Genomic DNA, 53,971 nt, shown 5'->3' with positions numbered 1-53,971 from the left:
GGGGGGGGGGGGGGGGGCAGTATTTCAAGCGCAGTTGCCCAGTCCGTGGCTGTCAGAAGAATATCTGCGGCGCTATACAGCGCTTACTGAAAGGTTTCCCATCGTGAAGAGGCACGTAATCGGGGCGAGCTTGACTGGGCTAGCCCTCGCACTCACACCGCTCATTGGTGGCGCTGTGTCGGTCCATGCAACGCTGCCCGAATATGATGGTATCGCTGCTCCCCAGCACGTTGACGTGAACAAGTCGCTCGACTTCCGGCTTGACAAATGCAATATCGATGGGGCGGAGCAGATTAAATGGGGTGTTGCCAAGGGCGAATCGGCTCCCCCAGAGACATGGACTACCGTGAAAGATGAGGAGCAGCGGGCTCATTACACCCCGACCTCCACGGGCAAGTACACCATTTGGGCATACCTGTGCCGATGCTGCCGGAAAGCGCGTTTCGGAGAGTGACAGTTCCTCTTTCGTGTCTAACAGCACCAAGGCGACCATGAGCCCCACCAAGTGGAAAGCTGGCGAAAGCGTCAAGATGGTCACTGACGGGTTTGATGATTATCGGGTGTCCGCATCGCTGGTTCGTGATGGTGATACCAAGGACTACGGTGACCTGCTGGACTCACAGCGGATCAGCTACTGGGCTGGAGGCGACACCGACAAGTTCACCTTCCCCGACAATGTTCCCGTGGGCGACTACACCTTGACGTTCACCGATCATGGAAACACCGCCCGGAAAGTTCGTGTGCACCTGGATCACGGGGCCGGCTACCTGCTGAGCGGCGATACCCCGGCTCCTAAGCCCACACCGAAGCCCACGCCGAAGCCGACTCCGACTCCGGCTCCCAAGCCCACACCGAAGCCCACGCCGAAGCCGACTCCGACTCCGGCTCCCAAGCCCACACCGAAGCCCACTCCCAAGCCGGCTCCGGCTCCGACCTCCGGTGAGCACACCGTCGAGCCGGCTCCGGGCGCTGCCACCACGACGGCAACCCCCGTCGTCACTGACGGAAATAGCCAAGGTGTTGTGCACGTCGGTGGTGGGATGAGCACTCTGCCTCATACTGGTGTCTGACAGTCTGAATCACTCTTCCTGACTGTTAAACCCCGCGTCTCAGGACGCGGGGTTCTCCACATCTGGGCAGGCACCGAATTGTTGCGCGTCCCTCGGGTGTCGTACACTTGGACGCATATGGATACCACTGGTATTGCGAGGGGATGACGGTATGAAGCGAGCAGTTCTGACGGGTAGCGTCGCGGCGTTCCTGGGAATGGCCGCTTTCATAGCGGTGGTCCCGGGCGCGAATGCGGAGAGTGTTCCGCTTCCGATGCCGACGTCTAAGGTAACTACGGATGTCCGTGGGACTGATCGTCCATTGGGGGACGCGAGCGGTGGAACTACCCAGACACCTCGCCATCACATCATCGTGCCTCCGGAGATTCATGGCGGCACCATCTATCTGCCAGATATCAGTGCTGGGCCGATCATTCTGCCGACTATTAAGGGCGGAACGATAACCCTTCCTGATATTAAAGGCGGCACAATCACCCTCCCCGATATCAGCGGACGCCCCATCGTCCTACCTAAGGTCAAGGGCGGGGTAGTGAGCATCCCACCGATTACTTTGCCGTCAGTGCACATTTCCGGTGACATCCGCGGCAACGCGGCTGGCCGGTTCGCTGGCACGAACGGCAACTTCTTGGCTGCAGGCGGCATAGGTGCTCCGGCGGGTCGTCCGGAGAGCCTTCCTCAAACCGGCGCCTGAAAAGTCCAGTCGGGCACCTCTTACCCGACGGTGCCTACGGGATGATCCTGCCGCGCTGCGTTGTGGCGCTGCTAAGTTTGACCCCCGCAGTGCAGGGGGATACCCTGTTAAAGCATGTCCGGTTCGTCCGGATGTTTGTGCGTGCCTTGGCATGGCGATACACGGCCGCTCGAGTTGCTGCGAGAAGGTCTGCCCGTGCGGAGTTCGCACGGCACTCCCAATCTGCAGCGAGGGGCAGCGGTGATCCCGACGCAGCGACGGAGGAGTGCGAAGCCAGGGAATTCCGAACCCACCAGACGGAAAGAGATACCAGCCGGTGCCTACAATCCAGCAGCTGGTCCGCAAGGGCCGCACTGACAAGATCAGCAAGAACAAGACGCCTGCCCTCAAGGGCTCGCCGCAGCGTCGTGGCGTGTGCACCCGTGTGTACACCACGACGCCGAAGAAGCCGAACTCTGCTCTGCGAAAGGTTGCCCGTGTGCGCCTCTCGTCGGGCATTGAGGTCACGGCCTATATTCCCGGGGTCGGCCACAATCTTCAGGAGCACTCCATGGTGCTCGTGCGTGGCGGTCGTGTGAAGGACCTCCCCGGTGTGCGGTACAAGATTGTCCGCGGCTCCCTCGACACCCAGGGTGTGAAGGGCCGCAAGCAGGCCCGTAGCCGTTACGGCGCCAAGAAGGAGAAGTGATTCATGCCTCGTAAGGGACCCGCGCCGAAGCGCCCAGTGATGGTCGATCCCGTCTATGGATCTCCTCTCGTTTCCCAACTCGTGAGCAAGATCCTGCTCGACGGCAAGAAGACTGTCGCCCAGAACATCGTCTACACCGCTTTGGAGGGTTGCCGGGCCAAGAACAACACCGACCCGGTGCAGACCCTCAAGCGTGCGCTCGACAACATCAAGCCCTCGCTGGAGGTCAAGTCCCGCCGCGTTGGCGGTGCCACCTACCAGGTGCCGGTCGAGGTCAAGCCTGCCCGTCAAACCACCCTGGCGATGCGCTGGCTGGTGGCTTTCTCTCGTGAGCGTCGTGAGAAGACCATGGCTGAGCGCCTCATGAACGAGATCCTCGACGCCTCCAACGGCCTCGGTGCTTCGGTGAAGCGCCGTGAGGACACTCACAAGATGGCTGAGGCCAACCGCGCCTTCGCCCACTACCGCTGGTGATTGTTCGCCCCCTTCCCGCCTGGGGAGGGGGCACCATCACGTCCAGCCCAGAAAATCTGCGGTTCACCGCAGGTTCATCTGCGTCGAGCATCATACGAAGACCACTTACTCCAAGATTCGAGGTCAAACACAGTGGCCAAAACTGACCTGAGCAAGGTTCGCAATATCGGCATCATGGCCCACATCGATGCCGGCAAGACGACGACGACCGAGCGCATCCTCTACTACACCGGCAAGTCCTACAAGATCGGTGAGGTCCACGATGGCGCCGCCACCATGGACTGGATGGAGCAGGAGCAGGAGCGCGGCATTACCATTACCTCCGCCGCGACCACCACCTTCTGGCATGACACCCAGATCAACATCATTGACACCCCCGGACACGTGGACTTCACCGTGGAGGTGGAGCGCTCGCTGCGTGTTCTCGACGGTGCTGTTGCCGTGTTCGACGGCGTGGCGGGTGTCGAGCCGCAGTCGATGACTGTGTGGCGTCAGGCCGCTAAGTACGGCGTGCCGCGCATCTGCTACATCAATAAGCTGGACCGTACTGGCGCCTCTTTTGACCACTGCGTCAACACCATCAAGGAGCGTCTGCACGCTATTCCGGTCCTGCTGCAGCTGCCGATCGGTGCCGAGGACCAGTTCATGGGCATCGTCGACCTGGTCGAGATGAACGCTAAGACGTGGCGTGGTGAGACCGAGCTTGGTGCTCACTACGAGACTGAGGACATCCCGGCCGACATGAAGGACGAGGCCGAGGCTGCCCGCGCGGAGATGCTCGAGACTATCGCCGAGAACGATGAAGAGTTCATGGAGCTCTACCTCGAGGACCCCGATGCTGTGACCATCGATCAGGTCAAAGCTGCCATCCGTCGCGGTGTGCTGGCTTCCGCCTTCACCGCTGTCACCTGTGGTACCTCTTTCAAGAACAAGGGCGTGCAGCCACTACTCGACGCCATCGTCGATTACCTGCCGTCGCCGATCGACGTTCCCGCCATCACCGGCTTCAAGCCTGGTGACGAGTCCGTTGAGCTTGAGCGTCGCCCCTCTGACGAGGAGCCGCTGTCGATTCTGGCCTTCAAGATTGCCTCCGACCCGCACCTGGGCAAGCTGACCTTCGTGCGCGTCTACTCCGGCGTTCTTCACGCTGGCGACCAGGTGCTCAACGCCACGAAGGGCAAGAAGGAGCGCATCGGCAAGATCTACCAGATGCACGCTAATAAGCGTGAGGAGATCGAAAGCATTGGGGCCGGTATGATCTGCGCGGTCATGGGTCTCAAGGACACCACCACCGGTGAGACCCTGTGCGATCAGGCGAACCCCATCATCTTGGAGTCGATGACCTTCCCGGCCCCCGTGATCGAGCAGGCTATCGAGCCGAAGTCGAAGGCTGACCAGGAGAAGCTCTCGAACGCCATCCAGCGTCTCGTCGAGGAGGACCCGACCTTCCGCGTCCACACCGACGAGGAAACCGGCCAGACCATCGTCGCCGGTATGGGCGAGCTCCACCTGGACGTCTTCATCGACCGTATGAAGCGCGAGTTCCACGTCGAGGCAAACATCGGCAAGCCGCAGGTCGCCTACCGTGAGACTCTGCGCAAGCCCGTCGAAAAGTACGAGTACACCCACAAGAAGCAGACTGGTGGTTCCGGACAGTTCGCCCGCGTCATCATCGCGATCGAGCCGAAGGAGCCCGGCTTCGGCTATGAGTTCGTCAACGCCGTCACCGGTGGCCGCGTCCCCAAGGAGTACATCCCGTCGGTCGATGCTGGTGTCCAGGAGTCCATGCAGTTCGGTGTCCTCGCTGGTTACCCGGTTGAGGACGTCAAGGTCACGCTGCTCGATGGTGCTTACCACGAGGTCGACTCCTCTGAGATGGCGTTTAAGATCGCCGGTACGATGGCCTTCAAGGAGGCCGCCCGCAAGGCTAACCCGGGTCTACTCGAGCCGCTCATGGCCGTTGAAGTAACGACCCCTGAGGACTACCTCGGTACTGTTATCGGTGACCTCAACTCCCGCCGCGGTCAGATCCAGGAGATGGTTGAGGAGCACGGAAACAAGGTCGTGCGCGCCCTAGTCCCGTTGTCCGAGATGTTCGGATACGTCGGTGACTTGCGTTCGAAGACCTCTGGACAGGCCTCGTATTCCATGGAGTTTGACTCCTATGGCGAGTGCCCGGCCACCGTTGCTGACGAGATTATCGCCAAGGCCAACGGGGGTAAGTAAGCCCCAACATATTAACGACTCGGCCCGGTCCCACAGATGTGGGACCGGGCCGAGTCGTTAATGGACACCCCAAACAACTTGTACACGAAGTATGCGGTTTATACTTTTGCCGAAACTTTGTATTGCGAACTGGGGATTGACGAATTCAAATCTCCAGTCACGAACTGAGGGGACCTCCATGACGGATGAATCCGATCACGACAAGGAACAACGCGATCAGCTTTCTTCTAATAGCCGATCTGACAACGCTCACGATTCCGTCGATCCTTCGCAGACGGTAATCCGTCCGGCACCGACGCCGCCATATCCGAATCAACCCCACCCGTCTGGGCCCGGGGGTTTCACCGGCCCCCAGAGCGGGCCCCGCCCTGATCAGCCCAATGGTCCTCAACCAGGTTGGCCTGGTGGGTGGCAGGGCCAGGGTCATCCCGGTCCCTATGGTCCTGGCCCTCAGCCTGGACAGCAGCCTGGTCCTCAGCCTGGACAACAGATGGGGCAGCCGGGTGTTCACCCCGGGCAGCAGATGCCTCAGCCTGGCATGGGGCCTGCCTACCCGATGCAGGCTCCCGGCCAGCGTTCCGGGTTTCAGCCTGGCATGGCACCGAATCCTGGACGTCCGGGGCCTTACCCAACGACTCCGCAGCAGGGTGGGTACACCACCACACAGCCCCTGCCGACCATGCCCGCCGCTGGCCAAGCGCCGATGATGCAGCAGCCCTATCAGGGGGCGCTGGCGGTACGGTCATCTGGTAACTGGTTTGCTGACGCGTGGGGAGTGCTCCGCCGGATCTGGAGAGGTGACGTCGTAGAGGCCTTTGATCTGGCCATGGCCTCCCGGAAGTTCTGGCTGTGGACTGGTCTTGCCCAGGCTGGGTTTGCCGGTTTCGCCTTTGCCAACTTTCTGTGGCGGGTGATGTCCTCCATCGACAACGGGGCCAACCACGTTACGCACAGCTTCCTTGGTTGGGTCGGTCAGGACGACCCCAGTCGGAGCTATAGCGTCACCGGATTCGACTTCAGTGCGTGGTTGAAGGCGTTCTTCACCATGTTCCTGGCCGTCGCCGTGGTGTTTGCGGTACGTCCGCTCTTCATCAAGATGGTATACGCGTGGCGTCAGTCCAGGCAGACTTGGGAGGTCGCCTACACCGTCAACTCGGTCGCAACCCTTTCCACCACCTTCGTCGTCGCAGTCGTCAGCGTCTTGTGGTTTGTGCCCTCCGGAGCACTGGTCCCGGTAGGGGTTGTAATGCTGTGGGGGCTCGGCGCGATGTGTCAGTTCCTTGGTGAGTTGCTCCTCTACACAGGCCTTAACAGGACCGGGGGATTCCCCCCATATTCCCGTTCCCCGCTTGTCCCGCACGTCATCGGGACTGGCTTTTACGTGATAGTGGTCGCCTTACTCTGGTTGCTCTGCGCCGCAGTTAGCGGAGGGATCATGTCATGACTCCGACGATCAGCAGGCGACGTCTCAGCGCGCCGATGCGCCGCGGCGTCGTGGCACTGTGCCTGGCGATGACCTTCGTGTTATCGGGATGCGGTGCCGTCATAGGCACAACTCTTAAGGTCAACGACGATGGTTCGGGCTCGCGGGTCATGACGGTGACCTTTACCAACGACGATTCCGACCAAGCCAAGCAGGTGTTTGCCAAGCCACTGAGCGTCTACGACACAAGCATCAAAAAGCATGTTCCCTCGCAACTGAAATACAACGGCTTGAACATGCAGGGAAAGTCGATGGTTGCCTCCTTTCAGCTCGACTTTTCCAGTCCCGAGGACTATCTCACCAAGGTGCGCGCCATCATTGGCGGCTCCAAAGAGGCGAGGTCTGACGTCCAGAACATCAACACCCCGTTGGTTAATGGCGTGGTCGGCAAGGAGGACTTCACCTCTCGGGACCTGCTTGGGTGGTTGCCAGATGGCTTGGAACAGGACGGAATCGTCGATTCCCGCAACGTTAGCAACGTCCTCGACTCCGAGCACAACATGACGTTGACGATCGGAGGCAAAGACTTCACCTCGCAGACGCCACTAGACGTCCAGCACGTGGCCGACAACGGCTTCGACCAGGTCGTCGTACAGCTCGACTTCAAGAGCCTCAAGGACGTCGGAGCCGTCGTCTGGTACTTCTCCGAGCAGGCCTGGGGTGCCGACAAGGAGAACAAAGTCAAAGCCTTCCTCGACCAGGCCACCAAGGATGGCAATGGTGAGGCCGCTGACGCGAAAAGTGACGACCTGCCCGAAGATGCGCAAAAACAGCTCTCGTCGGCCTACCCGGTCGGCAAGAAGGTCACCATCAAGGCTGGCTCTCTGGAAGAGGTCGACAAGAGGGTCGCTCAGGCTCTCGGCAACAAGTCTGGCAGTTTGAAGATCGCTCCCGGACGGGCGAAGCAGAGCGACCCAGGCACTGGGGCGACAGCGTCATTCGTGATTCCGCTGTCACTGGCCGGTCAGGTCTCCTGCTCGGCCATCTGCTCCCGCGACGCTGGGGACCCGGTGACGGTGGTCACCCACCCCTCGCAGTGGGTGGATGAGAGCTCTTCTGCGCCATCGGACGAGGGCCAGACGAGCACTCAAGTCGTCAGAGGCAACACGCCTTTGACGTTGGACGTGCCGCTGGAGACCAAGAAGACCAGCACGACGATACATCTCAACCCAGGCAAAGAGGTCTCGTACGAGGCCAATCTGACCTTCGACAATGCCGTCCTCGGGGACAACGCGGAGGCAGTCAAACAACTGCCCCGGGGAGTCAGGAACTGGTCGGTCGAGCAAAAGTCCGAGAAAACCACCACCCAGTTCACGGTCAAGGGGAGCGCCGACGACCCTTTCACCTTCAGCAAGAAGTACTCGGGAAGCGATTCTCCTCTGGTCGTAGAGAACGAGCTGAAGCCGACGACGTTCAAGAACCACTGGATGATCGCAATTACCCCCTTGGATTGGATGCCGAGGGGCGAAGTCAAGATCATCACCGATCATGGCAAGTTCGATGATGGCAGCTCCGAAAAGACGTGGACACCCGGCGAATCCACGGTGTTCAACGCCAGTGCTAGCACCTTGCGGACCGGACCTGTCGTTGCTGCGGTCATCATCGTTGTGCTCATTGTCGCCGCTGCTGTTGTGGCCTACCTCAAGCGTGATGCCATCCGGGCATGGAATAAGAAGCGTGCTGAGGCCGCGCGTCAGCAGGCTGTCCAGAACGGGCAGTACCGAATTCCTACGCAGGGTCAAGCGCCGCAAGGCCAGTGGCCGCCCCAGACTGGTGTCCCGGTGCCTCCGCCGTCGGGCGGACACCCACCTGAGCCCAGTGGCGCTCGCCAGTGGACAGAAAACGATATACGGTGAGCGTCCTTTCCTCTAACGATGGAGGTAGCCGCTGCCACGCGGCGCGTCGGATCATGGATTCGGCGTGCCGTCGTGGCAGCGACTGGTGCGTTGCGGCCAGCAGTAGGACCAGACCTGGTTTGACTATCTTTAGGCAGGTGCAGAATAATAGGACAAGTTCCCTGACCTCTGGTCGGGGGCCCGTCCAGAAACGTTCCTGGGAACCTCCCAGGGATATCCACATGACGCGTCCCGTGCACAAGCGGGCGACATTCCAGAAGGAGCCCCAGTGGCAAAGGCCAAGTTCGAGCGGACCAAGCCGCACTGCAACATCGGCACCATCGGACACATCGACCACGGCAAGACGACCCTCACCGCGGCGATCTCCAAGGTGCTGCACGATAAGTACCCGGAGCTGAACGAGGAGTCGCCGTTCGACCAGATCGACAAGGCTCCCGAGGAGCGTCAGCGCGGCATCACCATCTCGATCGCCCACATCGAGTACCAGACTGAGAAGCGTCACTACGCTCACGTCGACTGCCCGGGGCACGCTGACTACGTCAAGAACATGATCACCGGTGCTGCTCAGATGGACGGTGCCATCCTCGTGGTCGCCGCCACCGACGGCCCGATGCCTCAGACTCGTGAGCACGTCCTGCTCGCTCGTCAGGTCGGCGTGCCGGCCATCGTCGTCGCCCTCAACAAGTGCGACATGGTTGACGATGAGGAGCTCATCGAGCTCGTCGAGATGGAGGTCCGCGAGCTGCTGACCTCGCAGGAGTTCGACGGCGACAACTGCCCTGTCGTTCGCATTTCCGCTTTCCAGGCTCTCCAGGGCGACGAGAAGTGGACCCAGTCGATCCTCGACCTCATGGATGCCGTGGATGAGTACATCCCGCAGCCTGAGCGCGATCTGGACAAGCCCTTCCTCATGCCGATTGAGGACGTCTTCACCATCACCGGCCGTGGCACCGTTGTCACCGGTCGTGTTGAGCGTGGCGTTGTCAAGACGGGCGAAGAGGTCGAGATCGTCGGTATTCACGACAAGATCCAGAAGACCACCGTCACCGGTGTCGAGATGTTCCGCAAGATCCTTGACGAGGGTCGCGCTGGTGAGAACGTCGGCGTTCTGCTCCGTGGCACCAAGAAGGAAGACGTCGTTCGCGGCATGGTTCTCTCCAAGCCGGGTTCCACCACCCCGCACACCGACTTCGAGGGCCAGGTCTACGTCCTCAAGAAGGACGAGGGCGGCCGGCACAAGCCGTTCTTCTCCCACTACAGCCCCCAGTTCTACTTCCGTACTACGGACGTGACTGGCACTGTTGAGCTTCCCGAGGGCACCGAGATGGTCATGCCTGGCGATAACACCGACATGACTGTGCACCTGATTCACCCGGTCGCCATGGAGGAGCAGCTCAAGTTCGCTATCCGTGAGGGCGGCCGCACCGTCGGTGCTGGTCGAGTCACCAAGATCATCAAGTGATGTGATCTGAGCTCGTCACGAGGCCCGTTCCCCGATAGGGGAACGGGCCTCGTCGTATATCTGGCCGGTCGTGCATCTGAGGGACGAAGGATAACCCGCCCGCTACCGAGGGGCAGACGTGATGGGAATCGCCTTGGCAATCGCAGCCACGGTGCCGTCGCTGCAGGAGCCCCCTAACACGGCAGCCCAAATGGGGATGAATTCACGGTGGTAGTTGTGCCCGTGGCCACCCGGGGGCGTCGTTGATAAGGCCATATCGGCGGTCACCTGCCAAAAACTTGACCACGGTGTCCATAGGATGTGGGGGTTGACGTCGTTGCCAGCTCTCTCACGCATCCAGTCGGGCTCAGCCCAAATCAACTCGGGGGACCACCATGTCACAGGGTCTGAAGGATGCTGAACATACGCAATGCGGGTGTGTGAACTCCACGGTGGGTAGGGGGCGCCCCAGTGATCATGTGTGATTTCGCGAGGATTCCCTATGAAACGCACGACCCGGCCATTATCAATGACTGGCACGATTTCGGGAGACCCGTCGCGCCGATGCTCTTCTAGGCCCCTCCATATTGGGGTGAAACCGGGTGTGCCAACCCACACAGCGCCATCGACCTTCGACGCCATGTCATTGATCGACGCAAAGGCAGCCTGCCCTCCGAAAGACCCCAGAGACACCCCACTGGTGTACAGCTTGGGACGAGTCTGCGGATCAAGAGTGGTCCAGTAATTATGGATGACGGTGAACAGGGCCCGGGCCCCCTGCTTAGGTGATTCGCGGTCAAGGAGGAAGGCCCCAACACTGCCCAGGTAGGAGTACTGCATGGTGGCGGTGGCGCAGTCGCCGAGAGTCAAATATTCGACCGCAGACATAGACCATTCCTCCACCCAGCCGGAGCCCGTGCCATTCTGAATAACGAGCACCTTGCGGTGGAACGCTCCGGTTCGAATGAGCTCCGCGAGCACGCCATGAGCCTCCGCGATGTAATCACGCTGGGCATTGAGTCCGGCATACACCCGGATTGGCTCCTTCGCCGGCTTGCCCATGACCGTACTAATCATGGCGGCGTTCGGTCCGTCGGTGACGACGTCTTTACCTTCCCGGCCCAGACTGTCCCACGTCTGAAGGGAAGCTGGAGAGCCAGACCGCAACGGAGACGTCGGCGGGGTACGTCCCGCTGCCGTTTCGGCATTCGTCTGCGCCATGATGTGGGCGACGCCGTTGGCGGTGGTCCTTACGATGACGTTATTGGTCGCCCACAGCAGTAGAGCCACGCTTAAAGCAACGACGACGACGGCGAGAACTGGCTGGGCGATGAAACGGTGCACACCGGTGTACAAAGTTCGGATGCCGTGAGAGATAAGACGGATAAGTAGCACTGTTGCAACAAAAAAGCTGAGGCCCGTCATCACCCCGACGGTCTGTGCAAACCAGACCTTACGCGGCAGTCCGACAGCGTCGGATACCGAGCGTTGTTGCCGGGTGCACCATATGAACATTCCGAGCGATATGAGGGTAAGGATTGCATACCAACTGCGCCGAATCCCTCGTACGGCGCTGGTCGACACGGTCACCTGCAACCGAGTGATCTCTGCCAGCCATCGCGAGATTCGGCCGATGAACCCGCCAATCCCGTACGCGAAAAGCGTCGACAACCACACATCGACGGCGACCATCCACCACGTCCGGGGAACCAGCGACGGCGTCAAGGCCGTCCATAGACCGAACAGGGCAAAGATGAGGCCAGCGGTGCTGGCACGGCGCAGCACCTTTGCCGGCCAACGCCGGTTGGTCAGCCAAGCCGGGAGTCTATGCTTGGGATCCCGCGGGACGATTTGGGTTGTCAGCGCTACATCCTTCCAAGACCGATGGTGTGGGGCTTTCACCTGCCATGATCGCACTCTTCCACGTTGTCCGGACGAAGAGGGCGTCGGCCTACCCGCCGGTGGGCCACGTCTCACCGCTCGTGGTGAGGAACCAGTTGCGATCGAAAAAGTCTTTCGGATCGATCGTTTTCATCGCCGTGGCAGTGTCGATGAGCAGTTGGCGGATCTCGAGGCTCTCGTCCCAGACAACCGGAGCTTCGGTGACGTGCGGGTAGTCGCCGCCACCGCTCATGCGGTAACTGTTGATGGCCAGTACGAAGTCCTGATCGCCATCGATCGGCCTACCCTGCCACGACAGGCCCAGGATGCGCTTGCCGACCGGCTGAGAAATATCGATGGAATACCTGATCCCAGTAACGGCGTCATAGTTGTAGTCCCACACCGGCTTGCCCTGATAGTCGCCGCCCTCGCTAGCCGCAGCCGCATTGACGGTGGCCCCGTCCTCGACCTGCTTGAAGTATTTCGCGGAGTACTCCAGGTAGTCCTTGAGCTGCGTACCGGTAAGCAGGATGCCGGCCAAAGTGTTATCAAAGACGTACAGCCCGGCGATGTCTTTGATCTTAACGTCGCCTTCCGGGAAGGTCGCAGTGCGAGAGAACGGTGACACTTGGGTGATGACCGGGATGCCGTCATATGTGCCACCCTTGATCGCCTTGGCGACGGTATCGGTCTCGACTTTGCCGATGAAGTCGAGAATCGGGGTGTCTTCGACCATCGAGCGCTCGGTTGCCAGCTTTGTTGTCGAGGTGGCGACCACCGAGTTGACGTACGTGACGGTGGCCATGTGGTCGGTCAGCAGCCGGGAGTCGGTGGCGAACTCTGTGTCCTGCTCAACATCGCGGGTATAACGCGGCTCGACGGTGACCTGATCGTGGTGGATAGTCACCTTGTTGTTGGAGAAATCCAGCGGAATCGTCACTTGAGATACCGAACGAGCCCAGTAATCGGGCTGGGTGATGACGACCTTGTGCCCTGAGATACCGTCAACAATCCTGACGGGAATGTCCTGATGGGTGTGACCGATGACAACCAGGTCAATCTCGGGAACAGACTTTGCCAAGACGGTGGCGTTATTCTCGGGCAGGCCGTTGTATACCGGAGTGGCCTGGTGCTCGGAGAGCCCCGCATGGATGAGCACGACGATGACGTCAGCACCATCCCTATGAAGATTTACTGAGTATTGAGCAGCGGTCTTAACCGGGTCAGCGATATCGACCTTGCCGACCAGATTCGCCTTGTCCCACACCATTGATCCGGGGGTAGTGACCGCGACTACGCCGACCTTCACCTCGTGACCGTCAACATTTTTGGTAAGCATGAGACTGTCCTGGGTGAGGGGTTTGCCAGTCTTGACATCAATGACGTTGGCGCACAACAGGGGAGCGTTGAGAGCGTTTCGGTAACGAAAAAGTTCTTCGATCCCGTAGTTGAACTCGTGGTTGCCGATACTTGCGGCGTCATATCCCACCAGGTTGAAGGCTCGAGCCATGACTTCATCGCAGGCGAGTCTTTCGGGCTGCTTCGCTGAAAGGTAGGTCAGCGGGGTGCCCTGGATGGTGTCGCCGTTATCGAGCATGACGACGGAATCGGGACCCTTTTCTGTGCGGACCTGTTTCGCGATCGCGGCCACCCGGCTTACCCCCAGGGGAGCCGAGGAACGCCCCTTACCTGAAGGTGGAAAGGGAGCATTAGCAAAGTAATCCCAGTCGAAGATATGCCCATGGATATCCGTCGTCGCCAACACTGTCAGCTCCGCCGCACTGGCTGCGGAGCCTGAACCCGTGGAGGTTGTTAACGGGGATGCGAAATGAGGGGGCGCTTGGGTGACACATCGATGGACTGGTGTTATCAACATCCTCTAGTCAGGCCTGGCGCTTCTGCAGCTGGGCCCATTCGTCACGCAGACCGACGGTGCGATGGAACACGGTAGCGACGCCATCCGCAGCGAAGTATCCCAGTCTCTCGAACTGCACGACCTCGCCCGCAGCTACATCGGCCAGGGCGGGTTCTGCCATGACCTCGGTGAGAGTTTCACGCGAATGCGGGTTGAGATCATCAAGGGCTTCTCCGGTCTGCGACCCAGGAATCTCAGCGCTGAACAAGCGGTCGTACAGGTTGACGGTCACGGGAATGGCATGGGCAGCTGAAACCCAGTGCATCGTCGATTTCACCTTGCGGCCGTCAGGGGCGGTCCCTCCGCGCGATTCCGGGTCGTAACTGGCATGGACCTCAGCAATGGTTCCGTCCGGATTCTTGACGACGTCAGTAGCCGTCACCAGGTAGGCGCCGCGCAGGCGCACCTCACGTCCGGGGGAGAGGCGGAAGAACTTGCGAGGAGGATCCTCGCGGAAATCATCGGCTTCAATCCAGAGTTCACCGGTGAAAGGAACGCGACGGGTGCCGTCGTCAGGGTTTTCCGGATTATTGACGAGCTCGAACCATTCCACCACCGGGTTTCCGTTGTCGTCGGTCGGCCAACCGTCAAGGACAAGCTTGAGGGGGTGCAACACAGCCATCCGTCGCTGGGCGGTGGCGTTGAGCTCGCGGCGCACGAAGGACTCGAACTCCTCAATGGCCTTGACCGAATTGTTTTTGGTAGTGCCGACGGCCTGGCAGAAAGCTCGAATGGCCGCCGCCGGGTAGCCACGACGACGCATACCGCGCAAGGTGGGCATGCGCGGGTCATCCCATCCGTCAACGACACCGTTGGTTACCAAGGACTTGAGCCTGCGCTTTGAAGTAATGGTATGGGTCAATTCGAGACGGGCGAATTCGCGCTGCTTGGGCGCAGGGCCATCCAGGGGTAGGTGGGAAAGGAACCAATCATAGAGCGGACGATGACTGTTGAACTCCAGAGAGCACAGTGAATGAGTCACGCCCTCAATGGCGTCAGACTGGCCATGCGCCCAGTCGTAGGTGGGGTAGATGCACCACTCGGTACCGGTGGAGTGATGGGCTTGGTGGCGGATCCGATACATAACTGGGTCGCGCAGCCACATGTTTTCGGCTTGCATGTCGATGCGGGCGCGCAGGCAGCGGGAACCGTCGGGGAATTCCCCGATACGCATCCGCTCTAGCAGGTCAAGGGACTCTTCGGCAGGGCGGTCGCGATAGGGGCTTTCAATGCCCGGCTTGCCGTAGCCGCCGCGCTGCTCACGGATAGTCTCGGGGGATTGGTCGTCAACGTAAGCCAGCCCCTCGCGTACGAGGTATTTCGCCCACTCGTAAAGCTGCCCGAAGTAGTCAGAGGCGTGGACAACCTGGGCGGGGGAGTAGCCCAACCACTCAATGTCCGCAATGATCGATTCGACGTACTCGGTTTCCTCAGTGCCTGGATTAGTATCATCAAGCCTCAGGTTGCAGATGCCGTCGAAGTCCTCGGCAACGCCGAAATCGGTGACGATGGCCTTGGCGTGGCCAATGTGGAGATAGCCGTTAGGCTCAGGTGGGAACCGGGTCTGGACGCGGCCGTTGTAAGTGCCCTGTTCGATGTCCGCGCGAACAACCTGATGAATGAAGTCCGAACCGGACTCAGCCGGGTTTCCAGTAGGTTCTGCCATGGCCGAAACCTTACCGGAGTCTGTCAGCGGATCCCGATAGACTTCATGCCATCATGATTGACTTGCATCCCGCGCGCACGCGCGTTGCCCCTTCGCCCACTGGTGACCCTCACGTCGGCACGGCCTACATGGCCTTGTTCGACAAAGCGTGGGCGCAGCGTACTGGTGGTCAGTTCGTGCTGCGCATTGAGGATACCGACCGCAATCGTCTGGTGGTGGATTCGGAAGATCAGATTTATCAGACGCTCGAGTGGTTGGGGCTGACTCCTGATGAGTCCCCGCTCGTCGGTGGCCCGTACGAGCCGTACAAACAATCTGAGCGGTTGGATACATACAAACCGCTCGTTGAGAAGCTCATCGAATCTGGTCACGCCTATCGCTGTTGGTGTTCCCAGGACAGGCTCAAGCAGTTGCGTGAAGAGCGCGCCGCGGCGAAGTCACCGGAGACCGGCTACGACCGGATGTGTCTGGGGATGTCGAAAGAAGAAAGGGCCAAGTTGCCGGGTTTCACTGAGACCCCGGTGGTTCGGATGCTTATTCCTGAAGATGTCGATCTGGAATTTGATGACCTCATCCGGGGAACGGTGCGCGCTCCTCGCCCTGACGATCAGGTGATCCTTAAGGCTGACGGATTTCCGACATATCACATGGCCGTCGTCGTCGATGACCATCTGATGGGCATCGATACCGTCGTACGCGGCGAGGAATGGATTTCTTCGACGCCCAAACATCTGTTGCTCTACAAGTGGCTGGGATGGGAGGCGCCGAAGTTCGCTCACATGCCACTGCTGCGCAATACTGACAAATCCAAGATTTCTAAGCGCAAGAACCCGGCCGCCCGGTTGATGTGGTTCCGCGAGCAAGGCTATCTGCCGGAGGCGTTGCGTAATTTCCTTCAGTTGCTGGCCTACCCGACAGTTGCTGAGGGCCAGGAGATGGAGGACTTCGACTCCTTCGTGTCCCGGTTTGATTGGGGAAACATCTCCACTGGTGGCCCCGTTTTCGACGTCACCAAACTGGACTGGCTCAACGGTCAATACATCCGCAGCCTTGACGCCGAGGACCTCACCGATCGTGTGCTCGAGTACGCCGACCGGATGGGCCAGGCGCGACAAGTGCTGGGTCGTGATTTGACCCAGGAAGATCGTTGCGTCATCCAGGCTGCGATGCCGCTGGTTCGTGAAAGATTGACGCTGCTGTCCGAGGCCCTACCCAAGCTCGCCTTCTTACTGATCGACGACGACGCCCTGGTCTTCGACGGGGACTCCGTGGCCAAGCTCAAGCCAGGAGCCGACGACATCCAGCATGCCGCCGTTGAGGTGCTCAACGGACTTGACGATTTCTCCGCCGACACTATCCAAACTGCCCTGCGCGCCCGACTGTGCGACGAGATGGGCATCAAACCGCGCCTGGCCTTTGCGCCGGTGCGGGTGGCCGTGACCGGTTCGCGGGTGTCTCCGCCGCTGTTCGAAGCGATGGAGATTCTGGGCAAGGAGTCGACTCTTCGTCGTATGGGGAGGTTTGAGACTGAGATGGAACAGAGCAGCGACTGAATACACGGGGAGGCTCCTAAACGAGCGTTGTTCGTCGTCCACTCCGTCAGTTATTCGTTCACAAATTACCCGGTCGTTTTTGTGAACATACTGTCAGTCATCGCCATGTGTCTGGTGGGGATGAAACGCGGATTCCGCAGTATTATGGCCTCCCGAAAAACGTCACCGTGGTGTGTCGGTGACGGCGCTGTCAAGAACCTCGCGGAGGGACGTGACGAGAATCCGAATGTGCTCGTCAGTGTGACGTGCCGTCAGGCAGATACGCAGGATGGTGTCGCCCTTCGCAACGGCGGGGTAGCGGATCGCACCGACCATGAGGCCGCGACGAGCCAGCTCTCCCTGAGCTGCAACAGCACGAGATTCGGACCCAACGGGGATCCGGATAATCGGGCCGCGATCATGGGCGGCCGAGGGCGGGATGAGGCCGGCTTCGGCCAGGAGGCGACGTGCCTGGGCGACGTTTGCCTGAAGACGACGGACCCGAGTGGTCTCAGTTCGTAGATATTGAACCGACGCGGCGACGGCTGCCGCGATGACAGGGGAAGGGGCGCTGGAGAACACGTACCCTCGTGCGCAGTTGCGCATCAAGGCGGCCAGAGTTTCGTCGACGCATGCGAAACCACCCTCGACTCCGAGAGCTTTGCTCGCAGTTCCCAACAAAACGTCGGGTCGTTGTGATGGCGGGAGCCCCTCGGTCGCGCCGCGGCCAGTGGGCCCGACCGTACCAATCCCATGAGCATCGTCGACGACAGCGAGGGCACCGTGGCGGTGCGCAATCTCCACCACATCGGCGACAGGGGTGACGTCGCCGCCCATGGAGTAGACGCCTTCGGTGAGCACGAGGGCTCTGTCAGTCGTGACGCAATCAAGGGCTGTGTCAATAGTGTCGAGGTCAGCGTGGGGGACGACGACGGTGCGCGCTCGCGCCAAGCGGCACCCGTCGATCAAGCTGGCATGGTTGTCAGCATCGGAAATGACGGTGACGTGAGGGTCAGCAAGCAACTGTAAGGTCGCAATATTGGCCTGATACCCGCTGGCCATGAACACGGCTTGCGGGTATCCCAACCACGCGGCGATTTCGTGTTCTGCTTGCTGGTGAGCTACGGAAGTGCCCGTCGTGAGGCGAGAGCCACCCGAACTACTGCCGAGCCTCGTGACGGTGTTGATCATGGTCTGCTGAACCTTAGGCTCGGTCGACAAGCCGAGGTAGTCCGATGACGAGAACAGCAGGGCGGGCCCGTCGGTTGTGGCGGCGTCAGGATCCTGGGGGGAACAGAAGGTGCGGGGACGGCGCTCGAGGCCAGCAGTGCGCCATGCGTTGAGACGACCGACGATGTGATCATGCCAGGGGGTCGTCTTCAGGCCGCTGGTTGTGACAGGGCTGATAAGCACGGGGTGGTTTTCGAGCCATGCGGTGACGGTGGCCTCATTGGCATATGCGGTGTCGACGAGGATGACGCGTCCACCGTTAGGGTCGCCGTCAGCCTTGACGTTGGTCACCGTTGTATAGACCCCGTCGACACAGACGTAGCCACGGGTGTAGTGGGGATCGTCGGAAATACAGAACTGCGCCAGCACTCCCGGCGCAGCTGCGACTTTGCTGGCCAGCAATACGGCTTCGTGATGATGTTTCTTGTGTGCTAAAGACGTTCCGGGGGCCGCGTCGGTGAGGTCTGCGAACCTCGTGACTCGCACCCCGCGCAGGGGATCAGCCTCTAGCCGACGGCCAGTTCCCACCTCAATCACTGCGGCTCCTCGCATGGTCGGGGCTTCGGTGAGAATGCGCAGTGTCTCGGCGGGATTGGGAACAAAACGGGACAACACGTCGACAAAGTGCTGGCGAGCTGCCGCGGTGTCAGGACATTCCTTAAGCTCAGTGGGAAGGGCACGAATGACGGTGGGTTCTACGTCAAGTTGATCCAGACTGAGTCGCACCTGCTGGGCCTTGACGGTATGCCCCGGCGCAAGAGCGCGTCGTGTCAGGCCGGCCACGGTCTGCTCAATCATTCCCGGTGCAACGAGCGACTCGGCTCCGCTGACGTGATAGGGCGCGCCGTCGAGGGTTCCGGTGGCCCTCATGTGCACACTCCACCTGGTTGTGGGCGTTTGCGATGACGGTGACATGATGACTCCTCGGCGTCGGTAACCGGGTAATAATTGAACACCATTCAACTGCTGGGTCGCTGTTGGGGCTGCCGTCGGCGTCGATTTGCCTTGCTGGTTCGTCGGTGACAGAATGAACAAGTTGCTCCGAACGGGGCTGCAGTGCGTCACGCCCATGATCCTTTGAGATCGGGCCCGGCCACTGGAGTCCGACGGTAGAGGTGTCACCGCCAAGGTGAGTCCGCTGCCGGACCCACGGAAGCGGGTTAGCATCGGGTGATCGTAGACAAATCCACAGTGTTCACGGGGTCCTCAACGGCTGGTGAGCGGTGGTGTTCTGCGGTTTGCGATGCGCGACACGCCCGAGCGCGTGGGTCGGAGAGGAGCGACGTGACTTTACGGTCTCCAGATCTGCGGGACCGTGAAGTTGGGACCAATGAGGAGTTCGCTCCTCACGCCGGAACCCTCTGGGCGTACCGGACTCCCACGCCAGGGAATCTTGGACGCGGCAGAGACGAGTAGAAGGAACAACTGTGGCGGGACAAAAGATCCGCATCAGGCTGCGGGCCTACGACCACGAGGTCATCGACTCGTCGGCGCGCAAGATCGTCGACACGGTGACCCGCACGGGCGCCAAGGTCGCCGGCCCGGTGCCGCTGCCGACCGAGAAGAACGTGTTCTGTGTGATCCGTTCGCCCCACAAGTACAAGGACAGCCGCGAGCACTTCGAGATGCGCACCCACAAGCGGCTCATCGACATTCTCGAGCCGACCCCGAAGACAGTCGATTCGCTGATGCGTCTCGACCTGCCGGCTGGTGTCGACATCGAGATCAAGCTTCCGTGAGGTTGAGCACCATGACCAATGAACGCACCGTCAAGGGCGTGCTGGGCACCAAGCTCGGCATGACCCAGCTGTGGGACGAGCACAACAAGCTTGTTCCCGTGACCGTCATCCAAGCCGGGCCGTGTGTCGTCACCCAGGTGCGCACCCCCGAGGTTGATGGCTATTCCGCCGTCCAGCTTGGCTACGGGGCCATCAAGGCCAAGAACGTCACCAAGCCGGAGGCTGGCCACTTTGAGAAGGCCGGCGTGACCCCTCGACGTCACCTCGTCGAGCTGCGCACCGCCGACGCCTCCGAGTACACCCTGGGCCAGGAGATCGCCGCCGACGTGTTCTCCGAGTCTGATTTCGTGGACGTTACTGGCACCAGCAAGGGCAAGGGCACCGCTGGCGTTATGAAGCGTCACGGTTTCGGTGGCTTGCGGGCCACCCACGGTGTGCACCGTAAGCACCGCTCGCCGGGCTCCATCGGCGGCTGCTCGACGCCAGGCAAGGTCATTAAGGGCCTCCGCATGGCCGGCCGCATGGGTGTTGAGCGCGTGACTGTCCAGAACCTGCAGGTTCACTCCGTCGACGCCGAGCGCGGTATCATGCTGGTCCGCGGCGCAGTTCCCGGCCCGAAGGGTTCCCTGCTCGTCGTCCGCAGTGCCGCCAAGAAGGCCGCCAAGAATGGGGATGCCGCATGAACGAGACCAAGACCATCGACGTCCTCGACGTCAAGGGTAAGAAGGCCGGATCGGCCGAGCTTCCCGGTGACGTCTTTGACGCGAACACCAACATTCCGCTGATCCACCAGGTCGTCATCGCCCAGCTCGCGGCTGCTCGTCAGGGCACCCACGCCACGAAGACTCGTGGCCAGGTCTCCGGTGGTGGCAAGAAGCCGTGGCGCCAGAAGGGCACCGGTCGTGCTCGTCAGGGTTCGACTCGTGCACCGCAGTGGGTCGGTGGCGGCACCGTTCACGGTCCGCAGCCGCGTTCCTACGCCCAGCGCACCCCCAAGAAGATGGTGGCCGCTGCTTTGCGTGGGGCCCTGTCCGATATGGCTCGCGACAACCGCATCTTCGTCGTGACTTCGCTGGTTGACGGTGACAAGCCCTCGACCAAGCAGGCCAAGGCAATGCTGTCTAGTCTGACCGAGCTCCGTAAGGTGCTCGTCGTCCTGGATCGCAGCGATGAAATCGACTGGCTATCGGTACGTAACCTCAGTGAGGTTCACGTCCTGGCCGCCGATCAGCTCAACACCTACGACGTTGTCAACGCCCGGACCATCGTGTTCAGTCAGGCTGGCCTCGACGTATTCGTCGGCGCTCGCAGTGCTAGCACCCAGGCCCTGGCCGCTGAGCCTGAGGTTCCTGAGACTAACGTCGCCGACCAGCATCCCTACGGTGAAGACTCCTTCCGCGGTGACATCCCGCCGGCTGGGTTCGACATCAAGGGCAACGAGGACTCCATGAAGTTCCACGAGCCGTCATCCCCGTGGTACGGACGCACCATCGCTGAGGTGTGGTTCCGTTCTGCTGCGGCTGCTGAGGCCGCTGGCTTCGTCAACGCCGTTAAGTCCGACTCCAAGAAGGAGGACGCCAAGTGAGCGAGCTGAAGATCCGAGATCCCCGGGACATCATCCTCGCCCCGGTTGTCTCCGAGAAGAGCTACAGCCTGCTGGACCAGAACACCTACACGTTTTTGGTCAAGCCGACTGCCAATAAGACCGAGATCAAAATTGCGATCGAGCAGATCTTCGGTGTGAAGGTCACCTCGGTGAACACGATGAATCGCAAGGGGAAGGTACGCCGCACGCGCACCGGCGTGGGCAAGCGTCCCGACACCAAGCGCGCCATCGTGACTGTTGCCGAGGGTGATCGCATCGACATCTTCACCGGCCCGGTCGCCTGAGCCGCGAGAGAAGGAACGAAGTACCAATGGGTATCCGCAAGCACAAGCCCACCACTCCGGGCCGTCGCGGCTCGAGCGTGTCGGACTTCGTCGAGCTCACCCGCTCGACCCCTGAGAAGTCCCTGCTCGTTGCCAAGCCCAAGACCGGTGGACGCAACAACACAGGCCGCATCACCACTCGACATATCGGTGGTGGACACAAGCAGGCCTACCGCATTATTGATTTCAAGCGTTACGACAAGGACGGCGTGCCGGCCAAGGTCGCTCATATTGAGTACGACCCGAACCGCACCGCCCGCATCGCCCTGCTCTACTACGCTGACGGTGAGAAGCGCTACATCATCGCGCCTGACGGTGTTGGCCAGGGAAGCGTCGTGGTGTCTGGCCCCGAGGCTGACATCAAGCCGGGTAATAACCTGCCGCTGCGCAACATTCCGGTCGGTACCACGGTTCACGCTGTGGAGCTACGCCCCGGTGGTGGCGCCAAGATGGGGCGCTCCGCCGGAGCGTCGGTGCAGTTGGTCGCCCGCGAGGGCAAGTACGCCACCCTGCGCCTCCCCTCCGGTGAGATGCGCATGGTCGACATTCGCTGCCGCGCCACCATCGGTGAGGTCGGCAATGCCGAGCAGATCAACATCAACTGGGGTAAGGCTGGCCGCAACCGCTGGAAGGGCATCCGCCCGACCGTTCGTGGTGTGGTTATGAACCCGATCGACCACCCGCACGGTGGTGGTGAGGGTCGTACCTCCGGTGGCCGTCACCCGGTGAGCCCTTGGGGCAAGCCCGAGGGTCGCACCCGTAACAAGAAAAAGGCGAGCAGCCGTCTCATCGTGCGTCGCCGCAAGTCCGGCAAGAAGCGCTGATTGGGAGTCTGAGACATGCCACGCAGTCTGAAAAAGGGCCCCTTCGTCGACGAGCATCTGGCCAAGAAGGTCACTGCCCAGAACGAAGCGGGCACACACAACGTCATCAAGACCTGGTCGCGTCGCTCCATGGTCACCCCCGATATGATCGGGCACACCATCGGCGTGCATGACGGCCGTAAGCACGTCCCGGTTTTCGTGACCGAGTCGATGGTCGGGCACAAGCTCGGTGAGTTCGCCCCGACCAGGACCTTCAAGGGTCACGTGAAGGACGACAAGAAGGCGCGCAGGCGCTGACGAGAGGGATCTGATTCATGAGCAACACTGAGAGGCCCAGCCGTCGCGCCGCCCTGCTCGGCGATCGACCCGGCTCGTACGCCATTGCGCGTCACGTGCGGATGAGCGCCAGCAAGTGCCGTCGCGTTGTCGACTTGGTTCGCGGCATGGACGCCGTTGATGCGGTGACCATGCTGAAGTTCCAGCCGCAGGCCGCGGCTGAGCCGATTCGCAAGGTTATTGCCTCAGCTATGGCCAATGCCGAGCAGACCGAGGGCCTGCGCGCCGACGACCTGTACATCTCGCAGGCCTTTGTCGATGAGGGCGTCACCATGCGCCGCATCCGTCCCCGCGCCAAGGGATCCGCTAGCCGGATTCTGAAGCGCTCCGCCCACATCACCGTGGTTGTCGAGCCTAAGGAAGCCCGTCAGGCCCGTAAGAAGGCCAAGTCGGGTCGTCCGGCAACTGCAGCCAAGTCCGAGACCGAGAAGGGAGCCTGACATGGGCCAGAAAATCAACCCCCATGGTTTCCGTCTCGGTGTGACGACCGATCACAAGACCCGCTGGTATGCCGAGAAGCAGTACGCCGAGCTCGTGGGTGAGGACGTCAAGATCCGGGAGTGGCTCCACAAGAACCTGGAGCGCGCCGGTCTTTCGTCCATCGAGATCGAGCGTCGCTCCGAGCGGGTGACCATTTTCCTTTACGCTGCCCGCCCGGGCATTGTTATCGGGCGCAATGGCGCAGAGGCCGAGCGCGTGCGCGGTGAGCTCGAGAAGCTCACCGGCAAGCAGATCCAGCTGAACATTCTCGAGGTCAAGAACCCTGAGACTGATGCCCAGCTGGTCGCTCAGGGAATCGCCGAGCAGCTTGCTGCCCGCGTCGCTTTCCGTCGCGCCATGCGCAAGGCCCAGCAGTCCGCTATGAACGCTGGTGCTCTTGGTGTTCGTATCAAGTGCTCCGGTCGTCTAGGCGGCGCTGAGATGAGCCGTTCCGAGGGTTATCGCGAAGGCCGTGTGCCGTTGCACACCCTGCGCGCTGACATTGATTACGGCTTCTTCGAGGCCCGCACCACCTTCGGTCGCATTGGCGTCAAGGTGTGGATTTACAAGGGCGACGTCACCGGCACCCGCGCCGAGCGCGCTGCCCAGAAGGCTGCTCGCCAGGCCGCCCAGGGTGGTCGTGGTGGACGCGGTGGAAACCGTCGTGGCAAGGGCGACCGTCCTGACCGCCGCGGTGGGCGTCGTCGCGCCGAGTCCGCTAAGCAGTCCGCTGAGACCCCGGCCCCGCAGACCGAGAACGCAGGAGCCTGACATGTTGATTCCTCGTCGAGTGAAGTACCGCAAGCAGCACCATCCCAAGCGGACCGGCGCTGCTAAGGGTGGCACCCAGTTGGCCTTTGGTGACTACGGCATCCAGGCCACCGAGGGTGGGTATCTGACCAACCGTCAGATTGAGGCCGCCCGTATCGCCATGACCCGCTACATCAAGCGCGGTGGAAAGGTGTGGATCAACGTCTACCCGGACCGCCCGATGACCAAGCACCCCGCCGAGTCCCGTATGGGTTCCGGTAAGGGTACGCCTGAGTGGTGGATCGCTAACATCAAGCCCGGACGAGTTCTCTTCGAACTGTCGGGTGTGCCTGAGGAGGTGGCCCGCGAGGCCATGCGTCTGGCCATCCACAAGCTGCCGATGAAGGCTCGTTTCATCTCCCGTGAAGGCGGTAACAACTGATGCCGAAGCTTTCTGCTGCTGAGCTGCGCCAGCTTTCCGGTGAAGAGCTGCGTAACAAGGTTCGCGAACTTAAAGAAGAGCTGTTCGGGCTGCGTTTCCAGTCGGCCACTGGTCAGCTCGAGAATACGGCTCGCCTGCGTGAGGTCCGCAAGGATATCGCCCGGGTGTACACCGTGCTTCAGGAGCGCAACCTCAATATCGTCGATGATCCCGATTCCACTAAGGAGGCCTGAGCATGAGCGAGAACACCGCTGAGCGGACGACCCGCCGCAAGGTCCGTGAGGGACTGGTTGTGTCCGACAAGATGAACAAGACGATCACCGTCATGATCGAGGATCGCGTCAAGCACCCGCTGTACGGCAAGGTCATGACGAAGACCGTGCGTCTGAAGGCCCATGATGAGAACAACGAGGCCGGTATGGGCGACCGCGTTCGGATCATGGAGACCCGTCCGCTATCGGCTACCAAGCGCTGGCGCCTCGTCGAGATCGTCGAGAAGGCCAAGTGATCGGTTGGTGAAGCAATCACCACACTGACGTCAAGGCGACTCATCCGAAAGGATGGGTCGCCTTGTTGTGTTTGGTGGGGGAGAGGCAGGCAGCGTTCCGCTTAACTTTGTGTGGGATGCAACCGCGACGACTGGCAATCCGTTGCGACGAGAGCTACAATATTCAAGTTGTCCTGCGACTGTGCCCACCTTTAAGCACAGTGCGGAGTCGCCGTACTCTACCGAGACGGAGATCACCGTGCGCCGCCCGAGGGTGGCGGGACCTCTCGCGGACGACAGCCGCGTACCCCCTGAGGTGCGGGTTGCCCCCTGGCACAATCCAGGGGGTTCGTGTTCAACGTCCTACCAGGCCCGGGAGGGAACCAGTGGGACAAAGGAGAAGACATGATCCAGCAGGAGACGCGACTCAAGGTCGCCGACAACACTGGTGCGAAGGAGCTCCTTTGCATCCGTGTTCTCGGTGGATCGAAGCGTCGCTACGCCTACCTCGGTGACACCATCGTGTGCACCGTCAAGGATGCCATCCCCGGCGGAAACGTGAAGAGGGGCGAGGTCGTTAAGGCCGTCGTCGTTCGGACTGTCAAGTCGCACCGCCGCCCGGACGGGTCCTACATCAAGTTCGACGAGAACGCTGCCGTCCTCCTCAAGGGAGACGGGGAGCCTCGTGGTACCCGTATCTTCGGCCCCATCGCCCGCGAGCTGCGCGAGAAGAAGTTCATGCGCATCGTCTCGCTCGCCCCGGAGGTGATCTGAATGAAGACGCTCAAGATCAAGAAGGGTGACCGTGTCAAGGTCATCGCTGGCAACGACAAGGGCGCCATCGGCGAGGTTCTCTCGGTGGATCCGGAGCGTGAACGCGTCGTCGTCGAGGGTGTGAACATTCGTAAGCACCATCGTCGCGACCTGCCCACCCCACAGGGCGGCACCACCAAGGGTGGCATTATCTCGTCCGAAGCCCCGATCCATGTCTCGAACGTTCAGCTCGTGACCAAGATCGACGGCAAGGACGTCGTGACTCGCGTCGGTTATCGTCGCGTGGACGTCACCAAGCGTCGCCCCGACGGCTCCGAGTACGCCGCCCAGCGCAGCGTCCGCTACCTCAAGAAGGAGGAGGCCAAGTGAGCACCGACGCCATCGCGCACGAGATGCCTCGTCTGAAGAAGCAGTACCGCGAGCAGATCCGCGCTGCCATGCAGGAGGAGTTCGGCTACCAGAACCCGATGCTCATCCCCGGTCTCGAGAAGATCGTGGTGAACATGGGTGTCGGCGATGCCGCACACGACTCCAAGGTTATGGACGGTGCCGTTCGCGACATCACCGCCATTACCGGCCAGAAGCCGCAGGTCACCAAAGCTCGCAAGTCGATCGCTCAGTTCAAGCTGCGCGAGGGACAGCCGATCGGCTGCCACGTCACCCTTCGCGGTGATCGGATGTGGGAGTTTGCCGACCGTCTGCTGACCCTGGCCCTGCCCCGCATCCGCGACTTCCGTGGTCTCAACTCGAACCAGTTCGACGGCAAGGGTAACTACACCTTCGGTCTGTCCGAGCAGGTGATGTTCCTCGAGATTGACCAGGACAAGATCGACCGCGTCCGCGGCATGGACATCACCTTCGTGACCACCGCACAGACTAACGAGGAGGGCAAGGCCCTGCTCAAGCACCTGGGATTCCCGTTCAAGGCGAAGGATGATCCGAAGAAGGCGAAGACCAAGCGCGGTCCCGCCTACTACGCCAAGAAGAAGAAGAAGTGAGGATCTGATGGCCAAGACAGCTCTGAAGGTCAAGGCGGCCCGAAAGTCTAAGTTCGGTGTCCGTGCTTACACCCGTTGCCAGCGCTGCGGTCGTCCGCACTCGGTGTACCGCAAATTCGGCCTATGCCGAATCTGCTTGCGTGAGATGGCCCACGCCGGTCAGCTCCCGGGTGTCACCAAGTCTTCCTGGTGACCGCGCGCGTCCGTCAAGGATGCTGATCCACGGGCCCGACAAGGCCCCCGGCGGGTTGGTAACCCGCCTCATACATACCTGAACAACACAGAAGGTCCCGGGCTAAATCCCACTAGGAGACGGCACCAGGGAAACCATTGTGAGAAAGAGGCCAAACCAGCCATGACCATGACTGACCCGATCGCAGACATGCTGACCCGTCTGCGCAACGCCAACCAGGCGTACCACGACCAGACGTCGATGCCTCACTCGAAGATCAAGGCGGGAATCGCCGGCATCCTCAAGTCCGAGGGTTACATCGCCGACTACAAGGTCAACGAACCCAAGGAGGGCGAGGTCGGCAAGACCCTGACCCTCACCCTTAAGTACGGCGAGAATCGTGAGCGTTCCATCGCTGGCGTTCGTCGTATCAGCAAGCCCGGACTTCGCGTTTATGCCAAGTCCACCGCCCTGCCGAAGGTACTCGGCGGCCTGGGCATCGCTATCATCTCCACTTCTCAGGGACTGCTTACTGACAAGCAGGCCCATGAGAAGTCCGTAGGCGGGGAAGTCCTCGCCTACGTGTGGTGACCGTCGACGAGACAGATAGGAGTAATCAATGTCGCGCATTGGCAGGCTTCCCATCGCCGTCCCGTCCGGTGTCGAGGTGAAGCTTGATGGGCAGTACGTGGAGGTGAAGGGTCCCAAGGGAACCCTGAATCTCACCGTTTGCGAACCCATCACCGTGAAAAAGAATGATGAGGGCGCAGTCCTCGTTGAGCGTCCCGACGACGAGCGTGAGAATCGCTCACTGCACGGGCTGACTCGGACCCTCATCAACAACATGGTCATCGGTGTGACCGAGGGCTACGAGAAGAAGCTGGAACTTCAGGGCGTGGGTTACCGCGTGCTGTCTAAGGGACCTAAGCAGCTCGAGTTCAACCTCGGCTTCTCGCACCCGGTGATCGTCGACGCCCCAGAGGGAATCACCTTCGCTGTCGAGAACCCCACGAAGTTCTCGGTTCAGGGCATCGACAAGCAGGTCGTGGGTGAGACCGCGGCCAACATCCGCAAGATCCGCAAGCCGGAACCCTACAAGGGTAAGGGCGTGCGTTACGAGGGCGAGAACGTCCGTCGCAAGGTTGGAAAGGCAGGTAAGTGACATGGCAAGCACCCTGACTGTTCGCAAGAGCCTGTCCGACCGCGCCAAGGCACGTGCTCGTCGCCAGGCCCGCGGTCGCAAGAAGATCTTCGGGACCGTCGAACGTCCCCGCATGGTCGTGACCCGTTCGTCGAAGCATGTCTTCGTTCAGGTCATCGACGATGTTGCCGGCAACACCTTGGTGTCGGCCTCCACCATGGAGGCTGAGCTGCGCGAGATGTCCGGAGACAAGACCGCGAAGGCGGCCCGCGTCGGCACCATCATCGGTGAGCGCGCTAAGGCTGCTGGTATCAACACGGTCGTCTTCGATAAGGCCGGGAACCAGTACCACGGGCGGATCGCCGCGCTGGCCGATGCGGCCCGCGAGGCCGGTCTCGACTTCTGACCCACGAAAGGCAAGTGAGCAACGATGAGTGGAACCCAGCGCCGCGGTGGCGGTGCAAGTGGTGAGCGTCGTGGCCGTGACAACCGTCGTGGCCAGAACGATCGCAACCGCAATCAGAACGAATATCTCGAGCGCGTCGTGGCCATTAACCGCGTCGCCAAGGTGGTCCAGGGTGGCCGTCGCTTTAGCTTCACGGCGCTAGTCGTCGTGGGTGACGGCGAGGGCAACGTGGGCGTCGGCTACGGCAAGGCTAAGGAGGTGCCCGCAGCTATCGCCAAGGCCGTTGAGGAAGCCAAGAAGCATTTCTTCAAGGTGCCGCTGGTCGGTGGCACCATCACCCACCCGGTGATCGGTGAGAAGGCGGCCGGCGTCGTTATGCTGCGTCCGGCTTCCCCCGGTACTGGTGTTATTGCCGGTGGCTCGGCCCGCGCTGTTCTCGAGTGCGCCGGCGTGCACGACGTGCTCGCCAAGTCCCTCGGATCCTCCAATGCGATCAACGTGGTTCACGCCACCGTCGACGCGTTGCGGCAGCTCGAGGAGCCCGAAGAGGTCGCCCGTCGCCGCGGCAAGTCCGTCGAGGACGTCGCCCCGGCAGCCATGCTGCGTGCACGCAAGGAGGCCGACGAGGCCGCCGCTGCTGCCCGCATGGAGGAGAAGGCGGGGGTTAACTGATGAGCAAGCTGAAGATCACCCAGATCAAGTCTGGCATCGCTACGAAGCCGAATCATCGTGAGACCCTGCGCAGCCTCGGACTGAAGCGCATCGGTGACACGGTCATCAAGGAAGACCGCCCGGAGTTCCGCGGCATGGTTCAGACCGTTCGTCACCTCGTCACCATGGAAGAGGTGGACTGACATGGCTATTGAGCTCCATGACCTCAAGCCCGCTCCTGGTGCCCACAAGACCAAGACCCGCGTTGGTCGTGGTGAGGGCTCCAAGGGTAAGACTGCTGGTCGCGGCACCAAGGGAACCGGCGCACGCAAGAACGTGCCCGAGTTCTTCGCGGGCGGCCAGATGCCGATTCATATGCAGGCCCCGAAGCTGGGCGGGTTCCACAACCCGTTCCGCACCGAGTACCAGGTCGTAAACCTGGACAAGATCGAGGCTCTGTTCCCTAAGGGTGGCAAGATCACCGTTGACGACCTGGTCGCTGTTGGCGCTGTGCGTGACAACGAACTCGTCAAGGTTCTCGGAACCGGCGAGGTGACCGTCAAGGTTGACCTCGTGGTTGACGCGTGGTCGAAGTCGGCCCAGGAAAAGATCGAGAAGGCTGGTGGCAGCGTTACCAAGCGCTGAATTCTTCTCGTCATGAATACGACCGCTTGACGATGGGAGGGATGGGAGACCGAACGGTTTTCCATCCCTCCCGTTTTTATCAACGGGTAGGGCACCAAACACGGCGTGCCGGGGGTAATTTGATCTCAGTGCCGCACGGGCGGGGTATGTACGATTACGCACACCGCGCGAACAGGAAATTGACGCTGCTCCTCGATGAGCTTGGGGCGAATTGTCCTGCTGGGGTGGTTTGATGATCGGCATAGTGGTTTCGTAACGTGTGATGTTCGGTTTGCGGCACACAAGCCGGATGATGACAGGAGCGTCCTGCCATCCACTTCGCTGGAGGACAACTTGCACAAGGCGATCGTGACCTCGGTAGTAGTGCTGGCCGTGTCGGCTACGGCACTCACCGGGTGCGGACAGAAGAACCAGTCTGGCGGAAGTAGCCAGTCAGGGGTGACATCGGAGTCGGCCCCCATGGCTCAGCTCAATGCGGTTGATCGGGATCAACTCAAAGACGGAGGTACGCTGCGTCTGGCCGTCGCGCAGTTGCCGACAGGGTGGAACCCCATGAACGAGAACGGCAGCACCACTGACTTGGCCACGACGATATGGCGATTCGTGGGTGTCACCAACTTCGATATCACCGAAGACGGCACCCCGAAGCCGAACCCGAACTACATCTCCTCGACGGATGTGGAGACCAAGGGCGGCAAGCAGATCGTGACCCTGCACCTCAACCCGAAAGCTAAGTGGAACTCGGGTCGCACCATTGACTACACCGATTACCAGGCTACCTGGAAGGCGAATAGCGGGTCCGCTCCCGGATTCCTGCCGACCAGCACCGAAGGCTTTAACCAGATCTCCTCGGTGGACAAGGGCGACAAGGACACCGACGTTGTCCTGACCTTCAAGACCACCTACCCCGACTGGGCGGCAACCCTGAATACGGTGCTGCCGAAGGAGGGTGTCTGCGATCCTGACACCTTCAACTCTGGTTGGAAGAAGCCGAACCCGGAGTGGTTTGCTGGCCCCTTCGTCCCCACCGGGGTTGACCAGGCGTCCAAAACTCTGACGGTCAAGCGCAACGACAAATGGTGGGGCGATAAATCGAAGCTCGATGCCGTCACGTTCAAGGTGATGGCAGACGCTGCCAAGGCTAAAGCTGTTGCTAACAAGGAGATCGACGTCGCCTCGAACATCATCACCAAGAGTGGCTACCAGACTGCTAAGAAGCGTCCAGACGTGGAGATGCGGCAGGCGGGTTCGCTGCAGTGGCGTCAGTTCACTTTCAATACTCAGTCGGCGATGTTGTCTGACAAGAAGGTACGTCAGGCTATCGTCAAGGGCATCAATCGGCCCGCGATCGCCAAATCTGACCTTGCTGGCATGCCGGTGAACTCCGACACCCTCATGCTTGGCAACCATTTCTTTATGCCAGGCCAGGCCGGATACCAGGACAACTCTGCGGACTATAAGTATGACCCGGAAGCCGCTAAGAAGAGCCTAGACAAGGCTGGTTGGAAGATGCGCGGTGACCATCGCGTCAAGGATGGTCAGACCCTCACCATTAGTTATGCCCAGCTGCCCGGCGTCCCTACCTCCGAGAATGAGGGCGCGCTATTTAAGCAGGATATGGCCCAGATCGGCGTGAAGGTCAACCTAGTCAAGACTCCGAGTGAGTCCTTGCCTCAGACCTTGAGCAGTCATTCTTTCGACGTTATTGCCTTCGCCTGGAACGGCACCCCGTACCCGACGATCAACGCCCGTCAGATATATGGCGCTCCGGCTGCAGACTCCAAGCAGCCCTCGCAGTCCAACTTCTCTCAACTTCTTGATCCAGAGGTTGAGAAACTCCTTGCGAAAATCGATGCCGAATCTGATGCCTCGAAGCGTCGCGAACTGACTAACCGGGCTGACAAGATTATCTGGGATGACGCCACAACCTTGCCGCTATACCGACGCATCTCCTTCACCGCTGTTCCGAAGAATCTGGCAAACTTCGGTGCCGCCACCTTCCAAACTGTGCACGCAGAGGATATCGGCTTCCAGAAGTGACACTGTCGTATCTGAGCTGAGAGCCGTGCCGGGAATGTTTTCCCGGCACGGTGTTTTTGCAAGGTTCTGCTACGGTTATGCCGCCGACGACGGCACAACTGTTGCACGCAAGGAGACCCTAGATGTCTACTCGACGAGTCATTGCGCACCGAGGATTGAGTTCTCGTGCGCCTGAGAATACGATGGCAGCTTTCCGGGCGGCTGTGGAAGCCGGTATCGAGTGGATCGAGACCGACGTTGACGTCATTGGTGACGGCACCGCGGTACTCATTCATGACAGCTCCTTGGATCGGACCACGAATTGTCGCGGCCGTTACAACGAGTTGACCGCCTCAGACCTACCCACCATTGACGCTGGCAGATGGTTCTCGTCTCAGTTCGCCGGGGAGCCATTGCCGCGGTTGACGGATCTCATCGACTTCATGAACGAGACTGGTCTCAACGCCAATATCGAAATTAAGTCGAATGAGGAGGGAGCTCGCAGTTCACTCCAGTTACGGGATTCCATCATCGCAGAACTCGAGAGACTCAAGCCTGGACGTCAGGTGATTGTGAGTTCGTTCAACCACGTGCTGTTGTCCAAGTTTAAGGAAGCGGCTCCGCAATGGGACGTGGCATGCCTGTATGAGACGGCGGCGCTCTACGACGATTGGCGTTCCATGCTGGAGTTGGTGGGAGCTACCTACATCCATCCTGAGGATTCTGCACTGACTGAGCGGAGTGTTGCGCGGTTTAAGGAGGCCGGTTTCCGAGTCAATGCGTGGACGGTCAACCGGGCTGATCGCGCGAATCAATTGTTCAATTGGGGAGTCGACGCAGTGATATCCGACGTCCCAGACCTGCTGGCCGGCGCTGTCGGGGCACGCTGAAAAGTGGAAACCATGGAGACAACTATTCCCTTAATTGACCCGAGCGTATCTGAATCGGGAAGACATCGCCGACTTCCAGTATTCTTGCGAGGCGCGAGAGCGGTGCCGTTCCTTACAGTCGTGCTGGCGGGCCAGTTGACCTATTCGGCATTCGAGGCTTTCAAAGGGTCACTTATCGTCCCGCTTACGAAGACACTCGGGATCGGGATCGACCAATTCGGCATCCTGATGGGGTGGCTCGGCATCGCGATGTTCCTCTATGTGCCGGGCGGCTGGATCAACAACCGTTTTACGGTTCGTTCGATTCTCTGCACGTGGTGTGCCTGGCGCCTCGGCACTGGTCTCATCCTGTTCTCCATTCCCCACCTGTCCTTCGACGTCATGATTGTCATCGCGGCATCGTGGGGTGTGTGGGACGCCATTGGATGGCCAGCCGTAGTCAATGGCGTCGCCTTCATGTCCGAAGACGCGGACAAGAAGGGTCGGGGCTTGGCGATGGGCCTGCTGGAGTCAATTCGCCGCGGTGTTGAGTTTCTGATGAACGTCGTGGTGATTGGTGCCTTGGCGCTGTGGTCTGGTCATACCACGGCGGTGATGCGCGGATTCGCGATCGCCTACACCCTCGTTCTTGTGCCGCTCATCTTCGCGTTGCTGCGCTGGGTACCTAAGAATGCCGTGGCGGGTGATGCCGTGGACAAGGGGGAATCAGCGAACATGGAGGCGCTGAAGGGTCTAGTGGCAGTGCTGATAAAACCCCGGGTGTGGCTAGCCGGCTTGGCTGGATTGTGCGTTTACTGGTGCTACGTCAACCTCATCTACTCGTCTGCACCCTACCTCTCACTGGTATTCAAGGCTTCTGATGCCATGGCCGGCGCCTTCGGTATCTTCAATACTGGACTGTTGGGGATCATTTCCGGGCTAGTGGCCGGGGTACTCGCTGACTACCTGTTCAAGTCATCGACCAGAATGATGGGTATCGCGTTGCTGATCACTGCGGTCGGTACCTTGGCAGTGCGGCTATTGCCAGTCGGTGACGGGATGATGTGGCCAGCCATGATCCTGCTAATGGTCATGGCACTCGGTATCTTTATGGGCAAGGCTGTGCTCTTGGCACCAGTCGCTGAATTGAACCTTCCCGAGCACATCAATGGGTCCGCGATGGCAGTGGGATCGTTCTTGGTGTATGCCTCGATCTTCTGGGCTAACCCACTTACCGCAAGAATAGTTGAAAAGCATCGCGGAAATGCCTATGTGGGATATCACCAGATCTTCATGATTACTCTTGTGGTGGCGCTAGTTGGCTCCATGTGTGCGTTTGCACTCGATCTGATGAACACGCGCGCCAAAAAGCGTGATGTCCAGGCGACTGGGATTGGCGAGGTGATCCAGTGACGGTGCCTGGGATGCTCGCCCTGAGCATTCAGGGGTATTGCAACCGAGCCACACCGGCGATTCATCGGCAGCGGTAGGCAATCGTCGCAGGTGGGGCTTCAGACGATGATGGCGGCTGCGATGAGCACTACAGTGACACAGATCGTCATCCAATTGGGGCGCACGCGGATCTCACTGTCATAGGGCTTTGTGCCTGAACCTGCGTCCTGGTGGCCTTCCGTGGAAGCGACCGCACTAGATGGGTGACGCTCGATCCGCTCCATCTCGATAAGACGAGCTGTCGAATGAGAGTCAAGGGACCACCTCATTGGCGCCTCAGAACCGATGATGATCTGGGGGATGTGGTCGGCGCTGCCTTTCATTGCGGTTGCTGCGCCACGAGCCGGGGCGGCCCACGCCGAGATCGTCCTCGACTCGCGCATTCCTTCGGCGTTCGGACGGCGCTCAGCGGTAAGGGACAGGCCCCAACGTCCCGTTGTGTCGGTGATCCGACACCAGGGCACATTCCAAATGCGGAACTGGTTGATGATGATCACCCCATCGTCGTCGATCCGGACCTCGGCTATACCCCAGATGATCCACAGCAGCCACACGAAGAGCAGCAGCGTCGGCAGATGCGTCAATCCGGCGAGGCCAGACCTGATGAGGTTCAGGACCGTCAGCACGATGATCACCGCCACGACGATCCCGACACCGATTCGCCCTCGATGCGAGGAGATGATGATCGGCGGTCTCATGGCGCTCCAGAGGGGGTCAGATAGGTGACGATGGACGGCGACGTGGGTATTACCCGCGTGAGTTGATAGACTACCCCCGCTGTGTCCATGCCCCCAGGCGTTTGCCTGCAGCGCGTCATTGGGGGTTGGATCTGCCTAGTCAGTAGTCCACGAGATGGGAGAGGGCCCGGATGCTTTCCGCCTTCGCCAATGCGTTCCGAACACCGGATCTTCGCCGCAAGATCCTGTTCACGTTGTTCATCCTGGCGGTTTTCCGGCTCGGGTCCGTCATCCCCGTCCCGAACGTCAACGTGTCGAACATCAACACCTGTGTCACCCAGGCAAGTTCCGGCTCTTCAGCCGGTTTGTACTCGATGATCAGCTTGTTCTCCGGTGGTGCCTTGCTGAAGTTGGCGATCTTCGCCCTCGGCATCATGCCCTACATCACGGCGTCGATCATCCTGCAGTTGCTGACTGTCGTGATCCCGAAGCTGGAAACCCTCAAGAAGGAGGGTGCCTCCGGCCAGAACAAGATCACCCAGTACACCCGTTACCTCACCCTGGTGCTTGGCCTGCTGCAGGCAACGGCCTTCGTCACGCTTGCCACCTCCGGCCGCCTGTTCACCTGCAGCTTGCCGGTTGTCTACTCGACCTCGGTCTTCGAGGTCGTCGTCATGATCCTGACGATGACGGCCGGTACGACCATCGTCATGTGGATGGGTGAGCTCGTCACCGACCGCGGTATCGGCAACGGTATGTCGATCATGATTTTCACCCAGATCGCGGCGCGCTTCCCTGACTCGCTGTGGGCCATCAAGGTCGCTCGAAATGGTGCCGGTCAGGCTCACGCCTGGTTCATTTTCAGCCTGGTGATCGCGATTGGTCTAGCCGTTATGGCTGCGGTCGTATTTATTGAGCAGGGTCAGCGACGCATCCCGGTGCAGTACGCCAAACGGATGGTGGGACGCCGGATGTTTGGTGGCTCGACGACGTACATTCCGCTCAAAGTGAACCAATCCGGCGTTATCCCGGTAATCTTCGCTTCGTCGATTCTGTACCTGCCGGTGCTCTACGCAACCTTCCGGCCGCAGACGTCCGCGGCCAAGTGGATTGGCCACTACTTCACGCGTGGCGACCACCCGGTGTACAACATTGTCTATTTCCTACTGATTATCTTCTTCTGCTACTTCTATGTGGCCATCACTTTCGACCCAGTCGAAATGAGTGACAACATGAAGAAGTACGGTGGTTTTATTCCTGGCATCCGAGCCGGGAAGCCCACCGAGGACTACCTGGCCTATGTGCTCTCGAGGCTGACGGCACCTGGGTCCTTATACTTGGGCCTCATTTCGATGATCCCGACACTCGCGTTCGTCTACCTCCATGCGAACCAGAACTTCCCCTTTGGAGGTACGAGCATCCTCATTATCGTGGGTGTGGCGTTGGACACCGTGAAACAGGTCGAAAGCAAGTTGCAGCAACGACACTACGAAGGATTCCTGTCATCATGAGATTGTTGATCATGGGCGCCCCAGGCGCAGGCAAGGGAACTCAGGCCACCGCTATCGCCGAGCACTACCGTGTGCCCGCGATTTCCACCGGCGATATGTTCCGTACCAATATCAAGAACGGCACCGAGCTGGGCAAGAAGGTCAAGGCCATCATGGACGCCGGAGACCTCGTGCCCGACGAATTGACCGATGCGATCGTTGTTGATCGGCTCAACGAGGACGATGCCGCTAGCGGTTTCCTGCTTGACGGCTACCCCCGCAATATGCACCAGGTTGAGGCTCTCGATGCCTACCTCAAGGAGCATGGTCAGCAACTCGACGCCGTCATCAGCCTTGACGTTGATCCCGAGTTGCTTACCCAGCGTCTGCTGAAGCGAGCTGAGATCGAGGGGCGTACTGATGACAATGAGGAGACCATCCGCAACCGGATGAAGGTCTACTCTTCCCAGACAGAGCCGCTGCTCGAGCACTATCGTTCGGCCGGTATCCTCGCCCCAGTGGACGGAGTCGGCGAGATCGACGAGGTGCGCCAGCGTATCTTCGCCACACTCGATTCGAAGAACTGACGTGTTGGGTCGCAACCGATTCCAGATCAAGACACCCGACCAGATCCGCACGATGCGGCGAGCCGGCCTCGTCGTCGCCGAGGGGCTGGAAGCCATGAGCGCGGTTGCCGTGCCCGGGGCCACCACTGCCGACATTGATAATGCTGGTCGGAAAGTCCTTAAGCAGCACGGTGCTGGATCCAACTTTCTCAACTACGGGGGCGATTGGGGTTTGCCGCCCTACCCGGGTGTTGCCTGTGTAAGCCCCAACGAGACGATCGTCCATGGCATCCCCGGCGAACGTGAGCTTGAAGAAGGCGACATCGTCTCCATCGACTATGGAGCCATCGTTGATGGGTGGCACGGAGATGCCGCCCGGACTGTTCTGGTGGGAGAGGTCAGCGAGGAAGCGCGGGTCCTATCCGAGGTGACCCGGGAATCGATGTGGGCCGGTATCGCCAAGGTCGCGCCTGGAGCCCGCATTGGTGACATTTCCGCAGCGGTTCAGGCATCACTGGAATCCCACGACCGTGATTACGGCATCATTCGTGAGTACACCGGCCACGGTATCGGTACCGAGATGCACATGGATCCGGATGTTCCCAACTGGGGGCGGGCTGGGCGTGGCCCGAAGATCGTTGAGGGCATGGTGTTGTGCATCGAGCCGATGGCCACCCTCGGCACGGAGGACGCCGCAACCCTGGACGATGAGTGGACCGTTGTTACGGTGGATGGCTCGTGGGCTAGCCACTGGGAGAACACGGTCGCCGTAACGAGTGATGGGCTGTGGGTGTTGTCGGAGCCCGACGGCGGTCAAGCTGAGCTCCAGAAGCGCGGAGTGGCGTTCGGGCCTCTCGACTGAGGCTGATCTGTCGGGGGTTCTGGATCAATGTTGCGGACTCCCGCGGATGGGTATTGGGCTACCGCGTCGTCGAGGGTCATTGACACTCCCGACAGTCGTCAATTTGGGATGGTGCGACCGAAAAGGTATCGTTACGTGTTGGCTCCGTGTGTGCGGGGCCACAACCACGCCCGCAGGGGGTGTGGGTAGCGGACAGATGGGATGTAATGGCCAAGAAAGAGGGAGCACTCGAGCTAGAGGGAACTGTCGTTGAAGCATTGCCCAACGCCATGTTCCGTGTCGAACTCAAGAATGGGCACCGCGTTCTTGCCACGATCAGCGGCAAGATGCGTCAGCACTACATCCGAATCCTGCCGTCAGACCGTGTCGTCGTCGAGCTATCGCCCTACGATCTCACCCGCGGCCGGATCGTCTACCGCCATAAGTGAGCTGCGGCTCACTGCCAAGCGCTTAGCGGCGCACCACCCAGGTTCCCACTAGGGGACCGTTACGCGAAAGAGAATCTCATGAAGGTTCAGCCGAGCGTCAAGAAGATCTGCGATAAGTGCAAGGTCATTCGTCGCCACGGCCGCGTGATGGTCATCTGCGATAACCCGCGCCACAAGCAGCGTCAGGGCTGAGCCCACGCCGCGACGGGATCGCAGATCGTCATCGTGACGGTCAGCAGGAATGCAGGGGTTCGACCCCTGAGGTCCACCGTCAGGCCCACCACCCAGGTGGGAGCGGTGAACAAATGAATTCCACAATTGAAAACGCACTGGCTGCACACGCTGGTGCAGACCTCCCGGGCAATGCTCGGGACACCGTGGAAGCACGTCCCGAAACCCCGCTCGAAACCATCGAGCACGGATTCGGGCCACTACCCCCGGACGAAGGCCGGGGCCTCGTCGGACAGTCAGACACTGTCCATCGTTCACAGGAATGACGAGGGCGCTCCACGCCGGACACCTTCGCGGCCCGAGCGATACGGGTCGAAGGAATAAGAAAGGGATGCCACATGGCACGCCTCATCGGAGTCGACCTGCCGCGCGACAAGCGCCTCGAGGTCGCCCTGACCTACATCTACGGAATCGGCCGCACCCGCGCCACCGAGACCCTGAAGGCCACCGGAATCAGCGGTGACCTGCGCGTCCACGAGCTGACCGATGATCAGCTGGTGGCATTGCGTGACCACATTGAAGCCAGCTACCACGTCGAGGGAGACCTTCGCCGTGAGGTGGCTGCCGACATCCGCCGTAAGATCGAGATCGGCACGTACCAGGGCCGTCGTCACCGCAGCGGACTCCCGGTTCGTGGTCAGCGCACCCGCACCAACGCCCGTACCCGCAAGGGTAAGAGAAAGGCCGTCGCTAAGAAGAAGGCCAAGTGAGTCATCGCCTACCGGGCACTCACCAACCGTCATTGACGCGCAGATCACACTGATTTCAGGAGAGACATCACATGGCTACTGCAGGCCACAAGGGTGCACCCAAGACCAAGGTGCGCCGCAAGGAGAAGAAGAACGTCGTCGCCGGTCAGGCGCACATCAAGAGCACGTTCAACAACACCATCATCGCTATCACTGACCCCTCGGGTGCGGTGATCTCGTGGGCCTCGGCCGGCACCGTCGGCTTCAAGGGCTCCCGTAAGTCCACCCCGTTCGCCGCCCAGATGGCTGCTGAGGCCGCTGGCCGTCGCGCCATGGAGCATGGCATGAAGCGGGTTGACGTTTTCGTCAAGGGTCCTGGCTCCGGCCGTGAGACCGCCATCCGTTCCCTCGGGGCCGTCGGCTTGGAGATCGGTCCGATCTCCGATGTCACCCCCGTTCCGCACAACGGATGCCGCCCGCCGAAGCGCCGCCGCGTCTGACCCACTCCGAGAGCAAAGGACTGATATACAATGGCCCGTTACACCGGCCCCCTTACCAAGAAGTCCCGTCGCCTCGGGACTGACCTTGTCGGCAACGACAAGTCCTTCGAGCGTCGCCCGTACCCCCCGGGTGTCCACGGACGCGGTCGCACCAAGGACTCCGAGTACTCGCTGCAGCTGCGTGAGAAGCAGAAGGCGCGTTACGCCTACGGCGTCTTGGAGAAGCAGTTCCGTCGTTACTACGAGGAAGCAGACCGTGCCCAGGGTAAAACTGGTGACGTCCTGCTGCAGATCCTTGAGTCGCGTCTCGACAACGTTGTGTACCGCGCCGGCCTTGCTGCTACCCGTCGTCAGGCTCGACAGATGGTCAGCCACGGTCACTTCCTGGTCAACGGCAAGAAGGTCAACATTCCTTCCTACCGGGTGAGCACCCACGACATCATCGACGTTCGTGAGAAGTCTAAGGACCTCCACCCGATCGTCGTCGCTCGCGAGACCTTCGAGACCCGCGATATCCCGGCATGGCTCGAGGTTCGCCCCAATAAGGGACGCATTCTCGTCCACCAGCTGCCCGCTCGTGACCAGATCGTCATCGACGTCAACGAGCAGGCTATCGTCGAGCTCTACTCGAAGTGATGTAGGCAAGCCCCTCGCAACCCCCGTCAGTTCTGGGGGATCGCGAGGGGCGACCCTCGACGTGGCGGTTCGCGGTTTCCGGGGCCGCCACCCCCTCACAATCAAATATCGCGGCGGGAACCCCCGTCATCTTGTCCCCCTCTGCGCCTTCATATAGCGGTTGGCGCGAAAGGTAGAAAAAATATGCTCATTGCACAGCGCCCCACTCTTACCGAGGAGTCCATCTCCGAGTTCCGCTCGAAGTTCGTTATCGAGCCTCTGGAGCCGGGCTTCGGATACACCATCGGCAACTCGCTGCGTCGTACTCTGCTGTCGTCCATTCCAGGCGCCTCTGTGACGAGCATCAAGATCGAGGGAGTTCAGCACGAGTTCTCGACTATCGAGGGTTGCGTCGAGGACGTCACCGAGATCATTTTGAACCTCAAGGGCCTTGTGCTCTCCTCGGAGGAGGACGAGCCAGTTGCCATGTACCTGCGTAAGTCCGGTGCTGGTGAAATCACCGCTGCCGACATCAACCCGCCGGCGGGCGTGACCATCCACAATCCGGAGTTGCACATCGCGACCCTCAATGACGATGGCCGATTCGAGATGGAACTCATCGTCGAGCGTGGTCGCGGCTACGTTTCCAGTGCCCTCAACGACGATCCGAACGGCGAGATCGGTCGCATCGCCGTCGACTCGATTTACTCCCCAGTCCTCAAAGTCACTTACAAGGTCGAGGCCACCCGAGTCGAGCAGCGCACTGACTTCGACAAGCTCGTCGTTGACGTCGAAACCAAGCCGTCCATCCTCCCTCGCGACGCCGTTGCCTCCGCTGGCAAGACCCTCGTCGAGCTGTTCGGACTGACCCGCGATCTCAACGCTGAAGCTGAGGGTATTGAGATCGGTGCCGGCCCAGTTGACGAAGAGTACGCCGAGAGCCTGAGCACCCCGGTCGAGGAGCTCAACCTCACCGTTCGCTCCTACAACTGCCTCAAGCGTGAGGGCATCCATACCGTTGGAGAACTCGTCTCGCGGTCTGAGCAGGACCTACTGGCCATCCGGAACTTCGGATCCAAGTCGATCGACGAAGTCAAGGAAAAGCTCACCGAGCTTGGTCTGGCCCTCAAAGACTCGGCTCCGGGGTTTGACCCGCTCGCCGCAGCTGAGGCCTATGACGAGGCCAACGACGACGATTACGCGGAGACTGAGGAGTACTGATCGTTTAAGGGCAAGGGGGGCGACCCCCTTGCATCCCCCGTGTGGGTTGGCTCTTTGTTGTAGTCGCAGGTGTGCTGTTGGTTGTGTTTGGGGTTGACCTAGTGGGGAAAGGTTGCGAGGGACGACCCCGGCACCGTGACAACTCAAGATTTTCCTCTCTTCGGAGGGGAGGCCAGGGGGGTGGACCCTGGCCACACCCCCACCCGTCACATGATGGGGAAGGGGAGGGGAGGACACCCGTCCTCCCTCAGCCGGACCGCGGCGGGTCCACCTGCCCGCCACACCGACACACAAGGAGAAAACAATGCCGAAGCCCACAAAGGGCCCCCGCCTTGGCGGATCCCCGGCCCACGAGCGCATCATCCTGCGCAACCTGGCCAGCCAGCTGTTCGAGCATGGCCACGTCGTGACCACCGTCACGAAAGCCAAGCGCGTTCGCCCGCTGGCCGAGAAGCTCATCAACCGGGCTAAGACCGACACCGTCGCTAACCGCCGTTTCGTGAACCGCACGATTACCGACCGCGGTATCGTGCACATCCTCTTTACCGAGATCGGCCCCCTCATGGAGGGTCGTGACGGCGGCTACACCCGTGTCACTCGCATCGGCAATCGCAAGGGCGACAACGCTCCCATGGCCGTCATTGAGGTCGTTACGGACAACGTCGCTCCGAAGGCTCCGGCTAGCGCTGCTGACGCTAAGGCGCAGATCAACGCCGCTACCGAGGCCAAGGACGCCGAACCCGAAGCTTCCGACGGTGAGGCTGCCACTGAGCACAACGCTCCGGCCGAGAACGCCGCTGCGCAGGCCCCCGTGGCCGACGAGCAGGAGGCCGCGGAGGCTGAGGAGAAGTCTGAGGCCTGATCCTCCTTCACAGAACGCCGGTTCCCCTAAGGGAGCCGGCGTTTGTTATGCCTGCGGGGCTGCCAGCCTAACCCCTAGTGTCGAAAGCTCACGATCACCACATAGGCTAGACGGGTGACGACCCTTCGTATCGCTCAGCTCGCCAATTTTGTCGGCCCTGTGTCCGGCGGTATGAAGGTGGCTATCGACGCTCTCGGAAAGGGTTACGTCGCGGCCGGTCACGAACGAATCCTGGTGATACCAGGCCCCAAAGACCGCATCACCGAATCAGAATCCGGCATCACCGTCGAGATTGCCGCGCCGCGTGTCTCCGCGGGTTACCGCATGATCGCTACGCCCTGGCGAGCTCTTGACATCCTTGACCGCTTCCATCCCACCTCCATCGAGTCCTCTGACAAGTGGACCCTTACTCCGGCGTCCGGCTGGGCGTCACGTCGCGGCATCGGATCGGTGCTGTTCAGTCACGAACGGCTTGACGACATGCTCACCATGTGGGTTCGCCGACAGTTCGGCGTCGCAGCTGCCGTTGCCGCCCTCAACCGTCGTCTCTCCAAGTCTTTCGACGTCGTCGTCGTCACCTCCGATTACTCCGCAGGTGAATTCGCCGACACCGGCGCCCGCCTCGTCAAGGTGCCCCTCGGCGTCGACCTAGAGACCTTCAACCCCGACAAGCGTGAACTAGGTCTGCCAACTCCGCGCCCCGACGGCATCTTACGGCTGTGCTACATCGGTCGGATGAGCCACGAGAAAAGTCCCCAGCTGGCCGTCGCGGCCGCAGTCGAATTGCACCGACGCGGGATCCCCGTGCGCCTCGACATGTACGGGGTTGGCCCAGATGCTGAGGCTATGAAACAGCAGGCTGGTGACGCTGCGGTCTTCTTCAACGGCTTCGTCGAGGGACGCGAAGAAGTCGCCCGACGTTTCGCCGCAGCCGATATCTCAATGTCGGTGTGTCCCGCAGAAACTTTCGGGCTAGCTTCCCTAGAGGCTCTCGCCTGCGGCACCCCAGTCGTTACCGCGAACCGGGGTGGCGCCCACGAGATCGTCGACGTGACGAGTGGGGAGGCCGGCAGCCCCGACGCCGAGGGCCTGGCCGACGCCACCCAACGCCTGGCGGCCAGACTTGGCCCAGAACTGCGGGACGCGGCGCGACGGCGAGCTGAGCAGTTCACCTGGGACGCCAGTGTGGAGGCCATGCTGGCGATCCATTCCGAGCTCGCTGCGACTCCCGGTGCCCGGCCCTACTGGAAGCAGCGTTTCGAGGACCGGCGCAACGCGCGGCGATACACCCACGACCCCCTCGCCCCGATCGACGACTCCCAGGAGCAGTGATGAAGAAGATCCCACTTGTGCTGGCCGGCGTGGCGGCTGCCATCACCCCCGTCATCCTGGCGGCCCCCGGTCCGGAGCCGGCCCAGCGATCTATGCACACCGTCGACGACGTTGTCGCTGCTTGCCGGGCGTCCGGGAAGACGGGTTGGGATCTGGTTAACGAGGCCACCGGTCTCGTCTATCGGATGTACACCCACTATTCGTGTTGGCACCTGTGGCTCAGCCCCGCAGCCTCGCTAGAGGCTGGCCATGGCCATTCGGGTCAATACAACATGGTGCTGGGACAGATACTTGAGCAGCTCGGGTTTCAGGTTCGTCCAGTTCATGCCGCACGGGTCCGCCTAGAACACCACCCGTGGTACCACACCGGACACAGCTGGCTCCGGGTGATACACCAGGGCAAGGAGCTCGACGTCTGCGCTTCGCGCCCAGGTAACACCGCGGGCAGCGTCGCCTTTGTCCCCGTCACCGAGGTGCTCGACCGCACCCGGCTCAACAGCATTGATACCACTGTCGCTCTGGCCCCGATCGTCATCGCCACCGTATGGAAGTCCTGGCTGACGGGAGCGGGAATCCCGAGCTGGATGTACCGGCCATTCGGGCTGTCGGCCTAACTGGCCGGTCCGGGATCAGGCCTGAGACAACTCTCCGGTTGCTGTCTTCGTCAGGGGACGGTGCATGGTCTCAGGTGCCATCATTTGGCCGGTCACAGCGCCAACGACGCATAGGCTTGCCGCGATGACCATGCACCACTTGATTCCGATTGTCCCCATGCCAATGGGTAGCAGGTAGGTGCCGAGGAAGGCACCGATGCGGCTGACTGCTGACCCGAACCCCACACCACTGGATCGGATGTCGGTGTCGAAGATCTCCGCGGGGTACACCGCAGTAAGAATGTCGCTGTAGGAGTTGACCAAGGCGAAGAGCGCCAAGCCCACTACCAGCACCCACGACGGCGCGGTGGTCCACAGCCCAACAACGAGAAGAACTGCAGTCTGCACCCAGAACGGCCCGATGAGCATGCGCCGGCGGCCGATGCGATCGATCGCCAGTAGGCCGATGGCCGCGCCAACGACGCCAATGGTGTTAGAGAGCATTGTGCCGCCAGCTTGAGACTTCACATTGAGGGATTCCAGCACCCTCGGGGCGTAGGTGAAGATCGCGAAATATGGGGTAACGATGCACGTCCAGAAAATACAGACGAAGACCGTGCGCCGCCGTTGACCCTTGCGGAACAGTTTGCGGTAACCGTCTCCGTCCACCGACTCCTCGCCGAGCTTCTCAGCGGCGAAAAACGCCGGACCCATGTGCTTTTCGACGATCGCACGCGCTTCGGCCTCGTGGCCGTGACGCAGCAACCAACGCGGGGATTCCGGGAGACCAATTCGCAGGCCTAGCACAATGAGGGCTGGGACGACTGAAGTGGCCAAGATGACCTTCCATGACACCCCGGACCACAGCAGCGCGTACCCCAGTAAGACAGCGATGAGGAAGCCGATGCGCCAGCACAGTTCGAGGAAGGCTAGCTTCGATCCGCGTTCCCGAGCCGGAACGAACTCTGAAAGCATCGGTGCTCCGATTGAGTACTCGGCACCGATGGCCATGCCTAATAGGAATCTGAGAATCGCTAGCGAGACTCCACTCATAGCGAAGGCCTGCCCGACGCCGATAGCGATGAAAGCAATAATGTCGACGAGGAACATCTTGCGGCGCCCGAACTTATCGGTGAGGTAGCCGAAGAGCGGGGCACCGATGAAAATGCCCAGCAGGCTCGCAGCACCGACGAGACCCTCCATGGCGGCAGTGAGCCCGAGATCTTGATTGATGTGCAAAATGACGACGCTGATGACGCCCAAGTCGAAGCCGTCGAGCCCGCCGCCGAAAGCGGTGGCCGCTGTGACGTGGCGGAGGAATCGTCTGGATTCGGCAGAGATCGGTGCCGACGCGGATCGTGTGTCGGGCGTCAAGCTGGTGGTGTTCGTGAGCGGGGTGTTGGCGGCCATTGTGGCAGCCCCTTCCGGTGGCGGACAGTACACCACGAAGCGATGTAGAGCGGACCCGCCGGTCGATCAATACGCCGTTCCGTGGTTCTAGGACCGTTACTGAGGTTCCGGCCCGTCTATTCACCGTACTGGTAATGGGGGTCGCGGCGCTGAGATTCGAGGGTGATGCGAGGCCCGCCCCGGGCACCCCGGTCAAATGTGGACACCGCTGGTTACGCGTGCATCATGAAAGGAGCCCTCGTCTCTAGCGCCCCGTGGGAGAAGGTTCGGGGGTCGCTTTACAGTGAGCCGGCGGGGTCCACGTGTGCGCCGTCGGCTCGTGCCCGGGCTGATCAGCATGGCCGTTCGCGAGGCCGCCGAAGGTCACCTCACCGATCGCCGCTAAGGGCTGGGAGGCGTCCTGAGGTGAGGTCATCGTGATTCGCACGTACCGTGCGTCCGCCGGTATCGGGAGGCTGACGATCGTCGGGTAAGAGCTAGAGGGCAAAGTGACTGGTTGTCTGCCGGTCCAATGGGAACCGTTGGTTGAGAACTCCAGGACGAGGGTCTTGACTCGGCCGTTGGGATTGCCCTGGCGGGAGACCCACCTCATCGCCGACAATGCGTATTCGTGACCGAGGTCGACGGTCAAGGTGTGCGGATAGGTCGCAACGGGTGCCTGCCAGCGAGAGTGCCAGAACGTGTCCGGATTACCGTCAACGGCGGCCGCAGCTCGGCCATTGGGAGCGGTCTCGTTGCTTGCCTCACTGGAAGCCTTAGCGGTGACTCCGTGCGTGATGGCGTTGGGGAACGGCGGCGTCTTGGACGTGACCGTGAACACCTTCTCCACGAAACGTCCGTCGGGTCCAGCGATGCGCAGCAGGTGCCCTCCGCTGGGGGTCTGATAGGCAATGGGGACATCCTGGGTGCCCGAACCGGAGGCGTCCGTGTGCACCGTGCCGATCCTGGTGCCATCGATGAGGACGTCGACCCACGTGTTCGGTGTCAGGTGCGTGAACGAGACGCCGAGTCGTGAGTCGTCGCGGACAGAGCTGCCGGAGGGGAAGGAGACAGTCGGTTTGTCACAGGGGTCTACGACAGGGCCGGTGGGTTGTGCCGGGACTGCGTCGCGAACCGTCACCGAGGTGGCCAGGACCCGTCCGTCCGACAGGTTCACCGTGATCGGGAAGGTGCCGGTGTGGCTCCAGGTGTGCCAGATGCGCAGGTCATACCGCCCTCCTGCGGTTAGCAGACCACGCCGATGCTGGTCGACGAACCGTACCTTCTGGACGCCACCTTCGGCTCCCAGGTCGACGGTTGCGGTGAGGCAACCCGTGATCGTCGAGGCGGACGTGCCATCGGCGTCCGCGGTGGAGTCGGCGGTCACCGACGAGCCGTCCGGGGAGGCCTTCGTTCCTGGCGCTGCCAGGGTTGCGAGGGTGACCTCACTGCGGCGACCCGGTGCGGTGACGCTCGGGGTGCCGGCAGCATCGCTGGCCCATCTAACCTCAGGGGTGTCGTAGAAGTTCGACTGCATGGCCAGCAGGCGTGCACCGTCGTCGGCCATACGGTTGAGGAAGCCGCCGACCGATCTGCGCGACTGCGGTGTCCAGCCGATCTCGGCATGGGCGAGGGCGCGGGGGAAAGCCAGATACTGTGACTGGCTGCCATTGCGAATGGTCTCCGACCACTGCGGTCCCTCTAACCCGAGGATGTCATTGTCGGTGGTTTTAGGGATGACACTCGCAGGATCCCAGTCGTAGTAGGTGCGCAGCCCACCGTGGCCGTTTGAGGCCCAGACAAGACCGATCGCGGTGTCGGGAGTGTACTTCTGGTCCAGATAGGCGGCGTCGCTCTTCGAGATGATGAGTTTGGCTCCCCTCTCCCTGACGGCGCGACGGGTGTTCTCGGTATCACCGACCCAGTACTGGATGGCGTCGCCCGCGGTCACACCGCCGATGGAGTACTCGTTCCAGCCAACCGGCTTTTTGCCGAGGCCATGGACGAGGTTGACCACCCGGGTGACGAATCTGACGTACTGGTCGTGTGGGGTCGAGTGGGATTCGTCGGCGCCGACGTGGAGATACGGGCCAGGGGTCATTTGGGCGATCTGCCCGAAGATGTGCGCGAGAGCCGTCCAGGTTTTGGGATTGTCGACGTCCAAGGAGGAGTACCCGACGGCGCTGGTGCCGTTCTGCGGCACTGTCCCGTAAACCGTAGCCTCCGGATGCGAGTTAGCACTGTTGAGTTCGGGGAAGGCGTGCAACATTGCGTTGGAATGGGCCGGCGAGTCAATCTCGGGGACCACCATAATGTGTCGAGCGGCGGCATAGGCGACGATGCTGCGGTACTGCTGCTGAGTGTAGAACCCGGTGCGGCCCAGCTCGTCGCGGTAACCGTGTTCCTGGGTGTCCATTGCGGTGTGCCCCGACACCGAGGTGAGTCGTGTGTAGTCGAGGACGTCACCGGGCTTGCGGCCCTTGTTGGTGATTTGGATTCGCCAGCCCTGGTCGTCGGCCAGGTGCATGTGCAATACCGACATCTTGTGGGCTGCCATGACGTCGAGTTCTTTCTTGACCTCGGCAACGGTCAGGAAGGAACGTGCCGGATCAAGCTGGACACTGCGGTAACTGAACCGTGGGGCGTCGGTGATCGTGACGGCTGGGGCCGTCCATGACCGCATCATGGGCCGGGTGGACTCGATGAGCGGCGGGAAGAGCTGTCGGATCGTCTGGACGGCGTCGAAGAGACCATGGTCCGTCACAGCCCGGGCGGCGATAGATCCGGTCCGTGAGACGAGCGAGTATGCCTCTTCCTGTCGGGTGTACGTGCCGATTCTGGTGTGTGGGTCGACGGTCAGGCTGATGAACGAGTCGTGACCGCTGCTACTCGGGACGATTGGCAGGGGGAAACCGGTGGAGCGACGCAGGATCGCTGCCAGGAACTTGGCGCTGTCGCTGGCCTGACCTTTGGCGACGATGACGGTGGAGTCTTTGAGGGTGAAGGGTGCGCCCCCGTCGACCTTGAGGGAGGCGGGCAGTGGCACCAAGGACGGCACGGCACCTGTGGTGGGGTCGGGCGTCCGTGGGCTGTAAGCCGGTGCCTTGTTGAGGGCCCCGACGAGGGAGCCGGTGACTGAATGGGTCGGCTCGACGGTGATCGACGTAGGACCGGAACCTGCCTCCTTGGCAGCCACGGCGACAGCGATGGTGTTTGGACCGTGAGGGTCGATGAACCCGGCGGGGATGACGAAGCGGGTCTGTGGTCCGACGTCACCGACGTAGACGCCGGTGTTCCAGCCGTTGACGAAAATCGTTGCCTGAGAATGGTCGGCGCCCACCCCTGCGGGGCCCCTGCCGTTGCCGGAAGGCTTGACGACCACCTGGAAGGTGGTGTCCTGACCGGTGGGCACCGCCAGGTTGAAGGTGGAGCGGTACCAGCGAATACCTGGATGGTCGGCGGTCATCGTCGTGGCTGTCGACCAGTCCTTGTCGGGCATGCCTGGCAGATACCATCCGGCGCGCTCGCCATATAGGCCACCGTTGTTGTACATCGTCCGAGCGGTGTCGCCGGTCTGCTCGGTGCTCAGGGCACCACGAACCCGCCAGGTGACCGCCCCCTTCGCAGGCAGACTGGCGGAATTGAGGCCGCGGGACTGACGCGACAACCCGTTATCGGACCAGTCGAGGTTCTGGCCGAGGTTGTGGACGACGACGGCGAGGACGACCGGATCACCGGCCTTGACCGAGGAGGGGAGCTCGATGCTCGTCGTGTTTCCGATCGCGCGATAAGCACCGGCGTAGGTGCCGTTGATCCAGACCTGCATGGAGGCTGGGTCGACGCCACTGGGCTTGGGTGCGCCCTGAGCGCCGTTGGCGTTGAGCTTGAGCGTACGTGTCGTACCTGCGGTGAAATGAGCGCGGTACCAGACCGAACCCTCGTGGAAACCGAGGAGGTTCGAGTCCAGGGCAGTGCCGCCGAGCGTCGGCTTCTGCCATGGTGTGCGTCCTGTGGTGGCGCTGGCCACCTTCCACGTCGAGTCGTCGTAGCCTTTGGCGGCCTCCGGGGCCCCTGCCTTGGAGACCCAGTGCAGGGTGGGGGCAGAAACGGCGGCCGGGCCGGGTACTGGAGCGTCGGTGAGGCGTGGCAGAGTCTGGCCGTTCCAGCTTGCCGAGGTGATGGCGGCATCCGGGATGACGGAGACGGTACCGGGCTTGGTCATCTGGCCGGTCAGGGCGACGGTGCTGCCGTTCGTGACGGCCTGGCCAGCGAGGTAGGCGCCCTCGACGTCGGTGTGCACCGTGTGACCGTTCCGGGTGCTCTCGAGTTGCCAGGTGGTGCGGGCGCTCTGACGATCGATGACGCGCAAGGTCAAGGCGTCGTTGCCCTCACCGACGCGGATGTCGAGCGGGGTGCCGGTGTGGGTGTAGTTGAGGCGGAGCTGACCGGTGGTCGCATTCCAGACAGTCCGTATGCCGGAGCCGCGAACCGTGGGCTTGGAAGGTCCTGCCTTGAACTGCAGGACGGTCTCACCGGAGTCGCCGCGGTGACCGACGAGGTATTCGACGGTGCCGCGTCCGGAGGTGACGACCGGGGCACCGAATGGCTGGGAGGTGGTGTAGAGCACGTGGTGTTTGCCGATGGGGAAATCGGCGGCCATCATGAGAGTGTCACGGCCGTGCAGACGGAGGGTCGTGGAGGTGTCCTGCGGGATACGGTCCCACTGCCGGGCCGAGGCCTTCTTGCCGGGGGCGTTCGCCGCTGAGCCGTCGGTGACGTGCAGGGCGTCGAGGCTGACGATGGTGCCCGTCCCGCCCTGCGCCGCCTTGCCGAGATTGGTGACGGTGAGGGTGTGGTGCCCGCCGGACAAGCCGGTGAAATCGTGGAGTACTTTCTGGGCAGGGCGATTTTGGTCGGAGTCGACGTGACCGGTCGCTTCGACCGGGGCGCCGTCGTCGATGCGAAGGGAGACCATGCCGTGATTGGTGCCGGTGCCGGAGACGACAGAGATACCGGTGCCGTTGAAAGCGAAGGTTGCCGTGTCCCCCTTGCGCGACGAGACCGTCACAGTTCTGCCCGAGGCGCCGGGATCGCTGCGTCGCACCCACGAACCCTGGTACGAGATAGCGGGATCCCGGTCGTCGACGACGTGCTGACGGTTGGCGGAGCCGTCGGAGTCAAGATCGAGCGGGGTGGTGAAAGTGGTGTCGGTCGTCGCGTTGGAGTCGCCCAACCGGAAGCCGATGAAGCGTGGCCCGGTTCCATTGATAGTGCGCTGGTACGCGTGGACGGGGGAGCCCTTGACGTCTGTGGGCTCGGGGGCGTTCACCGGATTGGTGGCTGCCAGCCATGGCAGGGCGCGCTGGAAGTAACCGATCTCTTTTTGCACCGCGACTTTGTCGGTGAGGGTGCGTTCTTCGTTGAGGGCGGCACCGTAGTCGTAGGAGGTGAAGCCGGAAGCGGGGGCTCCTGTCCATCCCCAGTTCGTCCCGCCCTCGAGCATGTAGTAGTTGAATGCCGTGACGCCATTGCCGATGGTGGAGACGCCCCATTGTCGGGTGAATGCGGGATCGGCGAACGTGGCGCAGGTGGCGGGGGTAAAGGGAGCTCCCCACGGGGTGAAGGCTCCGCCCTGGGCTTCGGTAATGAATTGAGGGGTGGCGGGGGCCATCGCCCGGAACTCGGCTTCATGGTCGCTCAGGGCGTTGCGTTTGCCGTTGCATGTGAAACCCAGTGGGTAGGAGTCGTAGGCGTAGAAGTCGGTGCCGTATTTTGAGGTGTCGGAGAAGTGTCCGGCCATGGAGTAGTCGTTGGTGAACAGCGGGACTGTGATGCCGTCGGCCCTGACGTAGCGCGTCAGTGCTTTGAGGAAGGTGGATCGGTCGGAGCTCTCGTCGAGTAGCTCGTTCTCGACCTGGTACATGAGCAGGGAACCGCCGCCGGTCGTCACCTGGTGCTTGCGGGCGATGGTGTCGAAGGCGTGCAGCCACTGTTTCGAGCGCGCGAGGTTTGCGGTGCCACGCAGTGGCCCGGGCTGGTTGCTCATGGTGGCGGGCAGACCGCCCATGGAGACTTCGGCGTTGATGTAGGGGCCGGGTCGGGCGATGACGTACAGACCCTCTTCTTCAGCGATGGTGAGTAGCTTGTCGATGTCCTTGATGCCGGAGAAGTCGAACTTGCCGTTGATGGACTCCTGGTGCAGTCCCCAGAAGAAATACAACGAGATGGCGTTGAAGCCGTTTGCGCGGGCCTTACGCATGACGTCGCGCCACGCTTGTTGGGAGGGGAGGCGCCAGTAGTGCAGCTCTCCGGACCAGATCGATAACCGGGTGCCGTCGATGGTGAACGAGTGCTTGTCCCAAGTGACCTTGTGGGGTCTGCCATCGTTGCCTGGGAAAGTGTAAGGCACCGATGGCGTCGCCCTCGGCGCCTGTGACGGCGGCGTCGCCGCAGCTGTATGAGGTGTGGCGACAAGGGAGGTCAAGGCACAGGTGGCTGCGGTCAGTGCGGCCACCGTCCTGGACACGGAATGGCGATGCTCGGCTTTGCGCATGGACGGCTCCGTCATGTGGACGAGCCACCTCTCGGTGGGCGCGGGGCGTCAGTGCCTCACGCGCAGTCGAAGGTATCAGCGGTATGTGGGAGTGTGAGTTCAAGCGCTCAGTTCGGGTGCACGATCCTGCCGTCGGGCATGGCTCGTGGGACATGTCGATCCGGTCTGGGCAGATCATTGGCCGCGTCCGGGCGTGGACGCGGCCAATGACGGTGAAGGATGTGTCGGTTCAGGTCTACAGATCAGAACAGATCGGTGATGGAACGAGCCTTGGTGAACCTCTGTTCGGCGTCAGCCCAGTTGACGACGTTCCACCAAGCGCTGACGTAATCGGCTTTCATGTTCTGGTACTGCAGGTAGTAGGCGTGCTCCCACATATCGAGCTGGACGATCGGGATCTGGGTCGACGGCAGATTGCCCTGGTGGTCGAACAGCTGCATGGTGTTGAGGCGCTGCCCCATTACATCCCACACGAGCATGCCCCAGCCGGAGCCCTGGACGCCCTTGGCCGTCTCCTCAAACTGCTTCTTGAAGCTGCCGAAGGAGCCGAAGAACTCGTCGATGGCGGCGGCGAGCTCGTTGCCTTCCGGACGCTCGCCTCCGTTGGGGGACATGTTCTTCCAGAACACGGAGTGATTGATGTGGCCACCGAGGTTAAAGGCCAGGTCCTTCTCAAGCTTGTTGATGGCTCCGAAGTCGCCCTTCTCGCGGGCTTCAGCCAGCTTGTCTAGGGCGGTGTTAGCACCCTGAACGTAGGTGTTGTGGTGCTTGTCATGGTGTAGTTCCATGATCTTCCCACAGATGTGGGGCTCCAGTGCGCCGTAGTCGTAGTCGAGATCGGGAAGGGTGTAAACAGCCATTCTTCCTCCTGTGGAGCGAGATACGTCACGACGTCCGTCATGACGTGGCCCCTGGCAGGGCCGCTTGCTTGTTCGATACAACAACGAACTTGTCTCCATCATTCCCGCGATTGCGAGATTTTTCACGTGCTGTCGACGAATTGTCTGGTCTGGCCGCGATCCTTGGGGCGTGGGCTCGGGGCGTGTTCGCACGATCGCCAACGGGTAAGGGTGATGGCGGCGATGGCGGCCGTGCTACGTTTTCGATAAATCCTCGAAGGTCGCGTTGATTCGGGGTGGACGATTTGCTTACGCTGACCTCTTATTTCTTGAATAGTGCACTACGGGCTGATGTGTACGGGTATTGATGAGGATTCAATATCCTCTTGAATTCCTCCCCTCTTATCGTAACTGATGCTGTGATGTCGGCAATGATCCGATGATTCTGGGAGGTGGCTACCTTAGGTTCGCCTTCCTGTGTCTCTCGCGGCAGCAGTGCTCGTCGCATCGGCATTAACATGACTAATGGCAGCGTTGCTGAAAGCGCTTTGACGGCAAACTGTGAGGCTGTGTAATGTGGGGTGCTATGTATTGTCGGGTGTTCTGGTCGTCCAGGATTAAATAAGCTGTATCGAGTTTAGGGGGATTGGCCTGAATCGGTATAGATTTTTCTGAAGGCGACTTGTAAGCTTGACCTTTTGAGATGACGTGATGAGTACTATGAGTGATGACGCCACCGAATTCCGGGCCATTCCGCAGACAGCCGCTCCCGTTCCTGCGCAGACCCGGTCACCGGGACAACCTGCGGTCATGATCGAGGGGCTGACCAAACGGTTTGGGGCCAAGGTCGCCGTTGA

The 53,971-nt window shown here is 61.2% G+C and carries 54 protein-coding genes and 1 pseudogene (1 of these 55 only partly in view); 47 read left to right on the top strand and 8 right to left on the bottom strand.

Going from position 1 to position 53,971, the window contains the following annotated elements; all coding sequences use genetic code 11:
- Positions 1–64 precede the first annotated feature (64 nt).
- From A5483_RS08960 to tuf, 8 genes and pseudogenes are all read left to right on the top strand, one after another.
- Positions 65–1,070 (top strand): annotated as a pseudogene (locus tag A5483_RS08960) (adhesin).
- 352 nt (positions 1,071–1,422) lie between these two features.
- Positions 1,423–1,761, top strand: a complete 339-nt coding sequence (locus A5483_RS08955; protein ID WP_042843095.1) for a hypothetical protein — start codon at positions 1,423–1,425, stop codon at positions 1,759–1,761.
- A 316-nt stretch (positions 1,762–2,077) separates the two neighbouring features.
- Positions 2,078–2,449, top strand: a complete 372-nt coding sequence (rpsL, locus tag A5483_RS08950; protein ID WP_002514884.1) for a 30S ribosomal protein S12 — start codon at positions 2,078–2,080, stop codon at positions 2,447–2,449.
- Positions 2,450–2,452: 3 nt separating this feature from the next.
- The gene (gene rpsG, locus A5483_RS08945; RefSeq protein ID WP_002549882.1) at positions 2,453–2,923 is read left to right on the top strand and encodes a 30S ribosomal protein S7; all 471 of its coding nucleotides are present in this window, start codon (positions 2,453–2,455) and stop codon (positions 2,921–2,923) included.
- Positions 2,924–3,055: 132 nt separating this feature from the next.
- Positions 3,056–5,149: an elongation factor G gene (gene fusA / locus A5483_RS08940; protein ID WP_003866461.1), complete on the top strand. Its 2,094-nt coding sequence runs from the start codon at positions 3,056–3,058 to the stop codon at positions 5,147–5,149.
- Between the two features lie 490 nt (positions 5,150–5,639).
- Entirely contained in the window at positions 5,640–6,593 is a 954-nt protein-coding gene (locus tag A5483_RS08935; RefSeq protein WP_042843068.1) for a hypothetical protein, read from the top strand.
- Positions 6,590–8,488, top strand: a complete 1,899-nt coding sequence (locus A5483_RS08930; RefSeq protein WP_063811617.1) for a hypothetical protein — start codon at positions 6,590–6,592, stop codon at positions 8,486–8,488. The genes A5483_RS08935 and A5483_RS08930 overlap by 4 nt, the downstream gene beginning before the upstream one ends.
- 268 nt (positions 8,489–8,756) lie before the next feature.
- Entirely contained in the window at positions 8,757–9,950 is a 1,194-nt protein-coding gene (tuf, locus tag A5483_RS08925) for an elongation factor Tu (RefSeq protein ID WP_063811615.1), read from the top strand.
- A 102-nt stretch (positions 9,951–10,052) separates the two neighbouring features.
- Here the strand turns inward: tuf and A5483_RS08920 are convergent, their stop codons facing one another.
- From A5483_RS08920 to A5483_RS08910, 3 genes are read right to left on the bottom strand one after another with little or no spacing between them, the layout of a single operon-like run.
- Positions 10,053–11,846: an alpha/beta hydrolase gene (locus A5483_RS08920; RefSeq protein WP_193790469.1), complete on the bottom strand. Its 1,794-nt coding sequence runs from the start codon at positions 11,844–11,846 to the stop codon at positions 10,053–10,055.
- Positions 11,847–11,880: 34 nt separating this feature from the next.
- Complete coding sequence (locus tag A5483_RS08915) at positions 11,881–13,686, bottom strand: bifunctional metallophosphatase/5'-nucleotidase (RefSeq protein ID WP_063811613.1); 1,806 nt, start codon at positions 13,684–13,686, stop codon at positions 11,881–11,883.
- A gap of 7 nt (positions 13,687–13,693) precedes the next feature.
- Positions 13,694–15,391, bottom strand: coding sequence for a glutamine--tRNA ligase/YqeY domain fusion protein (locus tag A5483_RS08910; protein ID WP_063811611.1), 1,698 nt, complete (start codon positions 15,389–15,391; stop codon positions 13,694–13,696).
- Between the two features lie 53 nt (positions 15,392–15,444).
- On the opposite strand from A5483_RS08910, the gene gltX reads away from it, so the two are divergent.
- Complete coding sequence (gltX, locus tag A5483_RS08905) at positions 15,445–16,944, top strand: glutamate--tRNA ligase (RefSeq protein WP_082864035.1); 1,500 nt, start codon at positions 15,445–15,447, stop codon at positions 16,942–16,944.
- Between the two features lie 162 nt (positions 16,945–17,106).
- On the opposite strand, the gene A5483_RS08900 is transcribed toward gltX, so the two are convergent.
- Positions 17,107–19,023, bottom strand: coding sequence for a 6-carboxyhexanoate--CoA ligase (locus tag A5483_RS08900; RefSeq protein WP_063811609.1), 1,917 nt, complete (start codon positions 19,021–19,023; stop codon positions 17,107–17,109).
- 557 nt (positions 19,024–19,580) lie between these two features.
- Here A5483_RS08900 and rpsJ point away from each other — a divergent pair.
- From rpsJ to A5483_RS08775, 24 genes are all read left to right on the top strand, one after another.
- Positions 19,581–19,892: a 30S ribosomal protein S10 gene (gene rpsJ, locus A5483_RS08890; RefSeq protein ID WP_002514870.1), complete on the top strand. Its 312-nt coding sequence runs from the start codon at positions 19,581–19,583 to the stop codon at positions 19,890–19,892.
- An 11-nt stretch (positions 19,893–19,903) separates the two neighbouring features.
- Positions 19,904–20,575, top strand: coding sequence for a 50S ribosomal protein L3 (gene rplC, locus A5483_RS08885; protein ID WP_003866462.1), 672 nt, complete (start codon positions 19,904–19,906; stop codon positions 20,573–20,575).
- Entirely contained in the window at positions 20,572–21,477 is a 906-nt protein-coding gene (gene rplD, locus A5483_RS08880) for a 50S ribosomal protein L4, sunset domain variant (protein ID WP_063811607.1), read from the top strand. Before rplC ends, rplD begins: the two co-directional genes overlap by 4 nt.
- Positions 21,474–21,782 carry a 50S ribosomal protein L23 gene (gene rplW, locus A5483_RS08875; protein ID WP_003866519.1) on the top strand — a complete coding sequence of 103 codons (309 nt, stop codon included), beginning with the start codon at positions 21,474–21,476 and terminating at the stop codon, positions 21,780–21,782. Before rplD ends, rplW begins: the two co-directional genes overlap by 4 nt.
- A gap of 26 nt (positions 21,783–21,808) precedes the next feature.
- The gene (rplB, locus tag A5483_RS08870) at positions 21,809–22,645 is read left to right on the top strand and encodes a 50S ribosomal protein L2 (RefSeq protein ID WP_003866439.1); all 837 of its coding nucleotides are present in this window, start codon (positions 21,809–21,811) and stop codon (positions 22,643–22,645) included.
- A gap of 15 nt (positions 22,646–22,660) precedes the next feature.
- A complete protein-coding gene (gene rpsS, locus A5483_RS08865) occupies positions 22,661–22,942 on the top strand; it encodes a 30S ribosomal protein S19 (RefSeq protein ID WP_002516048.1) in 282 nt (93 codons plus the stop codon).
- 17 nt (positions 22,943–22,959) lie between these two features.
- Complete coding sequence (rplV, locus tag A5483_RS08860; protein ID WP_002549914.1) at positions 22,960–23,421, top strand: 50S ribosomal protein L22; 462 nt, start codon at positions 22,960–22,962, stop codon at positions 23,419–23,421.
- Between the two features lies 1 nt (position 23,422).
- Complete coding sequence (gene rpsC / locus A5483_RS08855) at positions 23,423–24,232, top strand: 30S ribosomal protein S3 (RefSeq protein WP_063811605.1); 810 nt, start codon at positions 23,423–23,425, stop codon at positions 24,230–24,232.
- Position 24,233: 1 nt separating this feature from the next.
- The gene (gene rplP / locus A5483_RS08850; protein ID WP_063811603.1) at positions 24,234–24,653 is read left to right on the top strand and encodes a 50S ribosomal protein L16; all 420 of its coding nucleotides are present in this window, start codon (positions 24,234–24,236) and stop codon (positions 24,651–24,653) included.
- The gene (gene rpmC, locus A5483_RS08845; RefSeq protein ID WP_002514861.1) at positions 24,653–24,886 is read left to right on the top strand and encodes a 50S ribosomal protein L29; all 234 of its coding nucleotides are present in this window, start codon (positions 24,653–24,655) and stop codon (positions 24,884–24,886) included. Before rplP ends, rpmC begins: the two co-directional genes overlap by 1 nt.
- A 2-nt stretch (positions 24,887–24,888) precedes the next feature.
- Positions 24,889–25,161, top strand: coding sequence for a 30S ribosomal protein S17 (rpsQ, locus tag A5483_RS08840; RefSeq protein ID WP_003866440.1), 273 nt, complete (start codon positions 24,889–24,891; stop codon positions 25,159–25,161).
- A 384-nt stretch (positions 25,162–25,545) separates the two neighbouring features.
- Positions 25,546–25,914: a 50S ribosomal protein L14 gene (gene rplN, locus A5483_RS08835; RefSeq protein WP_002549916.1), complete on the top strand. Its 369-nt coding sequence runs from the start codon at positions 25,546–25,548 to the stop codon at positions 25,912–25,914.
- Positions 25,915–26,283, top strand: coding sequence for a 50S ribosomal protein L24 (gene rplX / locus A5483_RS08830; protein WP_063811601.1), 369 nt, complete (start codon positions 25,915–25,917; stop codon positions 26,281–26,283).
- Positions 26,280–26,912: a 50S ribosomal protein L5 gene (gene rplE, locus A5483_RS08825; protein ID WP_002549921.1), complete on the top strand. Its 633-nt coding sequence runs from the start codon at positions 26,280–26,282 to the stop codon at positions 26,910–26,912. Before rplX ends, rplE begins: the two co-directional genes overlap by 4 nt.
- Before the next feature lie 7 nt (positions 26,913–26,919).
- Positions 26,920–27,105 carry a type Z 30S ribosomal protein S14 gene (locus tag A5483_RS08820; protein WP_003866515.1) on the top strand — a complete coding sequence of 62 codons (186 nt, stop codon included), beginning with the start codon at positions 26,920–26,922 and terminating at the stop codon, positions 27,103–27,105.
- A gap of 162 nt (positions 27,106–27,267) precedes the next feature.
- The gene (rpsH, locus tag A5483_RS08815; protein WP_002514855.1) at positions 27,268–27,675 is read left to right on the top strand and encodes a 30S ribosomal protein S8; all 408 of its coding nucleotides are present in this window, start codon (positions 27,268–27,270) and stop codon (positions 27,673–27,675) included.
- A gap of 28 nt (positions 27,676–27,703) precedes the next feature.
- Positions 27,704–28,246: a 50S ribosomal protein L6 gene (gene rplF / locus A5483_RS08810; RefSeq protein WP_003866494.1), complete on the top strand. Its 543-nt coding sequence runs from the start codon at positions 27,704–27,706 to the stop codon at positions 28,244–28,246.
- A gap of 1 nt (position 28,247) precedes the next feature.
- Complete coding sequence (gene rplR, locus A5483_RS08805) at positions 28,248–28,631, top strand: 50S ribosomal protein L18 (RefSeq protein WP_002549943.1); 384 nt, start codon at positions 28,248–28,250, stop codon at positions 28,629–28,631.
- 24 nt (positions 28,632–28,655) lie between these two features.
- On the top strand, positions 28,656–29,303 hold the full coding sequence (gene rpsE, locus A5483_RS08800) for a 30S ribosomal protein S5 (RefSeq protein WP_003866499.1): 648 nt from the start codon (positions 28,656–28,658) through the stop codon (positions 29,301–29,303).
- Positions 29,303–29,485, top strand: a complete 183-nt coding sequence (gene rpmD, locus A5483_RS08795; RefSeq protein ID WP_002549939.1) for a 50S ribosomal protein L30 — start codon at positions 29,303–29,305, stop codon at positions 29,483–29,485. Before rpsE ends, rpmD begins: the two co-directional genes overlap by 1 nt.
- Before the next feature lies 1 nt (position 29,486).
- A complete protein-coding gene (gene rplO / locus A5483_RS08790) occupies positions 29,487–29,927 on the top strand; it encodes a 50S ribosomal protein L15 (RefSeq protein ID WP_003866448.1) in 441 nt (146 codons plus the stop codon).
- 333 nt (positions 29,928–30,260) lie between these two features.
- Positions 30,261–31,967 (top strand): ABC transporter family substrate-binding protein, encoded by a 1,707-nt coding sequence (locus tag A5483_RS08785; RefSeq protein WP_063811634.1) that lies wholly within the window; start codon positions 30,261–30,263, stop codon positions 31,965–31,967.
- Positions 31,968–32,149: 182 nt separating this feature from the next.
- Positions 32,150–32,836 (top strand): glycerophosphodiester phosphodiesterase family protein, encoded by a 687-nt coding sequence (locus A5483_RS08780; protein ID WP_241497703.1) that lies wholly within the window; start codon positions 32,150–32,152, stop codon positions 32,834–32,836.
- Between the two features lie 12 nt (positions 32,837–32,848).
- On the top strand, positions 32,849–34,228 hold the full coding sequence (locus tag A5483_RS08775) for an MFS transporter (RefSeq protein WP_052647617.1): 1,380 nt from the start codon (positions 32,849–32,851) through the stop codon (positions 34,226–34,228).
- Positions 34,229–34,326: 98 nt separating this feature from the next.
- On the opposite strand, the gene A5483_RS08770 is transcribed toward A5483_RS08775, so the two are convergent.
- Complete coding sequence (locus A5483_RS08770; protein WP_063811598.1) at positions 34,327–34,965, bottom strand: hypothetical protein; 639 nt, start codon at positions 34,963–34,965, stop codon at positions 34,327–34,329.
- A gap of 170 nt (positions 34,966–35,135) precedes the next feature.
- Between A5483_RS08770 and secY the strand changes: the two genes are divergently transcribed.
- From secY to A5483_RS12250, 12 genes are all read left to right on the top strand, one after another.
- A complete protein-coding gene (gene secY, locus A5483_RS08765; protein ID WP_002549895.1) occupies positions 35,136–36,455 on the top strand; it encodes a preprotein translocase subunit SecY in 1,320 nt (439 codons plus the stop codon).
- Complete coding sequence (locus A5483_RS08760) at positions 36,452–37,021, top strand: adenylate kinase (protein ID WP_002549926.1); 570 nt, start codon at positions 36,452–36,454, stop codon at positions 37,019–37,021. Before secY ends, A5483_RS08760 begins: the two co-directional genes overlap by 4 nt.
- A gap of 1 nt (position 37,022) precedes the next feature.
- A complete protein-coding gene (gene map, locus A5483_RS08755; RefSeq protein WP_002549857.1) occupies positions 37,023–37,862 on the top strand; it encodes a type I methionyl aminopeptidase in 840 nt (279 codons plus the stop codon).
- Positions 37,863–38,068: 206 nt separating this feature from the next.
- Complete coding sequence (gene infA, locus A5483_RS08750) at positions 38,069–38,290, top strand: translation initiation factor IF-1 (RefSeq protein WP_002514837.1); 222 nt, start codon at positions 38,069–38,071, stop codon at positions 38,288–38,290.
- 78 nt (positions 38,291–38,368) lie between these two features.
- On the top strand, positions 38,369–38,482 hold the full coding sequence (gene rpmJ / locus A5483_RS08745) for a 50S ribosomal protein L36 (RefSeq protein WP_002514836.1): 114 nt from the start codon (positions 38,369–38,371) through the stop codon (positions 38,480–38,482).
- A 377-nt stretch (positions 38,483–38,859) separates the two neighbouring features.
- Positions 38,860–39,231 (top strand): 30S ribosomal protein S13, encoded by a 372-nt coding sequence (gene rpsM, locus A5483_RS08735; RefSeq protein ID WP_002549911.1) that lies wholly within the window; start codon positions 38,860–38,862, stop codon positions 39,229–39,231.
- A 71-nt stretch (positions 39,232–39,302) separates the two neighbouring features.
- Positions 39,303–39,710, top strand: coding sequence for a 30S ribosomal protein S11 (gene rpsK / locus A5483_RS08730; RefSeq protein ID WP_002514833.1), 408 nt, complete (start codon positions 39,303–39,305; stop codon positions 39,708–39,710).
- A 30-nt stretch (positions 39,711–39,740) separates the two neighbouring features.
- Positions 39,741–40,346, top strand: a complete 606-nt coding sequence (gene rpsD, locus A5483_RS08725; RefSeq protein ID WP_003866478.1) for a 30S ribosomal protein S4 — start codon at positions 39,741–39,743, stop codon at positions 40,344–40,346.
- 183 nt (positions 40,347–40,529) lie between these two features.
- Entirely contained in the window at positions 40,530–41,546 is a 1,017-nt protein-coding gene (locus A5483_RS08720; RefSeq protein ID WP_063811596.1) for a DNA-directed RNA polymerase subunit alpha, read from the top strand.
- A gap of 304 nt (positions 41,547–41,850) precedes the next feature.
- Complete coding sequence (gene rplQ, locus A5483_RS08715; RefSeq protein ID WP_002549908.1) at positions 41,851–42,408, top strand: 50S ribosomal protein L17; 558 nt, start codon at positions 41,851–41,853, stop codon at positions 42,406–42,408.
- A 114-nt stretch (positions 42,409–42,522) separates the two neighbouring features.
- Positions 42,523–43,740 (top strand): glycosyltransferase, encoded by a 1,218-nt coding sequence (locus A5483_RS08710; RefSeq protein ID WP_002549884.1) that lies wholly within the window; start codon positions 42,523–42,525, stop codon positions 43,738–43,740.
- Positions 43,740–44,354: a hypothetical protein gene (locus A5483_RS12250; protein ID WP_003866458.1), complete on the top strand. Its 615-nt coding sequence runs from the start codon at positions 43,740–43,742 to the stop codon at positions 44,352–44,354. Before A5483_RS08710 ends, A5483_RS12250 begins: the two co-directional genes overlap by 1 nt.
- 15 nt (positions 44,355–44,369) lie before the next feature.
- Here A5483_RS12250 and A5483_RS08700 read toward each other — a convergent pair whose 3' ends face one another.
- On the bottom strand, positions 44,370–45,743 hold the full coding sequence (locus A5483_RS08700; RefSeq protein WP_193790468.1) for an MFS transporter: 1,374 nt from the start codon (positions 45,741–45,743) through the stop codon (positions 44,370–44,372).
- A gap of 244 nt (positions 45,744–45,987) precedes the next feature.
- Positions 45,988–52,275, bottom strand: a complete 6,288-nt coding sequence (locus A5483_RS11525) for a beta-galactosidase (RefSeq protein ID WP_241497701.1) — start codon at positions 52,273–52,275, stop codon at positions 45,988–45,990.
- Between A5483_RS11525 and A5483_RS12165 the strand changes: the two genes are divergently transcribed.
- A complete protein-coding gene (locus A5483_RS12165; RefSeq protein ID WP_082864033.1) occupies positions 52,187–52,372 on the top strand; it encodes a hypothetical protein in 186 nt (61 codons plus the stop codon). The two genes, A5483_RS11525 and A5483_RS12165, sit on opposite strands and share 89 nt — an antisense overlap.
- Positions 52,373–52,517: 145 nt before the next feature.
- Here the strand turns inward: A5483_RS12165 and A5483_RS08685 are convergent, their stop codons facing one another.
- Complete coding sequence (locus A5483_RS08685; RefSeq protein WP_063811594.1) at positions 52,518–53,135, bottom strand: superoxide dismutase; 618 nt, start codon at positions 53,133–53,135, stop codon at positions 52,518–52,520.
- A 789-nt stretch (positions 53,136–53,924) separates the two neighbouring features.
- On the opposite strand from A5483_RS08685, the gene A5483_RS08680 reads away from it, so the two are divergent.
- A protein-coding gene (locus A5483_RS08680; RefSeq protein WP_042843102.1) for an ABC transporter ATP-binding protein crosses the window boundary here: on the top strand, positions 53,925–53,971 show its 5' end (the start). The gene runs 697 nt beyond the window's last position; the window shows 47 of its 744 coding nt (coding positions 1–47); its start codon is at positions 53,925–53,927; the stop codon falls past the right edge of the window.

It is taken from the genome of Cutibacterium namnetense, from assembly GCF_001642025.1.
Lineage (GTDB): Bacteria > Actinomycetota > Actinomycetes > Propionibacteriales > Propionibacteriaceae > Cutibacterium > Cutibacterium namnetense.
Note: the sequence above shows the minus strand (reverse complement) of the source record. Positions and strands in the feature narration are given on the sequence as shown.

Excerpts from the sequence above, each read along its gene's own strand:
- rpsG (WP_002549882.1), top strand. The coding sequence starts at position 2,453 with ATGCCTCGTAAGGGACCCGCGCCGAAGCGCCCAGTGATGGTCGATCCC.
- A5483_RS08935 (WP_042843068.1), top strand. The coding sequence starts at position 5,640 with ATGGGGCAGCCGGGTGTTCACCCCGGGCAGCAGATGCCTCAGCCTGGC.
- A5483_RS08930 (WP_063811617.1), top strand. The coding sequence starts at position 6,590 with ATGACTCCGACGATCAGCAGGCGACGTCTCAGCGCGCCGATGCGCCGC.
- A5483_RS08915 (WP_063811613.1), bottom strand. The coding sequence starts at position 13,686 with ATGTTGATAACACCAGTCCATCGATGTGTCACCCAAGCGCCCCCTCAT.
- A5483_RS08910 (WP_063811611.1), bottom strand. The coding sequence starts at position 15,391 with ATGGCAGAACCTACTGGAAACCCGGCTGAGTCCGGTTCGGACTTCATT.
- gltX (WP_082864035.1), top strand. The coding sequence starts at position 15,445 with ATGATTGACTTGCATCCCGCGCGCACGCGCGTTGCCCCTTCGCCCACT.
- A5483_RS08900 (WP_063811609.1), bottom strand. The coding sequence starts at position 19,023 with ATGAGGGCCACCGGAACCCTCGACGGCGCGCCCTATCACGTCAGCGGA.
- rplC (WP_003866462.1), top strand. The coding sequence starts at position 19,904 with ATGACCAATGAACGCACCGTCAAGGGCGTGCTGGGCACCAAGCTCGGC.
- rplD (WP_063811607.1), top strand. The coding sequence starts at position 20,572 with ATGAACGAGACCAAGACCATCGACGTCCTCGACGTCAAGGGTAAGAAG.
- rplB (WP_003866439.1), top strand. The coding sequence starts at position 21,809 with ATGGGTATCCGCAAGCACAAGCCCACCACTCCGGGCCGTCGCGGCTCG.
- rpsS (WP_002516048.1), top strand. The coding sequence starts at position 22,661 with ATGCCACGCAGTCTGAAAAAGGGCCCCTTCGTCGACGAGCATCTGGCC.
- rplV (WP_002549914.1), top strand. The coding sequence starts at position 22,960 with ATGAGCAACACTGAGAGGCCCAGCCGTCGCGCCGCCCTGCTCGGCGAT.
- rpsC (WP_063811605.1), top strand. The coding sequence starts at position 23,423 with ATGGGCCAGAAAATCAACCCCCATGGTTTCCGTCTCGGTGTGACGACC.
- rplP (WP_063811603.1), top strand. The coding sequence starts at position 24,234 with ATGTTGATTCCTCGTCGAGTGAAGTACCGCAAGCAGCACCATCCCAAG.
- rpmC (WP_002514861.1), top strand. The coding sequence starts at position 24,653 with ATGCCGAAGCTTTCTGCTGCTGAGCTGCGCCAGCTTTCCGGTGAAGAG.
- rpsQ (WP_003866440.1), top strand. The coding sequence starts at position 24,889 with ATGAGCGAGAACACCGCTGAGCGGACGACCCGCCGCAAGGTCCGTGAG.
- rplN (WP_002549916.1), top strand. The coding sequence starts at position 25,546 with ATGATCCAGCAGGAGACGCGACTCAAGGTCGCCGACAACACTGGTGCG.
- rplX (WP_063811601.1), top strand. The coding sequence starts at position 25,915 with ATGAAGACGCTCAAGATCAAGAAGGGTGACCGTGTCAAGGTCATCGCT.
- A5483_RS08820 (WP_003866515.1), top strand. The coding sequence starts at position 26,920 with ATGGCCAAGACAGCTCTGAAGGTCAAGGCGGCCCGAAAGTCTAAGTTC.
- rpsH (WP_002514855.1), top strand. The coding sequence starts at position 27,268 with ATGACCATGACTGACCCGATCGCAGACATGCTGACCCGTCTGCGCAAC.
- rplF (WP_003866494.1), top strand. The coding sequence starts at position 27,704 with ATGTCGCGCATTGGCAGGCTTCCCATCGCCGTCCCGTCCGGTGTCGAG.
- rplR (WP_002549943.1), top strand. The coding sequence starts at position 28,248 with ATGGCAAGCACCCTGACTGTTCGCAAGAGCCTGTCCGACCGCGCCAAG.
- rpsE (WP_003866499.1), top strand. The coding sequence starts at position 28,656 with ATGAGTGGAACCCAGCGCCGCGGTGGCGGTGCAAGTGGTGAGCGTCGT.
- rpmD (WP_002549939.1), top strand. The coding sequence starts at position 29,303 with ATGAGCAAGCTGAAGATCACCCAGATCAAGTCTGGCATCGCTACGAAG.
- rplO (WP_003866448.1), top strand. The coding sequence starts at position 29,487 with ATGGCTATTGAGCTCCATGACCTCAAGCCCGCTCCTGGTGCCCACAAG.
- A5483_RS08780 (WP_241497703.1), top strand. The coding sequence starts at position 32,150 with ATGGCAGCTTTCCGGGCGGCTGTGGAAGCCGGTATCGAGTGGATCGAG.
- A5483_RS08775 (WP_052647617.1), top strand. The coding sequence starts at position 32,849 with ATGGAGACAACTATTCCCTTAATTGACCCGAGCGTATCTGAATCGGGA.
- A5483_RS08770 (WP_063811598.1), bottom strand. The coding sequence starts at position 34,965 with ATGAGACCGCCGATCATCATCTCCTCGCATCGAGGGCGAATCGGTGTC.
- secY (WP_002549895.1), top strand. The coding sequence starts at position 35,136 with ATGCTTTCCGCCTTCGCCAATGCGTTCCGAACACCGGATCTTCGCCGC.
- A5483_RS08760 (WP_002549926.1), top strand. The coding sequence starts at position 36,452 with ATGAGATTGTTGATCATGGGCGCCCCAGGCGCAGGCAAGGGAACTCAG.
- infA (WP_002514837.1), top strand. The coding sequence starts at position 38,069 with ATGGCCAAGAAAGAGGGAGCACTCGAGCTAGAGGGAACTGTCGTTGAA.
- rpmJ (WP_002514836.1), top strand. The coding sequence starts at position 38,369 with ATGAAGGTTCAGCCGAGCGTCAAGAAGATCTGCGATAAGTGCAAGGTC.
- rpsM (WP_002549911.1), top strand. The coding sequence starts at position 38,860 with ATGGCACGCCTCATCGGAGTCGACCTGCCGCGCGACAAGCGCCTCGAG.
- rpsK (WP_002514833.1), top strand. The coding sequence starts at position 39,303 with ATGGCTACTGCAGGCCACAAGGGTGCACCCAAGACCAAGGTGCGCCGC.
- rpsD (WP_003866478.1), top strand. The coding sequence starts at position 39,741 with ATGGCCCGTTACACCGGCCCCCTTACCAAGAAGTCCCGTCGCCTCGGG.
- A5483_RS08720 (WP_063811596.1), top strand. The coding sequence starts at position 40,530 with ATGCTCATTGCACAGCGCCCCACTCTTACCGAGGAGTCCATCTCCGAG.
- rplQ (WP_002549908.1), top strand. The coding sequence starts at position 41,851 with ATGCCGAAGCCCACAAAGGGCCCCCGCCTTGGCGGATCCCCGGCCCAC.
- A5483_RS12250 (WP_003866458.1), top strand. The coding sequence starts at position 43,740 with ATGAAGAAGATCCCACTTGTGCTGGCCGGCGTGGCGGCTGCCATCACC.
- A5483_RS08700 (WP_193790468.1), bottom strand. The coding sequence starts at position 45,743 with ATGGCCGCCAACACCCCGCTCACGAACACCACCAGCTTGACGCCCGAC.
- A5483_RS11525 (WP_241497701.1), bottom strand. The coding sequence starts at position 52,275 with ATGCGCAAAGCCGAGCATCGCCATTCCGTGTCCAGGACGGTGGCCGCA.
- A5483_RS08685 (WP_063811594.1), bottom strand. The coding sequence starts at position 53,135 with ATGGCTGTTTACACCCTTCCCGATCTCGACTACGACTACGGCGCACTG.